The sequence below is a fragment of the Fluviirhizobium alvei genome (assembly GCF_030551875.1).
GTDB lineage: Bacteria > Pseudomonadota > Alphaproteobacteria > Rhizobiales > Rhizobiaceae > Rhizobium_E > Rhizobium_E alvei.
The window spans coordinates 230,687-287,340 of sequence record NZ_JAUOZU010000001.1 but is presented as its reverse complement, the minus strand read 5'-3'; the positions used below and the strand labels follow the sequence as shown (position 1 = coordinate 287,340).

Genomic DNA, 56,654 nt, shown 5'->3' with positions numbered 1-56,654 from the left:
CGGCCGAAGCGATACCGAGCCCGTTGACGTCATAACCGCCATCTCGCAGTAGGGTCGGGTCGCCGCCGAGCGATTTGATGAGGTTCGGATTGACCATAATCTCAGCCGAGAGGCCCTTCACGAGGGTCCCCGTCGCGGGCAATGTATCACCGGCCGCATAGCTCTGATAGGAAAACAGGCCCGGAATGTCGTCGAGCAGACCAGCCTGATCCTGCTGCGCGAACATTTCGACAAGTCCGCGTGCAGTCTCGTCCAATTGGGATTGATAGGTGGGAATGACGCTGTCACGAACCTGCAGGAGCGCCTGCAAGCTGCCCTTGGCCGTCGTGTTGCCGTTCTCCCCGATCGACATGGCCTGACCATCAATGATCAGCGGATTGCCGTTTACGCTTGCATCGTAGGAAGCATTGGGAACGAACATGATATCGCGCGGCCCGCTGTCGAACAGCATGGTGCCATCGCTGGTGTAGAGAACCATGTCGTTGTCAGCGCGGGTGAAGGAACGAACGCCGACGATTTCGGAAATCTTCTTCAGAAGCCCTTCGCGCACATCCATTTCATTGTTCACGTCCTTGCCAAGCGCCGTGCCGGCCTTGATCGCGCTGTTGGCATCGCCGAACTGCTTCAGGAGGCCTTCGAGTTCCGTGACTGCATGATCGATCTCCTGATCGATTTCGGCACGCATCGTCTGAATAGACGACGAAATCTGGTTCAGCGAATTGGCAACGTCAATAGCACTCGACACCACAGTCGATGCCAGCGTCGATTCATTCGGCTTGGTTGCATAGGCCTGAAGGTTGTCGCGGAGCGTCGCGATATAGGTCGAAGGCGATGTCGCAAAGCTGTTGCCGCCCAAAAGCGACTGGATGTTTTGCAGCTTGTCCTGGAGAGTGGACTGCGCTTCGGCATCCGCTGTCGAATACATGGTCTGCTTGACCAGACCGTTGTCGTAACTCCGCTCGATGGTCAGTTTCTGACCACCGGCGGAATCGATCGAAAGGGTTCCAACACGGCGCGAATAGTCCGGATTGGAGGCATTGGCGATGTTTTGCGCCAGCGCCGACGATTGAAGTCCGGTATTGGAAAAGATCGTCTGGGCCGTGTTGATAGCCGATGCCAAAGACATGTATGAAACCCCTTACCGCAATTATCTCTTGAGGTTGACCAGAATTTCCATCAGGTCCGAACCTGTCTGGAAAACCTTGGAGTTGGCGGTGTAGGTGCGCTGGGATTCGATCATCGTCGTCAGCTCTTCAGCAAGATCGACGGTTGAGCTTTCAAGAGCACCGGAAATAATGGATCCGAATCCGCCGCTCTGGGCGAAGCCGAGAATGACAACGCCGGAATCGACGCTCTGCGAATAGATATTTCCAGACATGACGTTAAGGTTGTCCGGGCTCTCGACGGTTGCCATCGCCAGACGGTAGATCGGCAACAGATCACCGTTCTGATACTGCGCGTAGACAATCCCGTCATTGGAGATCTGGATCTGTTCAACTTCGCTTGGGGCATTACCGTCAACCGAAGCACTCTGGACCGAGAAGTCGTAGGCGAGCTGAGTCATGGACGAGAAATCGAAGGTGAACTCTTCCATGTTGGTCGGCGTGCCAGCCGGCAGCACAAGGCTTGCCGCCGTCGGATCCGTCAGGGAGCCGGTGGTCGGATCGAACTCCAAGGTCATGCTGTTGAGGAGACCATCACCACCATACGGGAAACCGCCGGAGGAAGCGTCACGGTCTGCCGCGTTGTAGACCGAAACCTCCCACTCGTTGTCCGCCGTCTTGGTGAAATAGATGTCGTAGAGAACCTCGTTGCCCAGCGTGTCATAGGCCTTGAGCGAGCTCTTGTGGGTAAATTCAGAGGTGTTGCTGTTCGCAGAAGCCAGGTCGCCCGTTACGATATCCTCGCCGGAATCGAGGTTGGCGACGAATGTGCCAAGAGTCGATGCATTCGCAACGAGGGAATCCGTGCCAACCGTCACAGGCTCCAGACCTGCAAAGCCGTTCACGACCGGTGTCGGCACTTCTTCGGTATAGGGATAGCCCAGCAGCTTGTAGCCAGCCGAGTTGACGAGTTCGCCAACCTCGTTCGGAACGAAAGATCCAGCGCGCGTCATATAGGGCGTGCCGGTTGTGTCTTCGACCACGAAAAAGCCATTGCCGTTGATGGCCAGATCAGTCGTAGAGGAGGTGTAGGTCAATGCGCCCTGCTCGGAAATTCCGTGCCGGATATCAGTCTGGACAGCGCCCGAATTGTAGTTGCCGGAAAAGCTCGGCAACAGCAGCGAAGAGAACTCCGCCGATGCAGCCTTATATCCGGTGGTGCTGGTGTTGGCGATGTTGTCCGCCACTGTGCTCAATCGGCTGGCCTGGGCATTCATGCCCGACGAGCCGGTTCTCATCATTCCGTAAAGGCTCATTTCGGATCCTCGTTTCCGTAGTCATCACAGAATAGGAAGCGGGCCTTGCCTGAAACTGTTTGTGGCTGGAAAATTAACAAGTTCCAGCCACTCCGGCTTCACGCCGGCTCGCATCCGCCCATCACTGCCAGTTGATGCAGTAACCAAGGAAGCGCTTGGAATCGATCGGGTCGAAACCGAGGCGCTTGCGCAGCTTTTTGCGAAGCTTGCTGATGTGGCTTTCCACCACATTCTCCTCGACGTCTTCGTCGAAGATGCCATAGATGGCATTGAAGATCTGGGTCTTGGATACGCGGCGACCGCGATTGGCCACCAAATATTCCAGGATCCGACGCTCGCGACGCGGAAGAGGGAATACCTCTCCGCTGATCTCCGGATCACGACCGTCCGAGAACACCCGCACCGCACCAATGTCGGTGTAATTGGTCGTTGCACGATGCCGCCGCCGGATCGCCGCAGCCCTTGCGAGGATCTCGCGCGGGTGCACCGGCTTGCGAACGACATCGTCCACACCACAATCAAAAAATGCAAGTGTCATTTCGAGGGAAGGCGAATCAGAGACCGCGATAACCGGGGCCTGACTTCTGTCACGAATCGCTTTTGGCAGATCCAGGGACAGTTCTGATTGACCTATGAGAAAGGCTTCGACAGCATCAATATCAGTGTCTGCAGCCGTGTTGACCCACTCGCCGAATTCACTTGGATCGAACCCCGTAGAGGGTACGCCTTCGCGAAAGAAAAGTGAGGTATATCCATCCTTTACGAGCGCTCGCTCGTCTACCACTACGATCATCGTCCGCCTCCGAATCAGTGTAGTGTTTCCAACGCTCTATGAGTACGAATCGGATGAATCGGTCACAACTAGGCGAATTGACGTACTATAATTAACAGTTGATTAACTTTTTGGTGGCGATTTGCACAATATATTGTGGCATGCGTCAAAATGGGACACAATTTTTTTCGATCAAACGTTAAGATATGGTTAACCGCGGCTTTACCCCCTCTTGACTCGCTGCGACCTTCACAGATTGGCCACAATGAATCCAAGGCGAGCAACAACCTTAGGTTAATATACCATTAGTTGCGGCAGAAATCGGAAGCCGCGGGCGTCCATTGCCCGTATCCCGTCGCCACGAGGTTCGCAATAACGCGGCAGACATAGCGCTTCTGCGCTGGATCGTTGTTCGGACCGGCATGATAACGAGCCACAGCCATGGTCCAGGTCACATGTTTGGCATGCAATTGCGCTAGAAATTTCGCGGCATATTCGACATTTCTGCGTGGCTCGAGCATCTCTTCGACCGACCGGAAATTCTCTCCGTGAAAGTGGTGATTGATCTGCATGCAGCCGAGATCGATGAGTTTGGCACCCCGCAATCTTGCCTGTTCGAATTCGCTCACAGCTTCGGTCGCAGACCCGGTGAAGAGCGCCTTGCCCTCGACATTGAGAGCCCAGGGCTGCAACGATCCCTTGCGTCCGGTTTCGGTCAGACCGACCGAATAGAGGATGCCTTCCGGGATCCGGTACTTGATTGCAGCTGCTGAAATTTCACGCTCGCAGATGCCCGTCGAGGCTTTAGCCTCAGAGGTAAATGTCGCTGCTATCGACGCGGCCAGACCGATCAGAGCCAACAGGGCTGGACGGTGTGTTGCGGGTCGCTTCATCATCCTGGCTCGTCGATTGGCGGGCATAGCTTGCATCTCGTTCACGCGATTGTTCACCCTGGCCCTGACGATCCTGGCCCAACTGGCTACGGCCATCCTGGCTCTGATCGGCATCGTTCTGCGCCGATTGCGACAGTTGAACCGTCACGCTGTCGATTGAGAAACCCTGGTCCTTCAGCGCCTGCAGAATACTGTCCTTGTCGCCGCTCAATTGTCGATAGGCCTCGACGGTCTCGACCTGAACCTGCACCGTCAGTTCGTCGCCCTTCAGGCTCAACGAGGCGACCATGTTACCGAGATCTCCAGGGTTCATCTGCAATTTCAGGGTATTGACTTCCTGAACGGTCTGGCGATCGAACGGATTGTCGCTCGTAAGAGCGCTGAGTGCCTGGTTCCAGCTGACATCGGATTTGGCCGCCTGGGCAAGCGCATTGGCGTTCACATCCGTAGTGAAGCCGAGATAGCGTCGTGCCTCGAGCACCGCAATCGAATCCGACGTGTTGGCGTTGCCTTCCGTCTTGACCAGCGTCAGGCGCTGATCGGCGTCAGCCGTCTCGATACGGCTGTTTGCGGGAAGATCGCCATTAAAGGCGAGATCAACCGGGTCCTTGGCATCCGTCTTGTCGCTCGGCATGGCGACCGCCGTATCGTCGACCGCGGTTTTGGCTGCAACAGCGCTGACGCCTGCCTTGGAGGACTTGTCAGCTTTGCCGTCGGACGCATCCGCAGTTCCGGCTTCCGCCTTCTTTTCATTCATTCCGAGAGCGGATGCGAGTTCGCTCATGACGGCTTCATTGGTGCCCTGCCCCTTGACGGCAGCCTCAACAGGCTCACCATCCGACTTGGTCACATCAACGGTCTTGGTCTTTTCAGTCGATTGTTCACCAACCGTCTTGTCATCCTTGTCGCCGGCGAGTAACCGCTTCAGCAGATCTGCCGGACTTTCACCGGAGATAGCCGCGTCCTTTGCAGACTTGCTTTCGCCATCCGCCTTGGTGTGCTTGGCGCCGGTCTTCGTCGTTGCATCCTTGGAACCGATCTTGCCGTCCGCGACCGGATTGCCAGCCGCCTCGCCCGCATTTCGCAGAACCTGACCGCTGGTCTGCAACGCCGCGAGAATGGCAATACGATTGCTGATGCGGGATTTCGGCTGCGCATTGGCCTCGACTTGGGTCTCACCGACGCTTGCGCCGTCAGAGGCCGCATCGACTTCCTTCGAACTGGCCGCATCCGCGTGGCGATCGCCATGGGGTTCGGAACCTGTCGCCTTGTTCACAAGGTTTTCGAAACTGTCCTGCTCGTCTGCCGCGGCATCGTCGCGTGACTTCTTCGATCCCTGATCCTTGTTCTGCAACGGCGCGGACCTGGCCGGCACTGCAGTCGTGATGGCATTCTGCTCTATCATTTTCCGCCGCCCTCATCCGACAGCAGCGCATCGATTTCCTTCAACTTGGAGCGCCCTGCGCTCACAAAACCTTCCGCTGCCTGCAAGCGCTGATCCAGAGCCTCACGGTTCGGTTCAGGCTTCTCTTCGGCCAGTGCGCCGGGGTCGGCGCCTTTTGGGGGAGTGTTTGGAGAAATCGATGCCGTTTTGCCGGCATCAATGATCTTCTGAGACATCATGTCCCGATATTCTTTGTCGACCATAGTGCGTCTGACTTGCGTCAGGCTGGCTTGGTCAGGCGGCTGGAGCACCTCGTCTGCAACCACTTTCGCCGCCTCACGCAAGAAGCGATCCTTGGCCGACAGATCGGCATCCGGGATCTTCGACAGTCGATCCAGCACATTGTTGATGTTGCCGCCAGACAGGTTCACAAGCCCGGAATAGAGTTCGGCCAGCGCGAGCTGTTCCTTGTCTTCCGGCAACGATAAGCCACGCGCCTCTTCGGCTGCAAAATCGGCCAGAGGCTTGTTGCCATCGATCGCCGAACGTCGCGCAAGCCTTAAATAGATCTCGCGCTGTCGCCGACGCTCGATCATCGACAGAATGGCCCGGATATCATCGTGGGTGAGCTTGCTCTTGGAATCGGTGGCAATCGAAACGAAGATGTCGGCAAACTGCGATGCGTAGGGCGACGTCATGAAACGTCGGGCATAGCGCGTCGCATAATCGAGCGATTTCTTGATCTCACCCTTCTTGGCGGTAATCGCCAGGGACCGCCTGAGCGCCGCCTCCTCGACGATCGTGCCGGGTGCCGCCACACGCGCCCAGTCGAAATATTTGAGTGCGACGTCGGTTTCCTTCTCCATCAGGGCGTTGGCGCCGATAAGGGCGATATAGGGCCCGATCGCCTCGTTGCGATATTCGGGCACCACTTCCTTCAACTGCTTTGCCGCTGTCGCACCTTTGCCCGCGAGATACCGCCGCAGAACCGCCGTGACACGATTGTCGAAATTGCCCTGGATATCCTTGTTGGCCAGCACATCCAGAACATCCGGATTACCGCCGCTCATGGCGTAGATCAGCGCGGCATCGACATTGCGCGTATCTTCGAACACGCTCATGTCGACTTCCCGCAACCGGCGATCGATTTCGGCCAGCAGAAAGCGCTGCATATCCAGCGCCTTCAGATCACCGGCAATCACCTGATCCTGAATATTCTGCAGCGAACGCACCATCTTGTAGGGCGGGTTGTCGCCCAGGCTTCCGTCTGCCCGGGCTTCCAGCGATGGCATCACTGCAAGGCATAGCGCGCCGACGCTGAGAGCCCGGCGCACCAGTCGGATCGCCATCTCAGCCTCCCTGACCCTGGATCAGAATTTCGATGCGGCGATTGCCTTCATCGAAAGGCTTGTCCGGGAACTTCAGGCGATGATCGGCAAAACCGGAAACCTGGGAAATGCGCTTTTCATCGAGACCGCCGCTGAGCAGCATGAAGTAGGCACTCTGTGCGCGATCGGTCGAAAGGCGCCAGTTGTCATAAGTCTTGTTCTTGAAGGGCCTCGCATCGGTGTGACCGCGAATGGCGATCTGTCCAGATTTCTCCTTGAGCGTCTTGGCGATCTGCTGGACGGCATAGACCGTTTCCTTGGTCGGAACCGAAGAACCGACATTGAACATCGGTGTCTTGATCTGATCCGAGATGCTGATGAGATAGCCCCCTTCGGCAGGGGTGACGATCAGACCTTCGGCGAGATATCCGGCCTTGCCGGCAATGGCCTTGCGCAGTTCGCGCTGCATTTCGCCGGCCTTTTCTTCTGCCGTCATCGGCTTCTTTTCGGCGACATCCTTGCCATCCTTGGCCTGATCGGATGTGCCGTTCTCTGCCTTGTCCGTCTTGCCGGATTTGTCCTTGTCTGTGTGTCCGGCCTTGTCCTTGTCTGTCTTGCCGAGCTTTTCCTCGTCGGTCTTGCCGTCCTTGGAAGCGACCGCATCCTTGATTGTCTGGCCTTCGCCAGGCATCTTGTCGCCGCTCTCCTGCTCGCCGGAATATTTGTCACCCGAGGGCTTGTCGCCGGTGAAGGGAGAATCGGTGTTTTCACCGCCTTCGATCGCACCATCACCCGGAAGACCGCTGATTTCGGCCTGCGTGTCACCCTGATTGGCGGGCGCCGTGCGCGAAACCTCAACCTGCTGGGTCCAGAAATCCGGATCGAAGGGATCGCGATAGGCTTCGCCACCTTCCGCACCTGTCCCCGGACCTGCATCCTGCGCGCCGCCATCGCCCTTGATCGAGACGTTGGCCTGATCCTGGGTTTCCTGGGCAATTTCTGCAATCACGGCATAGGGGTTCTCGAAGTAATCGGCATCGGAGAACTTCGCCTCCTGGCCGACATTTTCGCCGAGATCACCACTTTTCTGCTCGGAGGCTTCCGTCGCCGTATCCTCAGCCTTCGACTCCGCCTTCGTCTCTTCCTTCTTCGGCTTGCTGTCCTTCTTCGGATCCTGAATGCCTTCGGAAGGCGGACTCGTGTCCGTCAGCTTGATCGGATTGAAATAGCTGGCAACGGCGGCCTTCGTCTTCTCATTGGCGGCATTGACCAGCCACATGATGAGGAAGAAGGCCATCATGGCGGTCATGAAGTCGGCGTAGGCAATCTTCCAGGCACCACCATGGGCGCCGTCATGACCACCGCCATGACGCTTGATGATGATGATCTCGTGTTTGCCATGATGATGGCTTTCGCCTTCGCTCATTCCATCACCTCAGATAGGGATCTCGACCAGCTCGAAAGCCGCGTCATGAGGATCGTATCGTTGATTTCCACCGTGAGATCGATGGTTTCGGCCGGGACATGGCGGACTTCGGCGCCTTCCTGGCCCAACAGATCCTTGAGTTTGAGATAAAGCGATTCCGGGCCCTTCACGACTGCAGTCGTCGCCTTTGTGTCGCTCAAAGTTTTACGCACCAGTTCGGCGAGATCCTTCACCGCCTTGTCTGCGAAACGACGCTCGATCAGCGGCAGGATGACTCTCAAAACCTGCTCCGACACATTCTGGCTGATTGCTTCTGCCATCTCGCGGAAGCGCTGGTGGATAACCGCAACGGTTTCATTTTCATGGCGCGCGTGCAGTTCTTCGAGATCGGCCTCGTTCTGGCGCTGGATGCGATCGAGGATCTCGCTCTGCTCGGCCTGGAATTCCTGCCGGGCCTTCTGATAGCCTTCGTCGCGCGCGAGTTCGCGTTCGGCGTCGAGGTCGATCGTAGGTGTATCGGGCAGGCTGAAATCGAGTTCAGGGAAAGCATTGCCGGAAAGGCTCGGCAGAATCTCTCTCTCGACCGGTACGATCGGCTCCGGAGAACTGAAATCTTTCAAATATTTAGCCAACATGGCATTCATAAGTTTCGCCCCGGCTTCGTTTGTCAGGCAAAGATAGATCTAAGCCTATTTTCATGCAGGAAAGGCTAACGGCCTAATCTTGCGCGAAAATGAATGCGTTGGGCCGCATCAGGGCAATAACACGGCCCAACCTTGCCCAACCGCGCCGATGACCGGCAGCACGGGGGAAACAACAATAGATGTTGGGAGGCCGATTCATTTCGGCAGAGGCGGTGTGATACCAGCCTTGCGAGCACGAGCGGCGGCCCCTTTTCGGGTAGTCATGGTCCGCCGCCCGGCGATTCAGCCAGCGCTTACTTGAAGAGCTGGAGGATGTTTTCTGCGTTGGAATTCGCGATCGACAGCGACTGGATGCCCAGCTGCTGCTGGGTCTGCAGGGCCTTGAGACGCGTGGATTCCTCGTTCATGTCAGCATCGACCAGGCGGCCGATACCCTTGTCGATCACGTCCATCAACGTGGCGACGAAGTCGTCCTGCATATCGATGCGCATGTTGATCGAACCGAGCGTTGCCGCTGAATCGGTCAGAGTGCCGAGCATTGCATCCACAGCGGAAATCATACCGTCGATCTTGTCATCGCTCGTCGAAACCGAGAGCACGATTTCCGAACCGGTTGCCGCGGTCGCCGAACCGGCATCCAGGAGGAAGTAGGAAGCGGTTGTCGTGGTGGTACCGTTCGGCTGGGTGACAGTCACATCAGCGGTCAGAATGCCGAGCTGTGCATCGTCTGCATCAATAAGGGTCGACGTCGACGTGTCGAATTCGAGGGTTTCAACCGCAACCGTGCCATCAGAAGCGCGGTTGAAGGAACCGACCATTTCGACTGTGGTGGGCGGGACGCCAGTGTCGTTGTAGAGCCAGTTCTCGCCGGAGAAGGATGCCGATTCAGCGATCGACTGCAGCTGGTTCTTGAGCTCGCGCAGTTCTTCGTTGATCTTCACCTTGTCGACACCCGGTTCGCGGGCAGCGACCAGTTTGGCCTTGATTTCGGTGACAACATCGATTGCGGATTCAAGACCGGTGTAAGCGGTGTCCGTCTTTGCAGCGCCGAGGCCGAGTGCGTCCTGCACGGTCGACAGAGCCTTGTTGTCCGAACGCATGGTCGTTGCGATGGACCAGTAAGCAGCGTTGTCGGATGCGGTTTCGACCCGGTAGCCCGAGGAAATCCGCTGCTGCGTCGTATCCATCTTGTTGTTGATGTCGCGAAGGGTCTGCAGGGCCGCCATTGCGGCTGCATTGGTCATGATACTGGTCATCAGAATAGGCTCCGATAGGAGTGCAAAATACATTCCGGAGTCTGAACCGGCGACGGCAGAACCGCATCATGCGCTCAGTCACCTGTTTGCCCTGGGTGACATGTCTGCCTTCCTTTAATGTATGTAAACTCTTATGGTTAATCAACGGTTAATTGGGAAAAACAAAATTAATTCAACATTAAAGAAACAGATGTCGCTACATAAGCGATTAATTTTTCCGGCATTTTTTTCAATGCGATAGATTCGGGATCCAGGCGATTCCGCAAATTCGCCGAAAAACCGATAGAAAAAAAGAAAACCGCCGGCTGCATGGAGCAGCCGGCGGCTTGGATTTACGGTCCGGTGATTCGCTCTTAACGGAAGAGCGAGAGGACGTTTTCGGAGTTCGAGTTCGCGATCGAGAGCGACTGGATACCGAGCTGCTGCTGGGTCTGGAGAGCCTTCAGCTTGGTCGATTCTTCGTTCATGTCGGCATCGACGAGGCGGCCAACGCCCTTGTCGATCACGTCCATGAGGTCAGCAACGAAGCTGTCCTGCAGCTCGATGCGCATGTTGGTCGAGCCGATGGTTGCAGCGGCGTCGGTCATGCTCGAGAGCATCGATTCAACGGCGGAGATCATGCCGTCGATGGTTTCCGAAGTCGTCGAGGTCGACAGTTCGATCGCGGTACCGGTAGCGGCAGTTGTCGAGGTGACGTCGAGCAGGTAATAGGAAGCGGTCGTCGTGGTGGTACCGTTCGGCTGAGTGACGGTCACATCGGCAGTCAGCGTGCCGAGGCTTGCATCGTTGGTGTCGATCAGGGTCGAAGAGGCCGTATCGAACTGGAGGATACCGACGGACACGGTGTTGTCGGCAGCACGGTTGAAGGAGCCGACCATTTCAACGGTGCCGTTTGCGGTGGCGCTGTCGTTGTAGAGCCAGTTTTCGCCCGAGAAGGAAGCGGATTCGGAGATGGAAACCAGCTGGTTCTTCAGCTCGGTCAGTTCCGAATTGATCTTTTCCTTGTCAACACCCGGTTCGCGGGCAGCGACCAGCTTGGCCTTGATTTCGGACACAACGTCGATCGCCGAATTCAGACCCGTGTAAGCGGTGTCCGTCTTGGCAGCGCCGAGGCCGAGAGCGTCCTGAACAGCCGAAAGGGCCTTGTTGTCCGAACGCATGGTCGTGGCAATCGACCAGTAGGCGGCATTGTCAGAAGCGCTTTCGACACGGTAGCCCGACGAAACGTGGTTCTGGGTCTTTTCCATCGACTGGTTGATGCTGCGCAGGGTATCGAGTGCGCCCATTGCAGCGGTATTCGTCATAATGCTCGTCATGGTGGTCCTGCCCCTCTTGCACGGGATTACTATTAAGGGACATTCCGGGATGCAGTTACCGGCAACGGCGGATGGCCATCATGCCAGCTGACGTTTTTTCCAGTCAGCCCGTCCGTTTCTATGACGCCAACTAAACACCCCCATGGTTAAAGAAGCTTGAAGAGGTTCGAAAAAATAATCAGTTTTTTTATCCATAGTTCTTAACCATTGAAAACAAACAAAAAAACCGCCCGGTCAAACCGGGCGGCCTCATGTTCGTCAGGATTGACCCTGTGCTTAGCGGAAGAGCGCCAGCACGTTGTCGGAGTTCGAGTTGGCGATCGAAAGCGCCTGGATACCGAGCTGCTGCTGGGTTTGGAGAGCCTTCAGCTTGGTCGATTCTTCGTTCATGTCGGCGTCGACCAGGCGGCCAACGCCCTTGTCGATCACGTCCATGAGGTCGGCCACAAAGCTGTCCTGCAGCTCGATGCGCATGTTGGTCGAGCCGATGGTTGCGGCGGCGTCAGTCATGTCCGAAAGCATCGAGTCAACGGCGGAGATCATGCCGTCGATCGTGTCATCGGTCGTGGAGGTGGTCAGTTCGATCGCATCCCCGGTCGCTGCAGTGGTCGAGCTTGCATCGATCAGGTAGTAGGACGCGGTCGTCGTGGTCGTGCCATCCGGCTGGGTAACCGACACGTCCTTGGTCAGCAGGCCGAGGCCAGCATCGTTGGTGTCGATCAGGGTCGAGTCAGCGGTGTTGAAGCTCAGCACGCCAACCGAAACAGTGTTGTCGGCAGCACGGTTGAACGAGCCGACCATTTCAACGGTGGTGTTCGCCGTCGTACTGTCGTTATAGAGCCAGTTTTCGCCCGAGAAGGAAGCGGATTCGGAGATCGACTGCAGCTGGTTCTTCAGCTCGGTCAGTTCCGAATTGATCTTTTCCTTGTCAACGCCCGGTTCGCGGGCAGCGACCAGCTTGGCCTTGATTTCGGTCACGACGTCGATCGCCGAATTCAGACCCGTGTAAGCGGTGTCCGTCTTTGCAGCGCCGAGGCCGAGAGCATCCTGAACGGTCGAAAGAGCCTTGTTGTCCGAACGCATGGTCGTGGCAATCGACCAATAGGCAGCGTTGTCGGAAGCGGTTTCGACGCGATAGCCACTGGAAATGCGGTTCTGCGTCTTTTCCATCGACTGGTTGATCGAACGCAGGGTGTCAAGTGCGGCAATAGCCGAAGTGTTGGTGTTGATGCTCGTCATTGGGGTTGTCCCTTAAATACGCGTTACAGAGAGGGACATGCCGGACTGTTCTACCGGCGATGACGTTTCGGCTTCATGCCAGAAGGCCCCCGTTCCCCGGCAGGCCTTCACGTCTCTCGTGGGGGGAGTATTGGTCCCCATTCATTGCCGATATCTTAATTCTGGCCGGGGCGCACGGATGCTGCAATTTTATAAAAAACAAAAAATGAATCGCCCGTCCCAATATGGAACGGGCGTTAAGTATAGTTCTTTTCAGCTCGTTAGTGTTAACCGAACACCGCAGATCGGTTGCTTGCCATTTGCAGCGTCAACTGAAGGATCTGACGAGACTGCTGACCAGAAGATTCCATCCGTCGATGAGAACGAAGAACAAGATCTTGAACGGCAGCGAAATCGATGTCGGCGGCAGCATCATCATGCCCATCGCCATTGTGATGGTTGCGACGATAAGGTCGATGACCAGAAACGGCAGCACGATGAGGAAGCCGATTTCAAAACCGCGGCGGATTTCCGAGATCATGAAGGCGGGAACCAGAACACGCAGATCCACCTTGCCATCGGAAACGGCAGGCTGGCCGCGTTCAGCAGCAATATCGGCAAAGAGCTTCAGATCCTTGTCGCGGGTGTTCGCCACCATGAACTCGCGGAACGGCTCGGCAATGCGCTGTACCGCCTCGGCTTCGGTAATCCGCTCTTCCAGCAGCGGCTGGGCCCCGTCGTTCCAAGCCTTCTCCAGAGTCGGTGACATGACGAAAAAGGTCATGAACAGGGCAAGGCTGGTCAGGATCATGTTCGATGGCGTCGTCGCCAGGCCCATGCCCGATCGCAGGATCGAGAATGCGATGATGAAGCGCGGGAAACTCGTCACCATCACCAGAATGCCTGGCGCGACCGACAGAACGGTGAGAAGACCGAAGGTGCGGATGATCCAGGATGCGACTGAGCCGCTGACCGGCGTATTGAGCACATCGGCCGTCGTCTGCTGCGCGAAGGCATCTGCCGACAGGCCGAGAAGGGCTGTGGTCATGACAAGGGCCAGCAGGCCTATTTGGGTAAACCTGGTCATTGGATCACAAACGCCCTGATAAGGACATTGCTCACCTTGCCTTCGGTCAGGATGTCGGCTCTCTCTTGCAGATCCGATTTCAGGAACTGAAAGCCGCGAGGTCCTTCGATCTGTTGCAGGGTCACGGTCCTCAGATACATCAAGATATCCTGATGGACGGCTTCGGCGATTTTCTCGTCCGGTTTTTCACGGAACATCAACGCCACTTCAAGACGGACCCAACGATCGGCCGGGAAGGCAAGATTGGAGGTAATCGGCTCAAGCTGGACAACACCGTTTTCCTCCGTGGCGAGGTGTGGCAGCCCCTCTTCCTTCTTCTCGCCGCCTTCGCCCTCTGCAGCAGGCGCCGGTTCCGGCTTCTTTTCCACGGCCGGGGCCGGTGTAACCTGCTGGGCCAGCATGCCACCGAGGAACCAGCCGCCGCCGCCCGCAATGGCGGTGAGTACCGCAACGATCGCGATCGTCGGAACGAGGGTCGATTTCTTTTTCGGTTGCGGCTCTTCGGTTTCGAGCAGGTCCGTCATGTTTTCACCTGCCGGCCTGGCCGGCTCTCATGTCTCAGAAAGGACTGTAGATATCGACGAGTTGCTGACCCACCGGCGGGTTCTGCACTTCTGTCAGACGACCGCGGCCACCGTAGGAGATGCGGGCTTCGGCGATCTTTTCATAGGAAATCTTGTTGTCGGCATCGACATCCTGCGGCCGGGCAATACCGGCGAGATTGAGGACGCGCAGTTCCTGGTTGACGCGCACTTCCTGCGAGCCGGAAATCAGCAGATTGCCATTGTCCAGGACACCGGTGACGACGACCGCAAGCTGAAGGCTCAGTTTTTCAGAGCGGTCGATCGAACCATCACCCTTGGTGTTGGTGGAACTGCTGAGCGAGTTATCCGAGTTGATGGGCAGGCCGAGAACCGAAAGGTCGGTCTTCTGCGAATATTCATTCGTCCGGCTGCGGTCCGTCGTATTGGCGAAGCTCGCCTCGTCATCGATCGAAATATTGACGGTCAGAATGTCGCCGATCTTGAGGGCGCGTGCATCTTTGAAGAGCGCTGCCTTCTGGTCACTCCACAGCGAATAGCCGGTCGCCATGTTCTGTGGCTGTTTCGGATAAAGCGCGAGCTCGGACTTCTGAGTAAAGTTCAAGCCGGCGCCGATCGGACTCATGGCCGGGGCGCGGTTGACTTCCTTGATCGTCTGACCGGAACAACCAGCCAGCAAAGCCGACGCTGCAAGTGCGGCAAATTTCATTTTCATGTAGGATTCCTTGCACTTGCAGCCGAAATGATGGCGGTGACCGTTGCTGCGGTCTTCGGTTCCATTTCCGACAGGATCAGCCCGGACTGGCGAGCCGACAGCTTCATGATAATGGCCGATGCCAGGCCGGGATCAACCATGGCCAGGCGAGCGGCAGCCGCATCGGGCGCCATGGTCTTGTAGATATCGACAAGACCGGCTTCGGCCATCTTGAGGAAATCATTGCGCTGCTTCAGCCAGGTTTCGTACTCGGTCTTGCGCTTTTCGAGAACGGCGATGCGTTCGTCGACCTGGGACTGCAATTTGTCGAGTTCGCTTTTCTGCAACAGATAGCGCTCGTCTCGGGCGGCATCGGCAATGTTGGCGCAGAAGGCCTTGATTTCTTCACGGGCCGTTTTCGGCGGCGCCTTCGGCTGATCTTCCGCAAGCGCGCCCGAAATCGACCCGGTGAGCAGAAGGAGGATCGGCAGCGCCGTGTTGCGGATGATGCGTACCATGCGCGTTTGATGATGGATCATTGCAGGACCAGCTCCGCGTTAAGGGCACCCGCCGACTTGATCCCTTGCAGGATGGCGATGATGCCGTCCGGCTTGACGCCGATGGAATTGAGACCGGAAACAAGCGTCTTCAAGTTGGGACCGGAAAGGATCGCCACCTTGCTGTTTGCCTGTTGAGCGATGATATCGGTCGAGGGCTGCACGGCCGTCTCGCCGTTCGAGAAGGGCAAGGGCTGCACCACTGTCGGGTTTTCCGACACCTGCACCGTCAGGGTTCCGTAGCTGACCGCAACCTCGGAGATGCGGACATCGGCGCCGATCACGATCGTTCCCGTGCGCTCGTTGACGACGACCTTGGCTGGCGTATCGGTTTCGACGGTCAGGTTTTCGATTTCGGCCATCAGTCGGGCGAGATCGGCCTGGCGCGGCTTTTCGACCACCACTTCCTGGGAATCGTTGAGCGAAGCGATTGCGCCGCCATAGGCTGTCGCCGAATACTGGTTGATCGCGTCCGTCATCCGGACGGCGGTCGAGAAATCCGGGTTGCGCAACTGCAGCACCAGGTTAACCGAATCCTTGAAGCGCGACGGCAGCGGCTTTTCGATGATGGCACCGTTCGGCACGCGGCCAGCCGTTGCAACGCCCTGCGTCAGCTGCGCTGCATCACCGCTGGCCGAAAAGCCCGAGACGATGATCGGCCCCTGCGCGACGGCATAGATCTGGCCATCGGCACCTGTGAGCGAGGTCATGACCAGCGTGCCGCCGCGAAGCGAGGTGGCATCACCGAGCGAGCTCACGGACACATCCATGCGGCTGCCGGGGCTGGCAAAGGGCGGCAGATTGGCCGTGACCATGACCGCCGCTATGTTCTTCGACCGGTTTTCGCCGCCCTGCGTGGAAATGCCGAGATTCTGCAGCATGGCGCGCAGCGACTGTTCAGTGAAGGGCGAAGAGCGCAGACCATCGCCCGTGCCCTGCAGGCCGACAACGAGACCATAGCCGATCAGCTGGTTGTCGCGACCAGATTGCAGCGAGGCAATGTCCTTGATGCGGGCGACAGACCCTGCCTGTGCGCCCGAAAGCGGCGCCAGAACCAGCAGGATCGACAGGAAAAGAGAAAATGCAGATTTCATTTCTGCTCCACCAGAACCGTTCCGTCCTGCATGACCGTGCCCGAGATGATGACGCCGGTATCGGTATTGCGAACCTTGATGAACTCGCCGGTAATCGCATCTGCTAGCGGCGTGCCGGCAGCCGTGATGCGCAGGCCGCCCTGGTCGTAGACGAGGACGATCTTGTCACCGCGCTTGAGCGTGTAGGGTTGGCGAAGGGAGGAAACCATGATCGTACGGCCCGGCAGCAATGTGCGCGTCGTCACCATGCCGCGAACCTCGTCCATTGCCTTGGCATAACCACCCATGAGCTTGGGATTGGTCACCGGCACCGACTGGATCTTCGAGGCATCGATTTCTTCGCCCGGATAGATGATCTGGGTCGGCACGATGGCGAAGCCGAGATCGCCGGCCCAGGCCGGAACGGCGAAGGCCAGCCCGGCCATAACGGCCAGAGCTGACTTGATCGACTGCATTTTTGATCTGCTGGCGGTGGCAAACGTCATGTTTGGCCCTCCCCTTCCCTTACCGCATGTTCTTGGAAACCGTGGCTGCCATTTCGTCTGCGGTGGTGATAACCTTGGAGTTCATCTCATAGGCGCGCTGGGCGGTAATGAGCTGGGTGATTTCCTTGACCGGATCGACGTTCGAGCCTTCCAGATAACCCTGCTGGATATAACCGTAGGACGGATCATCCGGCACGCCGACGACCGGAGCGCCCGAGGCAGAGGTTTCCTGGAACAGGTTGCCGCCGAGTTCCTTGAGGCCCGCTTCGTTGACGAAGTTGGCGATCTGCAACTGACCGAGCGAGGTCGTGGTCGAAGAATTGCCGATCGTGGCAATAACTTCGCCGGAACGGTTGATCGTCACCTGCGTGGCATCGACCGGAACAGTGATGTTCGGAATGACCTTGTAGCCGTCAGCCGTCACCAGATCGCCGTCTTCGTTCTTGTTGAAGGCGCCGTCACGCGTATAGAGCGTCGTTCCATCCGGCGCTTCGACCTGGAAGAACCCGCGCCCCGAAATGGCGAGGTCGTAGCTGTTTCCGGTTTCAGTAAAATCGCCCTGGGTGTGCAGGCTGCGCACGGCCACCGTGCGCACGCCGAGACCGATATTGATACCTTCCGGGATCATGGCCTGGTTGCCGCTGTTCGGCGTTCCCTGGGCCCGTTCGCTTTGATAGAGCAGATCGGAAAACTCGGCACGGGCGCGCTTGTAGCCCGTCGTGTTCATGTTGGCGATATTGTTGGATATCACCTCAAGATTGGTCTGCTGGGCATCCATACCCGTGGCAGCGATGGCAAGAGCTCTCATCTTATTATCCTTCAGATCTGCATCTTGACGATATCGAGGTATGCCGCGACGACCTTGTCCCGGAATGCCATTGCTGTTTGCAGCGTCTGGTCCGCTGCCATGACCGATTCAACCACTTCGCGAACGCTGGCCTTGCCGAGCATTCCGTCGATCGATTTCGTTTCCGCCTGCTTGATATTGTCCACGAACTTCGACGACAGATCTCCGATGTAGCTGGCGAAGCTGGCGCCGGCCATGTCAGCCTGGGCGGCCGGATCGAGCCTGTTGGTTTCGGAGGCATTTTCCGCCGACTTGAGGGCGGAAGCGATGGATGTACCGTTGAGTGCCTGGATTGAATCGATCATGACGGGTTCTTCAGAAGGTCGATGGTGGAGCTGATGAGATCATGTGTCTGCCGGATCGACTGCAGGTTCGCCTCGTAGGAACGATTGGCTTCGCGCATGTCGGCCATTTCGACCAGGATGTTCACATTCGGATATTTGACGACGCCCTTGGCATCTGCCGCCGGATTGCCCGGATCGAACTCGGTGGTAAAGGCCGTGCGATCGAGGCCGATCTTCTTGATTTCAACCGTCTCGATGCCGGAGGAACGATCGAGAATTTCGCCGAAGGTCACGGTCTTGCGCTGATAGGGGTCTGCACCCGGTGTGGTTCCGGTGGACCGTGCGTTGGCGAGGTTTTCCGAAACGACCCGGAGGCGCACCGATTGCGCTTCGAGGCCGGACGAGGAGACAGCGAGGGATGCGTTCAACGGATCCATGGTCAGCCCTTCCGAACGGTAAGAAGAATCATTTTATTGAAAGCTTTGACGACACCCGTGTTGAGGTCGTAATCGCGCTTGATCATGCCCTCCTTGAAAAGCTCGTCCGACAGATCGACCGAGTTTCCGGAAAGCTGGGCCGCGGCACCCTTGTTGTCCTTGGCTTCAACGACGAAGCTGTCGGAGGCGGAATCCGTGAAATGCATCGGATTGGTCGCCGCCATCGGGACATTGGTATTGTTGAGAATGTAGTCGAAGGGAGAGACATCCTTGGCCCGAAAGCCAGGCGTGTTGGCGTTGGCAATGTTGCCCGACACCACGCTTTGCCTGACCGTCAACCACTCTGCCTGCCGTGATGCGAGATCGAATAACTTCGTCGGCTGGATTGGGTCCATGGTCACATCTCTCCGTCTTCATGACTTCACCTGAAACCTAGAGAGATAATCTTGCGCGGGACTTGCCCAGTTTCACTGTTCCTTGCCGTTGGAACCGTAGATTTCGCCGCGATCGGTAATGATCACCCAGCGGCCGCTGCGCTCCTCGACACTCGCCACTTTCGACAGGTCCGGCAGGCTCGATCCGACCTCGACGACATAGATTCCCGTCTTGTCCTCGATCATGGCACGGCCGTTGGCGACATGAAGCAGATGAAAGTCCACGGGCGACGCCGGGAAAGGCTGCGCGTCGGCGGAAGCCGGATCCTCTTCCGGATCCTGCTTGGCGTTCGGAACCGTTGCGGTCTTGATATCGTCAGGCACGTCCGGCTTGGCGGAATCCTCGGCCTTGCCGCTGCTGGCCGTTTCCGGCGGCGTTTCCAGCGGACGACCCGTCCAGCTCGCGATCCCCTGACCGGACACGAGCGCCCTGAGATTTGCGGTAAACTGGTCCTCGTTGAAGAAGACATACCAGGGAAAGAATGCAGCAGAGGCCGCCAGCACGCCGCCGGCGATGCCGAGCATACGGTCGCTGATGACCGGCTTGCTCTTCCTGGCTTTTACAGGGCGGATCGGATCTTCTTGCTCTAGGTCGGTCATTGTCTCTGGCGCCCCGTCATAGGCTGACCCTGCTGGTTCTGCTGGGCTGCCGATCGCAATGCGGTCGCAAGATCGGCAAAGGCATCCCTGGCGGGCTTTTCGGAAGGTGTCTGTTTCAGGGTTTCATAAATCACCGGCACCTGCTTGATCGCCATGTCGAGATCGGGATCCGAACCGGCGCGGTAGCCGCCGATCAGGCGCAGGTCGCGGGTTTCTTCGTATCGGTGAATGAGCGACTTCAGGCGCGAGACCAGTTTCTCCTCGTCCTGCGTCCAGGCCTTGCGGGCGAGACGAGAAATCGAGGCCAGAGGATTGATCGGCGGATAACGCCCTTCTTCGGCGAGCGACCGGTCCATCACGATATGGCCATCGAGAATGCCGCGGGTGGAATCGGCGATCGGGTCGTTGTGATTGTCACCATCCACCAGGATCGAGATGATCGCGGTGATCGTTCCGGTGCCTTCCGGACCCGGTCCGGCACGCTCGAGCAATCGCGGAAGTTCGGTAAACACGGAAGCCGGATAGCCACGCGCAATCGGCGGCTCGCCGGCGGCGGTCGCAACTTCGCGGATGGCATGGGCAAAGCGGGTTACGCTGTCGACGATGAGGAGCACATTGTCGCCCTGATCGCGGAAATGTTCGGCGATCGTCATCGCCGAGAGCGGTGCCATCTTGCGCAACATCGGGCTTTCGTCCGAGGTTGCGACGACGGCAATCGATTTCTTCATGTTTTCGCCGAGCGTATCCTCGATGAATTCGCGCACTTCGCGGCCACGCTCGCCAACAAGGGCGATCACGACCTTGTCAAAGGCTTCCGCCCGCGCCAGCATCGACAGAAGCGTCGATTTACCGACGCCAGACCCGGCGAAGATACCGAGGCGCTGGCCGAGGCAGAGCGGCGAAAAGATATCGATCGCCTTCACACCGGTCCGAAAACCTGTCTGAACGCGCTGGCGGCTCATGGAGGGCGGAGCGATATTGCTGATCGGCCTGCGATCATCGCCGCGATCGAGCGAGCCCAGGCCGTCGATCGGATCGCCGAGAGAATTGATCGTACGGCCGAGCCAGGCATCGGTCGGCGCCAGACGGAATGCACCGCGGCGAATGATCATATCGCCGATCCCAATAGGCTCGCCCGGCTCGATCGGGCAGACGAAGGCAATATCGGGCTCCACGCGCACGACTTCGCCGAGATGGATTCCCGAAGGGCTCTGATGGGCGACGAAATCGCCGAGCCGCACATGGTGCGACAGACCCGAGACGGTATAGTGACCGGCAGCGATGGTCTTGACCCGGCCTGCCGGCGCCACGAGTGCTCCGGGCTCGGAGTAACGAGCGATCAGGCGCGAAACTTCGGCCAGCCGGGGATAGGATTCCAGCGGCTGTTCCAGGACCTGTTCATCCTCAATAACGTCCATCGGCTGACATTCCCTGCGAGCGTACGATCTGGATTGAAAACCTGAAAACCGGCGCATCGCGCAGCGCCGGCAGGTCAGCCATCATCAACGGGCACCGCCCAGCGCCTTTACCGCGTCCGAAATGCTGGTTTCGCTGTCGCGCATAAGCTGCGTGACATATTCGAAATTGCGCGACACGGTGATCATCTGGGTCATCTGCTGGATCGGATTGACATTGGCCTGTTCGAGATAGCCCTGCGCGACGCCGATATCAGCCCGGTCGACAACCGGCTGCGGCTGCTCGTTGGGGATGATCGCCGAATTGCCGACGCGGGTGAAATTGGCGCCGATATTGGCCTCAAACAGACCCAGCGTGGCGACCGGCTGGTTGTTCTGGTAAAGAACGCCATCGGCAGAGACTGTCGGAGCACCGGCATTGCCGTTGATCTGGATCGGCGCGCCACCGGCGTCGAGCACGGGGTAGCCCTGGAGGGTCACCAACTGACCGGTCTCGAGAACGGAGAAGCGACCATCCTTGGTGAGAGCCGGACCCTGCGGCGTATCGATCGAGAACCAGGCATCGCCGCGCACGGCAAAATCGAGCGGGTTTTCGGTCTGGACGAGGGCACCGTTGGCGGTCGAAAGATATTCCTCGCCGGTGGAGACATAGTCGACCTTGGTGCCCTCGGCACGGGTCATGACATCGTCGAACTTCATTTGTGTCGCGCGAAAACCCACCGTATTCATGTTGGCGAGATTATCGGCGATCGTGTTCATCCGACGCTCGAGAGAAATCTGCGATGACAGTGCGACGTAAATTCCTGACTGCATTCCGGTTTCGTCCCTGATCCCGCCCGTTCATGTGCGGTCTGTTGCCGATGTTGCCGTGGCCGGCACGCCTGGGAACATAATGGTACCGCAGGCTATTGAGGCGGAATGTCGTCGCATTCGCTTGTGCGAAACTGTCGGGAATTTACGGTTTTTTAACCCGATGTTAACCAGCCTCACGCAAGCCTATAACCGTATTCCGTTTTCATCAGACAGTATGTCCCGGGCTGTGCCAAATGAACATTATCATTGGATTGGTTATCGTATTCGGTTGCATCATTGGCAGCTTCATGGCCAGTGGTGGTCATATCGACGTTCTCTGGCAGCCCTATGAATTTATCGTCATCGGCGGCGCCGGTCTCGGCGCCTTCATTGCCGGAACGCCGATCAAGGTGATCAAGGATTCGGGCAAGGCCATCGGCGAAGCCTTCAAGAATGCCGTTCCCAAGGAACGTCACTATCTCGATACGCTCGGCGTTCTCTATTCGCTGATGCGCGATCTGCGCACCAAGTCGCGCAACGAAATCGAAGCCCATATCGACAATCCCGATGAAAGCCCGATCTTCCAGACGGCTCCTTCGGTTCTGAAGAACAAGGAACTGACGGCCTTCATCTGCGACTATGTGCGCCTGATCATCATCGGTAACGCCCGCAGCCATGAAATCGAAGCGCTGATGGACGAGGAAATCCAGACCATCGAGCATGACAAGCTGAAGTCTTATCATGCGGTCCAGAACATGGGTGACTCCTTCCCCGCGATCGGTATCGTGGCCGCCGTTCTCGGCGTTATTCACGCCATGGGTGCCATCACCGAACCGCCGGAAGTTCTCGGTCACCTGATCGGTGCGGCTCTCGTTGGTACCTTCACCGGTATTCTTCTGTCCTACTGCGTGGTCAACCCGCTGATCTACATGATGAAGGCGGTCCGTACCAAGCAGAACCGGCTCTATGTCATCGTCAAGCAGACCCTGATTGCCTACATGAACGGCTCGGTTCCGCAGGTGGCGCTCGAATATGGCCGCAAGACAATCTCCTCCTATGAGCGCCCGTCGATCGACGCGGTTGAACAAGAAATGATGAACCCAGGTGGTGGCGGCGAAAAAGCCGCCTGACAAGTGACGGGATAGCAATGACTGCTGCAAACTCGATGATGGAATCGAAACTTCTTTCACTTCTGACTGGCGAACTTGGCAGCCAGCATAAAGTTGCCAAGATCAGCGCCGATATCGGCCATGTGCTTTCGACCTTCCTGAGCGACCTGATTGAGCTGGAAACGAAGCTCAATTTCAAGTTCGCCTATGACGGCTGCGTGACCGGGCTGAAAAGCGAACTGATCCACGATCTCGACGAATTCCAAATCCTCGTCGATGGCGAGCTCAAGAACTGGAGCAACGACTTCACGATCGCCTGCAACACCCAGGTGACGACCGCCATGGTCGAATGCATGCTGGGTGGCGACCCGGAATCGATCGTGGAACCGGAGAGCCGGCCCGCATCCGCGATCGAGCTCGAAATGGCGCCGATGTTCATCAACAAGATCGCTCAGGTGCTGAAGTCGGCCGTCAATGCCCCCGGCAATTACGAACCGATCCTGACCAAGCCCTACAACGCTGAAAACCGCCCGAAGCCGGATGATGGCTATGTCGACATGTATGCGACCACGATTCGCATGAAGGTCGAATTCGGCAACATGGTCAGTGAATTCTCCATCATCGTTCCGCAGAAGGCGCTTCTCAAGACGGACGTCAAGGTTCCGATGCCTGCGATGTCCGCCAACCGGACGCCGGAAGGCTGGGCGGAAAAGATCCAGGAAAAGGTACGCAAGTCCGACGTTCGCGTCGAAGCCCGCATCAACCTGACGCCTCTCAAGCTCGGAACGATTTCACGCCTGCAACCCGGCGATGTCATTCCCTTTCTCGACAGCGGCGATGTCAGCGTCGAAGTCTCGGCCAATGGTCGCGAACTCTATCGTTGCGAGTTCGGCCGGGCTGGCGAGCAATATACCGTGCGCGTTCGTGACACAGCGACCACGGAAAAATCATTAATACAGCAACTCATTGGCTGAGCGCATGGCGGTAAAAGCCCTGCGCAAGTTTCAACTGGGATAAGTTCGTCATGGCAAAGAAAGCAACCTCAGCAGCACCCAGCCTCGAAGCTGACGACAAGGCCGGAGAACTCGATCAGGCGATCGACGATCTTCGGGGCGTCCTCAAGGCTGACAAGGAAGGCGACAACGCACTCGGCGGCGATTTTGCCGCTGATTTCGGCGCAACCGATGATGCCGGCGGCTTCGGCGGCGATTTTGGCGGCGAGATTGGCGAAATCGGTGGTGATTTCGGCGGCAGCACGGATTTCGGCAACACGGATTTCGGCGGCTCCGACCTCGGCGGCGGCATGGATTTCGGCGCAAGCAGCGATTTCGGATCGTCGAGCATGCCGGCGAGCGAACCTGGTAGTGCGCTTCACGCCAATCTCGACATGATCATGAATATCCCGATTGATGTTCAGATCATCCTCGGCGAAAGCCGGATGCAAGTTTCGACCCTTATGGGTCTTACGGAAGGGTCGATTATCTCGCTCGATCGCAAGATCGGTGAACCGGTCGATCTAATCGTCAACGGACGTCTGATCGGACGTGGAGAGATCACTGTACTGGAAAACGACGATACACGTTTCGGCATCAAGCTGCTTGAGGTCAGCCCAGCCGGGAAAAAATGAATTTAGCCGCTAACAACCGGAATGAATCCGGGGAGGTGTCGAGATGTTTGACTTCGACAATTTTGGAGAGAGTGCTTCCAGCAACCTGAAGGCCCCGGAAAAAGCCGCGGCCGTTCTGCTGGCGATGGGCCGTGGCGTTGCCGGTCGGCTCCTCAAATATTTTACCCAGGCCGAACTGCAAACCATTATTCAATCCGCACAGCATCTTCGTTCCATTCCTCCGCATGAGCTGATTGAACTCGTCAACGAGTTCGAGGATCTGTTCTCCGAAGGCACCGGCCTCATGGATAATGCCAAGGCCATTGAGGGCATCCTCGAAGAAGGCCTGACGCCGGACGAGGTGGATGGCCTGCTCGGCCGCCGCACTGCATTCCAGGCACTGGAAACCTCGATCTGGGATCAGCTCGAAAATGCCGATCCGCAGTTTGTCGCCCGTTATCTTCTCAAGGAACATCCGCAGACGATCGCCTATATCCTGTCGATGGTTCCTTCTTCGGCCGGGGCACGCGTTCTCATGGAAATGCCCGAAAGCCGGCGCGCCGATATTCTCAACCGTACCGTCAAACTCAAGGATGTCAGCCCCAAGGCTGCCGGCATTATTGAAAACCGCGTCATCGAGATCCTTCGCGAATATGATGCCGAGCGCAACTCGACCGGCACCGTCAAGGTCGCGGAACTGATGAACGAGCTCGAAAAGAACCAGGTCGAGAACCTGCTCGATTCGCTGGAAGCGCTCAGCCAGGAAGCCGCACAGAAGGTTCGTCCGAAGATCTTCCTGTTCGAAGATCTGCTGGCCATGCCGCAGCGCAGCCGCGTCGCGCTCTTCAACGATATTTCCGGCGATGTTATCACCACAGCGCTGCGCGATTCGCCGGTCGATATCCGCGAAGCCGTCCTCTCCTCCATCGGCGCACGTCAGCGCCGCATGATCGAGTCCGATCTTTCGGCTCCCGCTTCCGGCATCACCGCGCGCCAGATCGCGATTGCCCGCCGCTCGATTGCCCAGGAAGCCATCCGACTGGCAACGAACGGCCAGATCGTGCTCAAGGATCCGAGCCAGTCCGAAGCTGCCTGATAGGCTGATGCTGGTGGAATCACCCGTTCGGGGATAGTGTGGACCTTTCAATGTCCATCTATCCCCGTTCTGCGTTCTACCGGGGCTGATCGAAATCCCTGAAAGGGGCCGCAGTGTCTGATTCTGCAGACAAGGAAAGCAAAACAGAAGCGCCAACACAGAAGCGCTATACCGATGCGGCCGAGAAGGGTAACGTCCCCTTCTCGCGCGAAGTCACGGTCTTTGCCTCGACCCTCGGCATCTACATCTATCTTCTGTTCTATCTGCCGAGCGGCGTGGCCTCGCTGTGGGAATCTCTGCGCGATCTGTTCGAGAAGCCGGACCAGTGGCGGTTTGAATCCGGCCCCGACATCGTTGCTCTCTTCATGCGGCTTGCGGGCGAAGCTGCGGTCATGGTCGTTCCCGCTTTCGTGCTGATGGCTATGTTCGGGGTCGGCTCGTCGGTCCTGCAGAATCTGCCGAGCCCGGTGCTCGATCGTATCGCGCCGAAATTCTCGCGCCTCAATCCGGTCGCCGGTTTCCAGCGCATCTTCGGCCTTCCGGGTCTGGTCGAATTCGGCAAGTCGCTGTTCAAGGTGCTGGTGGTCGGTATCATCATCGTCATTTCCCTACGTGGCGAATTCCTGACATCGCTCGACGCCATGTATGCCGATCCGCAGTTCCTGTTGAGCCGGCTGACCTCGGATGTGAAGGTCGTTCTCATCATCATTCTGATCGCGTCCGCAGCGATCGGTATCGCCGACTATTTCTGGACCCATCACCAGTGGTTCACCGAACTCAAGATGACCAAGGAGGAAGTGAAGGAAGAGCGCAAGCAGCAGGATGGCGATCCGCTCATGAAACAGAAGCGGCGCTCCTTTGCGCGTGATCTGGCGCGCCGCCGCATGATTGCCGCTGTGCCCCGCGCCACGCTCGTGATCGCAAACCCGACCCACTATGCCGTAGCCCTTCGCTATGTGCGGGAAGAAGACCCCGCTCCCGTGGTCATCGCGAAGGGCGCCGATCTCATCGCGCTCAAAATCCGTTCCGTTGCCGAGGAAAACGGCATCCCCGTCTTTGAAGATCCCCCCCTGGCGCGCTCCATGTTTGCGCAAGTCTCGGTGGATAGTGTGATTCCACCAGTTTTCTACAAGGCAGTCGCTGAGCTCATCCAGCGTATTTACGCATCCAAGACCAGGCCAAGACGGACTCATTGAGATCAATGAAAAAAAGCACCCACTCTCTTGAACGCGAGCGGATCGTCGCCGAAGCGATGCGTCCAGTGGCAACCGAACTTAGAATGATCGATGCAGCGGATCTGGTGTCACTCTTGCGGTTCGAACGCTGGGGCAGCCTCACCGATCTCGTCAGTTCCGCGGCGGAGCTCTATTTCCTGCCGGGAACGGTGCGCTTTGCCACCAGTGGCGAATTCCGGCTGGATTGGGATACGAAACCGGAAATCCTGCTTGATCTCGAGATCAAGCCGGATGGCGTTACGATCTATGCGCAACTGTCGCTCACCGACGATCAGGCCGGCATCGATATCAACCATATTGCCTTTCATGAACCGACCTCGGATCCGGACGAGGAAACCCGCTTTCTCGAAGATACGCTTTCAAAGGCACGCTTCGTGGTAACGCCGCGCAAGCCGCAAGCGATCCAGAGCGATAATCAGGCGATGTAGCCTTGCCGGATCGCCTTCGCGATCGCCTGGATCCGGTTTACCGAATCCAGCTTCACGGTTGCTGATGCGAGATAGGCGTTGACCGTGTGAACGGAAAGGCCAAGTTTCGCGGCAATTTCTTCGCTGACCAGCCCGTCACCCGCCAGCTGAAGACAGCCGATTTCACGGTTGCTCAGCACCTCATCGGGCGCCGAGCGCCTTTCATCGAGAACAAGCAGATCCATCATCAGCTGATTGCTGCGCAGATGCAGGTCAAGGATGACTTCGCTGGTCAGATCGAGATAATTGCCGACAAAAACCGTATAGCCATTGCCCATCGAGCCAAGCCTGACGGGGAGCGCCACACCGCAGACCGGCAGAACGCGCTGTTTGATGCGGGTCACGAAACCGGCAAAATCCGGCGTCTCGGCCGTCTGGCTGTCCTCGCGTCCATTCCACATCAGTGGCGTTGACGAAAGCTCCAGATGATCGAGCAGGGCCTGGCCGTAATGGTCGAGAATGGCCGTTGCACTGACTTCACTGTCGCTGGCGAAATTATCGAGAATGCAGGAAAGCTTGCGGCGACTCGCCAGGCCGGAATTGTTCGTCTTCAGGACCGCGAAGTAGCGCGCATGCGCAAACCGCTGCATGGCCACGAGGCGCGGAAAGAAATCGGAACGACTGACGGGGCGGGACTGTTTGCGGCTTTGCTCGACTTGCACTTTCATGACGACCGATCCCTAAACCAGATTGTTGCGAACCGCATAGGCAATCGCTTCGGACCGCGTTCGGGTGGCAGTCTTGCGCATCACGCTGGTGATGTAGTTATTGATCGTGTTCTTCGAGATGCCGATGATGGTGGCAATTTCATCCGATGTCTTGCCTTCGGCGATCCAGTAGAGACATTCGAGTTCGCGTTCGGTCAATTCCAGTTCGCGTGTGCTGCGGACGCTGTCATTGAAGAGAAGGCTCGCGAAATAGCTCGTCAACAGCGCCGTCTCGCGAAGACGCTGCTGCGACAGGATCATGTCGGCTGGGCAGAGCAGCATCAGGCAATAACGGCTGCGGCCGGCGGAAAAGATCACCGAGCAAAACTGGCGGCTGGCGCCATAGGGCAGAATGGTTTCGTCGGGCAGCATCGAAAAGGTAGGCGTGAGAACCGAGAGGCACTTGTCCAACTCAGTCGAGCGCGACATCGCGGAGATAATATCGACGCCGCTCTTGCGGACCATGTCGAAGGGCCAGTTGGAGGAGACAATATTGTCGAGGACATTCTCGTTGCTGAGTTCGTGACGCGCCAAAAGAAAGCCGACCGCACCGACATATTCCGCCAGAAGTCCCAGCCCGCCGGTTATATCCTGGCAGTCGGCCTTCTGGGCCAATCTGGTGATGATCTGTTCTGTCGTTATCAGCCTATGCGATACGCCTTTTGGCACATCGCCAGAGCTCTCCACATTCTCACGTTTCGCACTGGTCGCCATACTGTCCCACTTCACATCGCCAAGGAGTCAAGATTCTACCCAGTTACGTCAGTTGCCCCTTTGTTCAGATACAAAGACAACATGCACCGATGTGATCATTAAGAATTGTGCTGATTCGACGTTGAATTCAAATCTATTTTTTAAAATAGTGAACTATTTCGAATATTTAGCATATGCAAACAAAACAAGGCACACCTGCTCCACTTGTAAGAGCAGGTCGGACAACGCTTAATGCGCCATCTCTTTATCTTTTTGCGCCAAAGTTGGCGCTCGATGTGAAGTCTGCCGGATAGACTTTCATCTCTGATAAATCACACCATATCAGAAGCAGAACACATTTTAACCGCAAGCGAACCGATTTGCAAACCGGCGGATCCTGTCCTTCTGACACGCCTGTACGAAGACAAGTCGCAGCCGATGCCACAACGGCTCCGCATCTCACGGGAGAGATTGGCAAGCGTTATCCCCGTTCCTGAGGCAAACGAAAACGCCGGCTCTTGAGGGAGCCGGCGGTTCATTCGGTATGCTGCGGTCGAGCCGATCAGGCTGCTTCTTCGCCTGCCGCCCATTTGCGCAGGATCTTGGCGGCGCGCTCTTCGCTTATATCGACCATGCGCTGCAGTCTCCGCTCCGGGCCCTCCTTGACCTTCTTGGCCATGGAGCCATCGTCGTTCATCGTCAGGAGGTCGTCGGCGGAATCGAAGCCGAAGTCGGAGCCGAAGCCTTCCATCAGCGCACCGCCACCGCCTTCGCCCATGGCGGGCGGCGAGAAGTCGGGCAGTTCCAGGCCAGCGGTCTCGCCGAGCGGAAGTGCACCGGGAGCCCCCATGCCTGCAGCCGCCATTTCGGGACCACCGATGGCCTTGATTAGCGGACGGAAGCCCATCCAGACGATCAGGAAGGCGACGACGACGAAAGCGAGCGCATTGATCATGGAGCCCATGTTGCGCATGAAGATGTCGATGAAGCTATCGCCGGCTACGCTGTCCTGCAGAAGCTGGTTTTCCATGAAGGCAACTGAGCTGACATTGACGACGTCGCCGCGGGTCGAATCCAGTCCGGCAGCTGTGGTCACAATCTTCTGCATTTCAGCGATGATCGCATCATACTTCGCCTGATCGAAGGGTTCGCCGACCAGCTTGCGGACGCGATCTTCGTTAACAACCACGGCAACCGACAGCTTTTCGACCGTATAGCCGTTGCGCACGGTGGCGACGGTCTTGCTGTTGATTTCGTAGTTGGTCTGCTCTTCCTTCTTGTCGTTCTGATCGGTCGACTTCGGACCAGCACCGCCTTCAGGCGTTCCTTGCGGGACGTTCTGTTCGACCGTTGCTGCCTGATCGGCGCTCACCTGTTCGGACTTCTGGTTTTCCTTCGTCACGCGAACCGAACGCTCGACCTTGGATTCGGGATCGTAGATGGTTTCCTGAACCTGCTGCGCGTCGGTGTTGAGCTTGGCCGTGACGGAGGCACGGAAATTGTCCATGCCGAGGAAAGGCGCCAAAGCCTTGTCGATGTTGTTTTCAAGCTCGAGCTGAACATTCTGGGCAATGTTGAGCGAGCGGTTGAGATTGGAATTGGTCGGATCATCGCCCGAGGCCAGCAACTGGCCGGCGGAATCCAGGATCGTGACGTCATCGATCGCAAGGCCAGGAACGGCGGCAGCGACCAGATGACGGATCGAAGAAGCGGCCTGACGACCCGTCGTCTGCGATGCCCGGATCATGACCGATGCCGAAGGCTTCTGCTCAGCCTGACGGAACGAACCGCGATCGGCCATCACGATATGAACGCGGGCGGCATTGATACCGTCGATCGTCTGGATGGTGCGGGCGATTTCCCCTTCAAGGGCGCGAACCCGGGTGACTTCCTGCATGAAGGAGGTCAGGCCGAGCGAGCCGACATTATCGAAGAGTTCGTAGCCGGCATTGGTGGAGCTCGGAAGGCCGCGCTCGGCAAGAAACAAGCGTGTCTTGCCAGTCTGTCCCACCGGAACCTGGATGGACTTGCCATCAGCGCCGACTTCAAAGTCGATGCCGCCTGACGACAGGGCCATACTGATCTGATTGAGATCGGACGTTTCGAGCCCGACATAGAGCGTTTCGAAGGAGGGCCGGTTTACATAATAGGCCCCACCGAGAACAAGGCCGACGATGAGCAGGCCGATTGCTCCAAGAGCGGTCAATCGCGCCATGCCCAGATTGGACAGGTTTTTCAGGATTGCCGTAAGCTGATTCAACAGATTCATTCTGTTCCCGCGCGTTGCTGTGCCGAGCATTGGTCAGGTATCATTACCCGCTGGCGACACTATTCCCTGAAACTTGCGCGAAGGTTTTCAGGGAACGCAGGAACAGACAAAGAAATCGTCGATCAGACGACCTCAGAAGAGGTCGAAATCACCGGCCGCACGGCTGAGCGGCTGGGAATGGCCGTGGCGCTGGTTACCGCCAAGCGCCTTCTGCATGTCGGCAAGCTTCACAAGGTTCAGTGCCGTCGTGACATCGACCAGCATTGCGGACGGGATTTCCGACGTGATCGTATCGATGAATTCGGCAAGGCCGCGCGTCTTCTGAACTGCAAGATCGATGCCCTGCAGAACCATCAGCCGGTCGGCGGCAGGCAGTCCTTCGGCACCATGCGCATTCGCCAGGAACGGTTCGATCCGCTCGATCAGATAGGCAACATCGTGCAGTTCAGACACGACACGCATGAGAACGTCCGGAAGAGCTTCCTCGAAAGCGTCGTTGCTGTGATGAATGCTAGGCGGCATTAGGAACGATCCACTTCTCAGAAGAATTCGATTGAGCTTTCGGCCGGCTTCGGCGGAGCAACCGGACGGATTTCCTGCTGTACGGTGCGCTGCGTTTCGGCACCGGTCAGCGCGTATTGGCGGGCGCGGCCAGAGACAGGCCAGAATTCGAGTTTGCGTCCGGCATCGCCGCCAGTGGACGACCCCAGGACGTTAATCCCTTCGTCGCGGAGGAAACGCATCGCGAATTCGGCGTTTTGCTGGCCGACATTTGAGAAGGACGCGATCGTTTTCGCTCCACCGAACACCTTGGCTTCGAGCCGGTCTCTGCGGGCGCCCTGCTTGAGCAGGCCGTTGATCAACAGTTCCATGAGATGCACCCCATAGCGCGAGGCATCGCCACCCTGCGCCAGCGTCTCGGCGGACCCTGGAAGCAGAAAGTGGTTCATGCCGCCGATGCCGGCCACGGGATCCCGCAGGCAGGCAGCGACACAGGAGCCAAGAACGGTCGACAACACGACGTTGGGATCGTTCGAGACTTTCCACTCGCCCTGGATGACATGCACTCTCTTGAAACCGTCAACCAATGTCATTTGAGCGATCCAAAAACAGCCTCGATAGCAGCCTTCATCTTTTCAATGGTGAACGGCTTGGCCAAGACGTTGTTTGCACCCATCTGGGCCGCCTTCTGCACCAGCGCGCGATCGCCCTGGGCCGTCAGGATGATGAAGGCCGCCTTCTTGGTCGCCGGGTTGGACCGCACGGCCTGAAGCAGGCCGAGACCATCCATCTTCGGCATGTTGAAGTCGGAGATCACCAGGTGATGCGGCTGCTGCGCCATGATCTGCGCACCCTGCATCCCGTCACCGGCTGCCGTAATCTGTTTGAAGCCGAGTTGCGTCAGCGCATCGCTCAACAGAAGGCGGCTCGTGACCTGGTCGTCCACGATGAGCACTTTGATTTTTTCCGCTATTGACATTTTAGTCGCTCCCTTCTCTGCGGGCGGCTGTAAGTTTCAGCACTTCTTCTCCGATCGCGTTCAACGGCAACTGTTGTTCGACAGCACCGAGTTCGAACGCGACCCGAGGCATTCCATAAACTACGCAGGTCTTTTCATTTTGACCGACGGTACGAGCGCCTGCATGGCGCATCTTCAACAAACCGGCAGCGCCGTCGCGCCCCATGCCGGTCAGGATGACACCGACCGCATTGCGACCGGCGATTTCGGCGACCGAATCAAACAGTACATCCACCGACGGTCTATGACCATTTACCGGTGGTTTGTCGATAAGACGACAGACCGGCGCATGCGGGTTGGCCACGATCATATGCCGGTCCCCGCCGGGTGCGAGGTAGATCCGGCCGATCTCGAGGCGCGCATTGTCGGTCGCTTCCTGCACCTGCGGCGCACAGAGGCGGTTCAGCCGCTCGGCGAAACTCTTGGTGAAGGTCGCCGGCATATGCTGGGTAATCACTGTCGGCGGGCAGTTGGGCGGAAAGCCCTTCAACACTTCGATCAGCGCTTCGACGCCGCCGGTCGACGAGCCGATTGCTACGACCTTGCGGCCGACGCGGTAATCCGTCGAGACGTTGACATTGGCCGCGGGAGCTGCCCGCAGCGGCGCCTGACGTCCTGCCTGGAACCGCGTGCCCGACTTTGCGGCAGCCTTGACCTTGTCGATCAGTTCATGGAAGGGACGCGTATCGCCCGGTGCCGGTTTGCTGATGCAATCGAACGCACCGATTTCAAGCGCCGTGATCGTCGCTTCGGCTCCACGGTGGGTCAACGACGATACCATGATGACCGGCATGGGTCTGAGCGTCATGATCTTCTCGAGAAACTCGAGACCGTTCATGTTCGGCATCTCGATATCGAGCGTCACCACATCGGGATTGAGTTCCTTGATGGCGGCGCGCGCTTGCATGGCATCGCCGGCCTGGCCTACGACATCGACATCGGGATCGGAATTGAGCACAGCCGAGATCAGGCCCCGCATGGTGGGCGAGTCATCGACGACGAGAACGCGAGCTGGCGCCATCAACCTTTCCTTCCACCTGATTTGCCGATGTATTTGTAGGTCGTGATGCCGGTGTTATCGAAATGGGCCTTCGCCTCGCCGCTCACACGCTCGGAATGACCGATATAGAGATAGCCTCCCTCCGGCAGCAGTTCCGAAAAGCGCGACCAGATGCGCATCTGCGTCGGCTCATCGAAATAGATGACGACGTTACGGCAGAAAATGACATCGAACTTACCCTTGAAAGGCCAGGCGGCCATGAGGTTGAGTTCGTTGAAGGTAATTAGACGCTTCAGTGCATCGACCACCTGCCATTTCGGCTTGCCGTCGACGGTCACTTCACGGAACCATTGCTTGCGCATCTGCGGACTGACGGTCTCAAGAGATGAAACGTCATAGGCGCCGAGACGTGCGGCAGCTAGGATCTTGGGATCGATATCGGTCGCCAGGATCTTGAAATCGTAATCTGCGATGTTCGGCAGCGCGGTGATCGCAGTCAATGCGATCGAATAGGGCTCCTGGCCATCGGATGAGGCCGCAGACCAGAACCGCACGCGACCGCCAGCCTTCAAGCGGCTGATGACGCCGGGCATCACTTCGTCACGCAGATGTTCGAAATGGTGGTTCTCGCGGAAGAAGCGGGTGAAGTTGGTGGTGAGGAACGACAGCATCTCGCGACGTTCGGCGGCACCGGCAGGAGATGCAACCAGATCGCAATATTCACGGAAGTTCCTGAGGCCTAGCTGCCGAATATGCTTCGACAGACGCGAATAGACCAACGAGGCCTTCGTCTCGTTGAGAAAAATCCCGGCATCCGAATAGATCATCTGCGCAATTTCGGCGAGATCCCGCCGCGTCAGCGGAAATTCTCCGCCGGCGAGGATTTCGTCCTGATTGCGTCTTTGATCAATGGCAGGGTTCATGTTCACGCGGCTTCGCTTTCAATATCGGGGAAGATGGCTTCCAGTTCGACCAGGCAGATCATGCGGTTCTCGATTGCAATGATGCCACGGGCAAAAGAGCGCTCGAGATCCGACGCCACTTCGGGCGTCGGCTGAATGTTATCGTCGGTAATCGTCAATATATCGGAAACTGCATCAACCAGCAGACCGACAATCTTGTCATGCACCTGCGCGACGATGATGACGTGGCGCGCCGTCGGCTGGGCCGGTTTCATGCCGAGCCGAGCGGAAAGATCGATGATCGGAAGCACAGCGCCGCGGAGGTTTATCACGCCCATCATGTAGGCGGGCGTGTGCGGCATTGGCGTCGCAGGCGTCCAGCCGCGGATTTCACGGACAGCCATAATGTTCACGGTAAATTCCTGATCGCCGATGCGGAACGCGATCAGTTCGCGTCCCCCTTGCGATATGGCTTTTGCAGTGTACGTCATGAGTGTTCTTCCTGCTTCTCACCTATCTGTCAGCCTGTAGCGGCCAACGCATTGTCCATCTTCAGCGATTGACCGCGCGAGGCGGCAACCACGGCATCGACATCGAGGATCAGCGCCACGCGGCCATCGCCGAGGATGGTTGCCGCAGCGATGCCCGGAACGTGGGTGTAGTTCGCTTCAAGGCTCTTGATGACGACCTGGCGCTGGCCCTGGATCGCATCGACCATAAGCGCGCGCTGGCCGCCACCTTCCGATTCCACGAGCAGGGCAACACCGTCGACCGGGTTGGCCGGCTGGCCGCGGAAGTTGAGGATGCGACCGACATCGACGAGCGGGCAGAATGAATTGCGGATGGCAATCAGCTTCTGCGACGCGCCGAAGGAGTGGATCGAGGAGGCTTCCGGCTGCAGCGTTTCGACGATGGCCGTGAGCGGAACCACGAGCGTCTGGTTTGCAACCGTCACCACCATGCCATCGAGGACGGCGAGCGTCAGCGGCAAGCTCATGGTGAAGGTCGAGCCGTGACCCGGGCGCGAATGGATCGAGATACGACCGCCGAGTGCCTGGATCGAGCGCTTGACGACGTCCATGCCGACGCCGCGTCCGGATACGTCAGTGATCTTGTCGGCCGTAGAGAAGCCCGGCATGAAGATCAGGTTGTCGATTTCTTCATCCGACAGATTGGCATCGGCCGGGATGAGATCGTTGTCGATCGCCTTCTGCTTGACCTTTTCGCGGTTGATACCGGCACCGTCGTCCGAGAGTTCGATGACGATACGGCCGGAACGATGTTTCGCGGTCAGTCGAACGGTACCATCCGCCGGCTTGCCGACAGCGGCACGCTTTTCCGGCGATTCAATGCCGTGGTCGACCGAGTTGCGGATCATGTGCGTCAGCGGCTCGGCGAGCTTGTCGATGACCGTCTTGTCGACTTCGGTGTTTTCGCCTTCGGTGATCAGTCGGACAGACTTGCCCACCATGTCGGCGACTTCGCGAACGATACGCGACATGCGCTGGAACACCGGCTTGACCGGCTGAGCGCGGATGGCCATCACCGAATCCTGGATCTCGCGGGTGAGCTGTTGCAGCTCCTCGAGACCCATATTGATGCCTTGGGTGCCGGAATTGTCGTTCTCGATCACGCTCTGGGCCAGCATGGCCTGGTTGATGACAAGCTCGCCCACCAGGTTGATCAGGCGATCGACGCGATCGAGGTCGACGCGGATGGTCGGTGTTGCACCGGCCGAGGCATCGGTCTTGGCGGCGGCAGCCGGAGCTTCCTTCTTCTCGACCGGAGCGCGCGCCGAGCTCGAAGCCTGGCTGACGACAGAGCTAGCAGTGGCGGCGGCTTCCTGAGCAGCCTGTGCGGCCTGTTCGAGGCCGTGGTCGCCGGAATGGTCGTCATCCGATTCCATCGACATGACCGGCTCTTCGTCCAGCATGCTGAGATCGAAGGGAACCGGCTGCATTGGCAGTTCTTCGCCCGCAGCGGCGGTTTCTTCGGCTTCGCCTTCGTTCAGCGCCCGAACATCAAGCTCGCAATCCCATTCGGCGAATTCGAAAACCTGACGGATCCCTTCCTCGCCCTTGTCGGTCTTGATCCAGACCTTCCAATGGAAGTAAGCAGCTTCCGGATCCAGCTGATCGAGCGTCGGCAGGCTCGACATGTCGCAATGGATGCTCATGTCACCAAGGCGATGAAGGTCGCGTAGCAGCAGCGCCGCATCATTGCCCTTGGAATAAAGATCCGATCTCGGCTTGAAAATGACTTCGTAGGTCGGAAGCACCTTCTCCTCTTCGGCATCGCCGAAATCATCGAAGGAGAACGGGATCGGCTGGAACCCGCTGTCATCGGTCGGGGCCGGAGCCGCCTTTTCGACCACCGGTTCGGGCGCCTTGGCTGCTGCTGGCTTGGCAGCCTTGGGAGCCTCGGGAACCGGATGACCGCCCGACGAGACGGGCTCTCCGTTCGCCAGCGCCTCGAGGTCCTTGACCAGACCGACGGTGCGGCTCGGATCGACCGAACCGCCTTCGCGTGCGGCAACGGTCAGGTCGGCGAGCACGTCCGCCGACTTGAGCATGACCTTCATGACGTCTGGGCCAGGATCCAGCTTGTTGGAACGAACGCAATCCAGAGTGGTCTCGAACACATGTGCGAATGCGACGAGGTCATCGAGGCCGAAGGCCCCGGCGCCCCCCTTGATAGAGTGAACGGCACGGAACACGGCGTTGACCGTTTCAGAGTCCGTTTCCCCATCATTCATCTTGAGGAGACCGGATTCCAGTTCAGCGAGCTGCTCTTCGCATTCCTGGAAAAAGATCTCTTTGATTTCGTTCATATCCATAGGAATAGTTCCCGGTTCAGGCGGTTACACGCTCGATCGCATCAATGAGCTTTGTCGGATCGAATGGCTTGACGATCCAGCCGGTCGCGCCAGCCTGGCGAGCACGGTTCTTCTTTTCGGCATCGCTTTCCGTCGTCAGGACGAGGATCGGGATCGCCCGGTACTTGTCGTTGCGGCGAACGCCTTCAATGAAGCCGAAGCCATCAAGACGCGGCATGTTGATGTCGGTTACGATGACGTCCGGATTGCATTCTTCCAGAACTTCGAGGCCTTCGATCCCGTCTTCGGCCTGAATGGTCTCGAAACCCGCATTGTTGAGGGTGACGAGAAGCATGTTCCGGATCGTACGGGAGTCATCTACCGTAAGTACCTTTTTCTTCATTTCCTGCTCTCCTTTGCCAGCAGATGATCGTAGTTGACGCCGATGAGCTGCATCGTCTTGCTCATGGCGTCGGAAACATTCTCGATTGTGAAGTTTTTCTTTTCTTCTTCCCAAGTCTTTGCCGCAGACATCAGCACCTGCACGCAGAGTGCGCCGACACGCTCGACCGCCGAGGCATCGATCGTGACATCGCTGCCTTTGAGAGCCATCAACTTGGTTTGCAGTGCAGTGGCCTCATTGAGATCCAGCACCTTTTCAAGGCTCAGTTTCTTGGCTGCACCTGTCTTTGCGCTCATGAATTCAATCCTTTGTTTGCCGGAACGGATCTGGCTTGAGGTCTGGTTCTGGTTCCCGAAAGCGTTTCCTGGAAGCAGCATTCGGTCATTCCCTGCCAGCGGCGGAAACGGCTGTCGTTCCAGGCATCCTCGTGTTTCATCGACTTCATCCGAACGCCCTCCCCTCATTGTGCTGGAAGGGATCTGAACCGATCAGGCGATTGTCACGGTTTTCAACCGCACGCGCGCTGTGGGCCTGTTCGCTCGCCGGTGCCATCGCCCGCACTGCCTGCGGGATGACTTGCACCCGCGACCGTGGTGCTTCAACCGGGCGCTCGATCCGGAACGAGCGGATCTTGTCGCCAAGTTCGAGGATGACGGTGGCGAGATCGTCGGCATCCGCCTTGGCATTGCCTGCCAACTGGCTTGAGGCGTCGAGATCGATCGCAGCGGTCGCAGTACGGCGCGAAAGCTCGGCCACACCTTCTGCGGCTTCGCTTGTCTTGTCGGTGAGCCCGATGACCGCATCATTGATGGCACTGACCTGGGCGACGATGTCGCCGATCGCATTCTGGGTCCGACCGACGGTATCCACACCGGCCTCAACCTGAACCTTCGTCTCGCTGACGAGGCCCTTGATCTCGCGTGCGGCTTCCGCCGATCTCTGAGCCAGTGCGCGAACTTCCTGGGCGACGACCGCAAACCCCTTGCCCGCATCGCCAGCGCGTGCGGCCTCGATACCGGCATTGAGTGCCAAGAGGTTGGTCTGGAAGGCAATCTCGTCGATGGTCCCGATGATCTGGCCGATCTTCTCGGCCGACTGTTCGATACCCGACATCGCGCTGATGGCTTCGCTGGCGACCTGGCCGGATGCTTCGGCAGCCTGACGGGCCCTGCGAGTATCGGCGGCTACGGCCGAGGCGCGGCCGGCTGTCTCGCGGACATGATCGGCAAAATCGGACAGTTCGGACGCAGCCTGCGAGACGGCACGTGCGCCCAGGCGCGACCGGTCCGCCAGAGAGGCGGCGCCAAGCGCAATGCGGCTCGTTGTCGTTGCCGCGGCTTCGCTTCCCGTCCTGGCATCGGCCAGCGACAGCCGGATTTCGGAGAGCGCTTCATTCAGGCTCTCGACGAGATCGGCATAGGCTTCCGGCGCCTCGATCGGCTGCGAACCGGTGAAATCTTTCTGGCTGAGATGTCCGACGGCCTGGCTCAGTACCGCGCGCGCCTCGTCCCGCAAGGCATCGCGTGTCTCGACCAGCGTCTGCTGATGGGCGAGCCGGCTTTCGTTGAAACGGAGCGAGACGGCGATCTCGAGATCCACCATCACCGCACGCACCACGGAACGGGCAAGCTCGACCGCCTTGGCGGCACCCTTGCCGCCCGAACGGAACCAGCCCTTCGGCCAATGATCCTCGATGATGCCGGCGATGATCTGTTCGAGAACGACGGCGTGTCCGGCGATGTGCCAGCGCGGATCGAGCCCGATGCGGCTTTCGCTATCGGACAGGACCTTGACGCGCTCTGCATAGAGCGTGTCGAAACGCGCATCCGTCAACACATCCCAGTGCGATTGCTGGAGATCGTGCAGACGCTCGATCTGGGCTTCGCTGACAAAGTTGCGCGACGCCTCTGGATAGGTCTGAAGACGATGAAAAAGGTCTCTGAGGGCGAGTTTGATATGGGGAAGAAGCTGGTTGCGACTGGCTCTCACAAGATCCGTCGAAGCCTGGTCCAGACCGGCAAAGCGAAGGCGACCGGAGAGGCTACCGCCCTCTCGCCTTTCTCTTTCTGCCGATGTGTTCGCCTCAACCAATTGCGGTCCCCGTCCAAACGCAAGACGCCAGTCGACGGACTGACATGTCCCCTGATAATCCCCGGTCCGGAACGGTTCATTCTGCTTTCGCAAGGCCGTCCCAAGCCACCTGCTGCATGAAGAAATCCGGACTTTGACCGGTACGGCGAAGCGGCTTCATGCCTATGGATTCACGGAAAACCCCATTTCGACGTGACCTAAATTCTTATGGTTAATTCCTTGCTCGAAGGTTAACGTTCGGTAGAAACACGCGGTTTTCAAAAAATAAACGGGCTTACACAGATTGGACCGGTCGTCGCCAAAAAGTTGAAAATGCCGGCTCGCGCAAGCCAGACACAAGACTGTCATGCGACATTTGACGGGCAGAGATGACGATGTTGTCAATCGGGGTGAGAGCAATGATTGTTCTTGGAATGAGCGCAATGCTGATCGCATCAGTAACACTGACCGCTGTTTCACTACTCGTGAGCATTGATTTCGGACGGAAATCGGCGCCGAGCGCAGTGTTCTGATGTAAACCAGGCCGACTGCCGGCTTGCGGGAAAGGCAAGAGGCGCGTGGCATCTGGCGATGCCGGATAAACGCTGCCCTTGACTTCGGCACTGGACAGCATCGACCGGAATCGTCCATTCAAGTGACTTGGGTCGGCTGCTGGCCGGCCCATTCATGCATTCAATCCCTTTCACGCCCCTTCGAAGTCAGTCGAACCTCATGTCTTTACAGTCCGTCCGGGCCTTTTTCGCCCAGAATGCACCCGATATTTCCGTCATAGAACTCGATGTCAGTACCGCAACCGTGGACATGGCGGCCGCCGGCCATGGTGTCGAACCGGGACAGATCGCCAAGACGCTCGCAATCCGCATTGGGAATGAAACCGTGCTTATCGTCGCCGGAGGGAGGGCACGGCTCGACAACAAGAAATTCAAGGCGATCTTTTCAACCAAGCCCCGAATGCTGCCGCTCGACGAGGTCGAGGCTGAGACCGGCCATCCGGTCGGCGGTGTCTGCCCGTTCGGACTTGCCAGACCATTGCGGGTCTTCTGCGATCTGTCGCTGCGTGCCTATGACGAGGTCGTTCCTGCCGCCGGCGCCATCCATGCCGCCGTCCGCATCGCACCGGATCGTATGGCTGCCTTGACCAACGCCGAATGGCTCGATGTCTGCGAATAGGAGTTGGCGATGAAAACCGAAATCAACCCTTCATCTGTCCGCAAGCCGTTCGGCCAGTATAATCACGGCCTAGCCGTTCCAGCCGGTGCGCGGCTTCTCGTCACCTCCGGCCAGCTTGGCATCCGGACGGACGACACGATCCCGGAGGATGTCGAATCCCAGGCCGTGCTCTGTTTCGAAGCGATCAAGGCCATCCTCACTGAGGCGGGGATGGGATTCGAAGATGTGATCCGGATTTCGGCCTTCGTGACGAAGCGGGAAGATTTCCCGATCTACATGGCGGTGCGTGATCGTTATACAAACTCGCCACTGCCGGTTTCGACGCTGATCATCGTCTCGGGCTTCACGCGTCCGGAATTTCTGGTCGAAGTCGAAGTCACCGCCGCCAAAGTGGATTGAAAGGCGCGGCTTGATGCGCGCCTCCCTCAAGCCTTTTCAGAACCGTTCCATGCTCGATTTGACCTTCGCAAGGAAGGCCGCGCGCGTTTCCGGCGTGCAGTTGTTCATGTCGTAATGGGCGAGGAAGGTGACCGGCGATATCGGATTGATCTGGGCGCGTAGAACACGCTTGACGATCTTTTTCGGCGGATTGCCTGCCACCCAGGCCCGGAACGGTGTGGCGCCATAGGTGAGGACCGCGCCCAGCTTGCGGATATGGCGAAGTTTCGACTGCACCTTGCCATTGACGAGCTCGAACGAAATACCGGGAACCCAGACCCGGTCGAAATAGCCCTTGAGCATGGCGGGCCAACCGAAGTTCCACACCGGCGTGACGATGACCAGGCCTTCGGCCGCCTTCAGGCGATCGCAATAGGAACCGATCAGCTTCGTGTTTTCCGGATAGTCGTGATAGACGAGCCTGTCATGACGCGACATGACCGGATCGAAACCCTCCGCATAGAGGTTGCAATCGTCGACTTCATGGCCGGCGGTCTTGAGCGCTTCGATCGTCTGCTTGTGCAGAGCGGCACCGAAACTCGATTCCACCGGATGGGAATGCAGAACCAGAACGCGCATCAGGCCACTCCCAGCGCTTCGAGACCCGGGAACAGATAGTTCTGGCCCGACTTGAAATCGAAATCCGGGTTTTCCCAGGCGATCATCTTGCCGGGATTGAGCAGGCCCATCGGATCGGTTTCCTTCTTGAAGGCCAGTTGCACCTGGTCGGTCTGCTTCATGCCGCCTTCTTCGAGCGTGTAACGGTGCGGATTGAAGATCGGGCAACCGTTCTCTTCATGCAGCCGCATAATCTCTTCCAGCCGCTCCTTGGTGGTGAAACGCACAAGCGGCAGGCCTGCGCACTGGATTTCTCCGTTGAAGCGGATGAATTCGAGGTGACCCAGCACTTCGTCGCCGAACATTTCGACCATCTTGCCGACCTTCTCGACATGGTTCGGGCTGGCATACTGGACCTGCAGATAGGTGAAGTTCGGATCGACCTTGAGCGCACGCAGGGTCGTATGGTTCCAGGCCAGTTCGTAAGCATGGGGAATACCCTTCATGCTCTCGACCTTGTCGGAGCGGAAGACGATCTCGGCCTTGGCGGTGCGGCAGAAAGCTTCGAAGGCATCCATGGCAAAGGGTGCGACAACCACGACGGTGACCGACTGGCCCTCGCGGATCCAGGGCTTGTGGCGGGTGAAGTAGAGATGCGGCACCGGTGCCGAGATCGGAGCGAGTTCCTTGATGAGGATGCCGTTCTCATGCGCAAGCGCATCGGCAAACCGGACCGAATCCATGAAATCGTCATGACCGACCAGCACATCCACCCAGTCATAAGCCGGGGCGAGCGGCATCTCGACTTCGGTGATGATGCCGTTGGTGCCATAGGCATGGCTGACCTTCTGAAGATCGCGGCCGGTGAGTTCCAGCACGCGGGGCTCGGCTTCCATCGTCACGACCCTGAGGCGGATGATGTTGCCGAGATCGCGCAGACCGCCCCAGTGGATGGAACCGACGCCACCCGACCCCCCGGCAACGAAGCCGCCGATCGTGGCGGTCTGGTTGGTCGAAGGATGGAAGCGCAGTTCCTGGCCGGAATGGGCGCGCGTCTGCTTGTCGAGGTCGGAGCAGATGACGCCCGGTTCGGTGATCACCCGACCGGGATGGATTTCCTTGACCTTGTTCATGCCGGCCAACGACAGGACGATACCGCCGGAGAGCGGCATAGCCTGGCCGTAATTGCCGGTGCCGGTGCCGCGGGCGGTAACGGGCACGCCATGGCTGAAGGCCACCTTGAGGGTGCGGATGACCTCTTCCTCGCTGGTCGGCGAGACGATGAGATCGCCGGTCACATTCTCGAGTTCACCCTTGAGGATCGGCGAATACCAATAGAAATCGCGGCTCTTCTGCTTCACCAGAGCCGGATTGTCTTCGATGGCAATGCCTTCAAGTTCCTTCTTGATCGCCTCATAATCGGCCATGGTCATGCTCCAATGATTGTATCGAGTTCACGATAGTCCGGCAGTTGGCGCTCGAGGGCGGCGCCTGAACGCAGGACGATGCGGTCCATTTGCGGACGGGATAGAAATTCGCTCCAGCGGCGAGCGCTGAAGAGCACGAGATCGGCGGGCTGGCCGGTCGCAATCATGCCGACATCCGGGCGCCCGAGGATCGCAGCCGGGGATTTGGTGATCACGCGAGCCGCCTCATCGAGCGGATGGTCGAGATGCAGGATGCGAACAGCCTCGCGGAACACCTCGACCGGATCGAGATCGCCGTAGGCATAGAAGGGATCGCGGGTATTGTCGGAGGAAACGGCTGTGGCGACACCGGCGGCCGTCAGTTCCTTGAACAGGGTCACGCCACGCCAGCGCGGCGTGCGCCCCGCATAACGATCCTGCAGATACATGTTGCACATCGGCAGCGAGACGACCGAGAGGCCGGCGCGCGCCACCACATCGATGGTCGCCTTGGCGACATCCTCATCCTGACGCGCAAGCGAGCAGCAGTGACCGACGGTCACGGCGCCCTCAAAGCCCAGCCGTAGCTTGGCTTCGGCAATCGCCTTCAGGGTAAGGACTTCCTTGTCATCGGTTTCATCGACATGCAGGTCGATATCGAGTCCTTCATCCGCAGCCGTCCGGAACAGTTGTTCGAGCTGAGCTTCGAGATCCGGTCCCATGCGGGTGACGCCGCCCAGCAGACCGCCATGGGTTTTCACGGTCGAAACGAGGTCGGCATAGAAGGCCTGATCCACCATCATGTCGAGCGGGAAGAGCGCCACCGCCTGCAGATCGACGCGGCCCTTCCATTCCTCGCGGAGCGCCGAAAAGACCTCGAAGGAGATCCGGTGTTGCGGGGCGATCGAATCGAGATGGGTGCGGATGAGGCGCGTGCCATGGTTATAGGCGGTGGTGATCGAAAAGCCCATGCGGGCGGCGACGTCCGCGGCTGACCAGTTCGCCATCCGATCCGCCATCACCGCATCGAGCGCGCCCATGAAGGTCCCGTCGGGGTTGGGCTTGCGATCCCAGATATGGCCCTTGTCGAGATGGGTATGCATATCGGCGAAGCAGGGCCAGACCATGCCCTGTCGGAGATCCGTCACCGGAAGGTCCGGGTCCACGGTCGAGCCGGCCGGCAGGAGTTCTGCGATCTGTCCGTCGCGGACCAGAATATCGCAAGCGACCAGTCCTTCCTTCGTTGGAAGGGAAGCGAGCTCGGGCGCCAGGGTTACGGGGACGGTGGCATTTGCCAGCTTGTAGCTGGTCGATGCGGGCGGCGTCATGAAGGAAGGCAGCATCAGTTTTCCCTTTTCACGCTGCTCTCGTGCCAGCGGTGCAGGACCAGCCAGGACAGGTACGAGGTGACAGCGAAGATGATGACGCCGAGCGCCGACAGCATGATGAGCGCGGCAAACAGGCGTGGAATGTTGAGGCGGAACTGCGCCTCGAGCAGCCGGAAGGCGAGACCCGAACCGGCGCCTGCCGAACCGGCGGCAAATTCGGCAACAACGGCGGCAATCAGGGCAAGACCGCCACCGATCCTGAGGCCCGTCATGAAATAGGGCTGCGCTGCCGGGATCTTGAGATACCAGAGCGTCTGCAGTGGCGTGGCGCCATAGAGTTCAAAGAGATTGAGCAGATTGTGGTCGACGCTCTTCAGGCCCTGCACCATGTTGGACAGGATCGGGAAGAAGGCGACGAGAAAGGCGCAGATCAGGAGAGCCACCTGCGTCGTCGGCGCATAGATGAGGATCAGCGGTGCGATCGCGACAACCGGAGTGACCTGCAGGACGACGAGGAACGGATAAAAGGCAATCTCCGTCCAGCGCGACTGCACCAGAAAGATGGCAAACCCCACACCGCCGAGAAGCGCCAGGAAGAGTGCGATGAGCGTGATCCTCGCCGTCACCAGCAGGGCGGGAAACAGGGTTCCCCAATCCTTGACCAGTGCCACCGCAACGGCCGAAGGGCTTGGGAGAATGTAGGTGGGCGTATTGGCGGCCCAGACATAGAGCGCCCAGATACAGATGATGATCGCGAGCACGCAAAGCGGCACCAGGATGCGCAGCACGAGATCCCGCGAGACTATGGCGGATTGGTTTGGCTGACCACTCATCAATGTTCCTCCCCGTCCATGGCTTCGTGCAGCGACCGGGAAACGATCTCGCAGGCCTGCCGATAATCCTCCGACGTGCGATATTCTGCCGTCCGGGCAATCTCTGTATGCAGGGGAAAATCGGCATGGACCCGCCCCGGCCGCGCCTTCATCACCACGATGCGGCTTGAGAGATAGGCACTTTCGAACACGGAATGGGTGACGAAGATGACCGCGATGCCTCGTTCTTTCCAGAGCGCCAGAACGTCGTCGTTCAGTTTCTGGCGGGTAATCTCGTCGAGCGCGGCGAAGGGCTCGTCCATCAACAGGAGCTTCGGCTTGGTGACGAGCGCACGCGCAATGGAAACGCGCATCTTCATGCCGCCGGACAGTTCGCGCGGATAGGCCTTCTCGAAATCGGCAAGACCGACGGTGGCAAGCGCCTCGCGGATCTGCGGCGCGGCGGCCTTTTCCGGCACGCCCCTGAGGCGCAGCGGCAGATAGACATTGCCGAAAACGGTCTGCCAGGGCATGAGCGTCGGCTCCTGGAAGACGAAGGAAATATCGCCCTCCGGCAGGCCCCTGGAATTGATCTTGGAGGATGGCCAGTCGATTTCGCCCGATGTGACGCCGCCAAGACCGGCGATGATCCGCAATGCCGTCGACTTGCCGCAACCGGAGGGTCCAAGCAGGCTTACGAACTCGCCGGGTTCGACCGAGAGGTTCATTCCGGTCAGGGCAACCGTGCCGCTGGAGAAGGTCTTCGTCACATTCTTCATCGTGACGAGCGGCCGCTTGCGCGCTGTGGCCGGTGCGGACTGTTCCGATACGCTCATGAAATGGCTACCTGAAAATGGAGAAGTGCCCCGCCGGTTGGCGAGGCACGAAGGCAGGTTACTTCTTGAGATTGAGGCCGACGCCCTTGCAGACGAACTGGGTGGTGAAGGCCTTCTTGTAGTCGGTCTCGGCCTTCATGACCTTGATCTTGACCAGCGTATCGAAGAAGGCCTTGTACTTCGCATCGGTCATGCAGCCGATGCCCTTGTCGAGCGCCTCGCCCGATTCCAGGATGCCATATTCCTTCATCTTTTCGATGGAATAGGCGATCTGACCATCCGTCATTTCCGGATTGTCCTTCTTGATCAGATCGTTGGCAGCCTTGTTGTCGCCGTAGAGATAGTTGTACCAGCCTTCGATGGTGGCATCGACGAAGCGCTGCACCAGTTCCGGCTTGGTTTCGACCAGTTCGGTGCGGGCCGCAATGGTCGTCGAATAGGGCGAGAAGCCGGCATCGGCGAGCAGGAACACCTTCGGCTTCCAGCCGGCTTGCTTTTCCACTTCATAGGGCTCGGAGGTCAGGTAACCCTGCTGGGCGGACTTGACGTCGGCAATGAACGGCGCCGGGTTGAAATTGTAGGGCTTGTACTGCTCGTCCTTGAAGCCGGGGAAGCTCGCCTTCATCCATTCGAAATAGGTGAGGTATCCGTCCTTGCCCATGAGGATCGTGTCGAGCTTGGCGAGATCCTCGAACTTTTCGATGCCCTGATCCGGATGCGCCATCAGGATCTGCGGATCCTTCTGGAAGATCGCGGCAACATCCATGATCGGGATGCCCTGCTCGACGGCCGAGAGTTCACCCATGCCGCCACCCATGTAGAAATCGATCTTGCCGGCGATCAGCAGAGCGCTGTTGGCGGCATTCGGCCCACCCTGGACGATCGTGACATCGAGACCATACTTCTTGTAGGTGCCATCGGCCACGGCCTGGTAGAAGCCGCCATGTTCGGCCTGGGCGAGCCAGTTCGTGCCGTAGGTGACCTTGTCTTCGGCGCGTGCAGCCTGAGCGAAGGCAATTCCAAGGCCGAGTGCGGCCATCATCGCTGTCGATTTCAACAGATTGCGCATCTTGCGTCGTTCCCCTTGATCTTTATGGCGCGCCGGCATTGACGCCCACTCAGGCCAATTGAGCGCTTGAAATGCGCTTTGAAAAGCATCAAATTTCGTGCGCAACGCTGCCTTTTTTGCACCGCGATGCGTTCGCACAAAAGAAAGGCAGCATATTTATGCATCACGCACATTTTTTAGGCTCGAACACGCCATGCTGCACTCACGAAAGCTTCTTTACATCAACGAAATCGCCCGCAGCGGCTCGATCCGCAAAGCGGCCGCACGACTGAATGTCGCCTCTTCGGCGGTCAACCGCCAGATTCTGGCACTGGAAGAAGAGATCGGCGCGCCGATCTTCGAACGCTTGCCGCGCGGCCTGCGCCTGACGGCGGCGGGCGAACTCTGCATCGAACATATTCGCGAGGTTCTGAAAAACTACGAGCGGCTGGAAGCGCGCATTCGCGGCCTGAAAATGCCGCAGGCCGGCAAGGTTTCGATGGTGGCAACCGTTGGCCTGGCCGCCGGCCCGCTGCCCGAGATCATGGCGCGCTTCATCGAGGCCAATCCGCGCGTCCGCATCCGGATCCGCAACGATGGCGGATCGACGACCGTCACGCCGGTGATTTCGGGCGAAGTCGATATCGGCCTCGGCTTCAACATTCCGGCAACACCCGGCATCCGCACGCTCGCCAATTTCGACATTCCGATCGGCGTCGTTCTGCCCCCGGGCCACAGGCTGGCCGAGGAGGAGCGGATCAACCTCGCCGATGTGGTGCAGGAGCCGCTGGTGCTCGCGCAACCCGGCACCAGTCTGCGCGAGGCGATCAACCTCACGCTCGCGCCTTTGCCGATCCCGGTCGAACCGCTGCTCGAAACCAACTCGACCGAAATGCTCAAGCATCTCGTCATGCATGGAACGGCGCTCACGCTTCTCAACCCGCTCGATGTGCTGCCGGAATGCCGGCGCGGGGCCCTCATCTACCGACCGCTTTCCGACCCTTACGTCCGGCACCAGCCGATGAAGCTCTTCACCCGCGCACGGGCGCCGCTCGATGCCGCAACCAGCCTGTTCGTCGAATTCCTGCTGTCAGAACTCGCCGAGATGGTGCGGGAAGTTCAGGGGCGAACCCCGTCGGCAACAATTACCGATCAGGACACAGCGGGAGGCGAATAGAGATTGGCGAGCGGATAGTTCGTGATGTCTTCCAGCAGCTGGACGAAACCGCGCGCCGTATGTTCTGCAATCAGGCGCCCCTTCTCGACCGTTGCCTTTGAGGCATCGCCGACAACGCCGTGCGGGTTGAGATCATGGGCGATCCAGGCCAGCGAGTGCGGCGGCAGCGGCTGCAGGTAACGAGTGTTGGCCTTCATCCACTCCGCTTTCGAGACGAAGTTTTCAGCCTTGTCCATCTTCACGAGATCCGGACGGAAATAGAGCATGATCGAGGTTTCCACCTCGCCGCCATGAATGCCGAACGAATGTTCGTGTGCGCTGATCAGCCCCTCGGGCGAACCGAAACGGCCCCATTGGGTGGCAACCACCGCCATCTGGAAGCGAACGCGGCATTCGCGCGATACGATCGACATGATGTCGAGATTGCCGCCATGAGAGTTGACGATGACCATCTTGCGGACGCCCGCTTCCGAAACCTTCTGGCCAATGGCCGTCCACATCGGGATCAGCAGTTCGGCGCCAAAGGAAAGCGTACCGGGACCATGGATATGTTCGTTGGCCTTGCCGATTTCCTGCGTCGGCAGCACCAGTACATCCAGATGCTCGGGCAGAATTTTCCGCACCTCCGCGATCATGCCGTTAGCGATCGTCACATCGGTGGAAATCGGCAGATGCGGACCGTGCTGCTCGGTCGAGGCAATCGGCAGGATCGCGATCGTCCGGTCTGGATCGAGATTGGCGAAATCCGGGCTCGTCAGTTCGTTCCAATAGAATGGCTTGCCCATGCCCGATCCCTCTGCAATTGATGACAGGCTTGTGATAGGGCAAGAAAAGCGTACCGGAAAAGCATCAATTTCCGCCCGCACCGATGCCTTTTTTCGATCAGCTCGCCAAGGCATGACGCGTCGCGGGTGCTACAGAACTTTACAATCGCGCAAAATCCTCGAAACAAGCTTTTGATACACATCAAGGTAGCGGCAGTCGTGATCGAAGACATTCCTGAGACTTGATGGCGCCAATCTGCAGAACGGCCGCCAAAGATGACGATTGCTCAAACGGTTTTTCAAGACGCGACACTTGCGAGACCGGACCAGACTGTCGCGAGGATCCTTTGATGAAAAAGCCTTTTCGTTTCATCCTGTTGCTGGTCATTCTGGCGGCTTTCGCCGGCGGCGGCTTTTGGTGGTACAGGCTGAATGCCGAAACCGATCCGCTTGCCGGGATCATTTCGGCCACAGCGACCAAGAGCGATATCGAAGTGGCTGTCCTTGCCAGCGGTTCGCTGAGGCCCGTCAAGCTGGTAGCGGTTGGCGCGCAGGTTTCCGGGCGCGTCACCTCGCTCAAGGTCAAGGTGGGCCAGACAGTCAAATCCGGCGATCTCATCGCGGAAATCGACAACCTTACCCAGACCAACGCGCTGAAGACCGCCGAAGCCTCGCTTGCTGCCAGCGAAGCGCAACTGGATGAGAAGCAAGCCTCGCTCGTCTATGCCGAGGCAGCCTTGCAGCGCGCAGGCTTCACGCTCGCCCGCAATGCCACCTCGCGTGACGCCTATGAGTCGGCCGAAGCGACCGTGAAGAGCACCAAGGCACAGATTGCGGCCATCGACGCCCAGATCGTCGAAGCGCGCGTCGCCGTCGATTCCGCCAAGGTCGATCTGGGCTACACGCGCGTCACCGCTCCCATCGACGGAACGGTGCTTTTGGTGGTCACCCAGGAGGGCCAGACCGTCAATGCGAGCCAATCGGCCCCGACGATCGTCGTGCTCGGACAGATCGACCGGATGACGGTGCGGGCCGAAATCTCGGAAGCAGATGCGACACGGGTCAAGCCGGGCCAGGATGTCTATTTCACCATTCTGGGCGACCTGACCAAACGCTGGGATGCGAAACTGGCCTCGATCGACCCGGCGCCGGATTCGCTGCGATCGGATTCGGAAATCACGACATCGACGAGCACGAGTTCATCCAGCAGTTCGTCCAGTTCGACCTCGAACGCAATCTACTATTATGGCCGTTTCGATGTGCCGAACCCTGACGGCCTGCTGAAGACCTACATGACCGCACAGGTTCATATCGTGCTCGGATCGGCAAAGAATGTAGTGACGGTTCCGGCGTCTGCGCTGCGCGCGCTCGATGCCGAAGGCCATGCCAAGGTGGAGGTGATCGCGGCGGACAAAACGATCACCACACGCGATGTCGAAATCGGCCTCAACGACAAGACAAAGGTCGAGATCCGGTCTGGCCTGAAGGAAGGTGAACTCGTCGTCTCCAGCCGGGCATCCGGCACTTTCGAGAGCGAACGGCCGCGCGGCCCGATGGGAATGTGACCATGACCCAACCCTTGATTTCCCTGCGCGGGGTGGGGCGGGAGTTTCCCGCCGGCGAAGGCACGATTGCGGTGCTTCAGAATGTCGATCTCGATATTGCTGCCGGCGAAATGGTGGCGATCATCGGCCCTTCCGGTTCCGGCAAATCGACACTCATGAACATCCTCGGGTGCCTCGACCGTCCGAGTTCCGGCGAATATCGGGTCAGCGATCGCCTGACCTCGACGCTCGATCCTGACGAACTGGCGGAACTGCGCCGCGAGCATTTCGGCTTCATTTTCCAGCGCTATCACCTGCTGAGCGAACTGTCGGCACTCGGCAATACCGAAATTCCGGCGATCTATTCGGGCCTGTCGTCTGCCACACGGCGCAAGCGCGCCACCGACATGCTGGTTCGTCTGGGCATGGGCGAAAGGTTGCAGCACAGGCCGGGCCAGCTTTCGGGCGGCCAGCAGCAGCGCGTCTCGATTGCCCGTGCGTTGATGAACGGGGCCGAGATCATTCTCGCCGACGAGCCGACCGGAGCGCTCGATCAGAAAACCGGCGAGGAAATGCTCAAGATCCTCGAAGAACTGAATGCGGAAGGGCATACCGTCATCATCGTCACGCATGATCTGTCGATTGCCAAACGCGCCCGGCGGATCATCGAGATTTCCGATGGCAAGATCGTTGCCGACCGGCCCAATATCCCCACCGTTTCCAGCGCGCCGCCGCAGACCTCCGCCCAGGACGAGCCGCTTGCCGGTCGCAAGGGCAACATGTTCCGCATTGCCTTCGACCGGTTCGGCGAAGCGTTCAAGATGGCGCTGCTGTCGATGAATGCGCACCGCCTGCGTACCTTTCTGACGATGCTTGGCATCATCATCGGCATTGCCTCGGTGGTGGCGGTGGTGGCGCTCGGCGCCGGCTCGCAACAGATGATCCTCGCCAACATTTCCCAGCTCGGCACCAACACGCTGGAAATCTTTCCCGGCAAGGATTTCGGCGATGTCCGCTCCGGCAAGGTGCAGACACTGGTGCTTTCCGATGCGGAAGCGCTGGCGCGCCAGCCCTTTTCCGCCGGCGTAACGCCAACGGTTTCCACCTCGCGCACGCTCAGGATCGGTTCCATCGAAGCCACGGCTCTCGTCAATGGCGTCGGGGTCGATTTCTTCGCCGTGCGCAATGTTGTGCTGGATCGCGGGCGCTTCTTTGACGCCGACAGTGTCAGCAACATGGCGCAGGAGGTCGTGATCGATGATACGACCCGCAAGACGCTGTTTCCCAATGCGGAAGACGACCCGCTTGGACAGATCATTCTGATCGGCAAGGTTCCGAGCATCATCGTCGGCGTCTCCAAGCCGCAGACATCGGGTTTCGGCGGCAGCGGCAACCTCAATGTCTATCTGCCCTATACGACCGTGCAGACACGCTTTACCGGCGACCAGACGCTGAGGTCCATCCTGCTGCGCGTCAATGACAATACCGACACCAAACTTGCCGAGGAAGCAGCAACCAATTTCCTGCTCGAACGCCACGGCACCAAGGACTTCTTCACCTTCAATACCGACGATATCCGCAAGACGATCACCGCAACGACCGAAACCATGACGCTCTTGGTCGCCGCCATCGCCGTCATATCGCTGGTGGTGGGCGGGATCGGCGTCATGAACATCATGCTCGTCTCGGTTTCCGAGCGGGTACAGGAAATCGGGGTCCGGATGGCCGTCGGCGCGCGGCGCTCCGACATCCTGCAACAGTTCCTCACGGAAGCCGTGCTCGTCTGCATCGTCGGAGGCATTCTGGGGGTCGCGACAGCCTTGAGCATCGGCGCTGCCTTCTCCTTCTTCACCTCGTCGGTCAGCTTCATCTATTCGATACCCTCGATCGTCTGGGCCTTCGTCATCTCGACCATGATCGGCATCATTTTCGGCTTCCTTCCGGCCCGCAGTGCCTCGATGCTGGATCCGGTCGTGGCGCTGACCCGTGGATAAGCGTGGCAAACAGTTGCCGAAAAGATCGGTTCGGCGCAGTCTGTCCTTCTTGGGAGGACAGGATGGTTGACGATCGGGCTTTACCCTGGGAATTCAGACCCGAGCGGGCGGCGCTTATCGTGGTCGACATGCAACGCGATTTCGTCGATGCGGGGGCGATCATGGAAGTGCCGATGGCGCGTGCGATGGTGCCCACCATGGCGCGGCTGATCACCGCCTGTCGTGCTGCATCCGTGCCCGTCCTCTATACGCGTCATATCCTCAGCGATGATTTCGACATTTCGCCGCTGGAAGTGGCCTATCAGCCACATCTCAAATCGTCCGGCATGCGGGAAGGAAGCCGGGGCATCGAGATCGTCGATGAACTGAAGCCGCAACCCGGCGACATCATCATCGACAAGCATCGCTATGATGCATTCTACAACACCCGGCTTGAAACCGTCCTGCGCACTATTCGCGGTCCGGGGATTGTCGATACCGTCATCATCATCGGGACAGTCACCAACATCTGCTGCGAATCCACCGCTCGCAGCGCATTCATGCGCGATTTCAAGGTCGTCTTCGTCAGTGATGCCAATGGCGGGCTCGATGAGGCCAGCCAGATGGCGACCCTTTCCATCATCGGAAAAGTCTTTGGCCGGGTTCTCGACACGGATGCGGTGATTGCCAGTCTCGCGGCAGAACCGACCGCCTGACCATCGCGCCTGCACACAAAAGTAACCTTCTTTTTCAAGGGTGCTTTCGCGCCAATCGCGGTTAAGCGGTCGTTAAGCCCGATCGGGCATCGTGCGGCAAGAAACGTCCAGGTGTGCCAATTTGAAATCGCAGGGTAGACAGCGCCAATCTTCCATCCAGTCGGAGTTTCCGGGCGGAATGATTGACGATGCCCCGTTTGACGTTGCGATCCTGCAGCCGGATGGCAGCTTCAGCTATTGCAACAGGCACCTCGCAGCGCGCGCGCTGTCGATTGGACGCGCCAACCCGACCGGCATCTTTGCGCTCCTGCATATCGAGGACCAGACAGCTTTCTCGCTTGCCATGACGCAGTTGCGACTGTCCCGGAAACCGCAGGTCGCCGAAATCCGTTTGCCGAATGAAACGGGAAGCTGGGTCTGGATGGCGGCGAACCTTTCCATTCGCGCCGAGAAGGGTGCCGAATCCATCCTTCTCCAGTTAAACGATATCGACAGTCGGAAACGGGCAGAGGAAGAGCGTAAAAGTTGGGAGGAACGCTGGAACAGCGCCCTTGTCAGTTCGCAGCTCGGTGTCTGGGACCATGATTTCAAGACGGGCGTCTTCTACTATTCCGACACCTGGAAAACGATGCGTGGATATCACGTCGAAGAAGTGATTGACGCCTCCTTTTCGAAATGGCTCGAGACCGTCCATCCCGGCGACCGCGACTTTGTGATGGAGCAGGTGGAACGCCAGAATTCCGGCGAAGATCGCGTATCGATCTTCCAGTATCGCGAACGCCACCGGGCTGGCCACTATATCTGGATCGAATGCCGCGGCGCTGCAATCGAATGGGACGAAAACGGTAGGCCAACCCGTATCGTCGGCACCGATGCCGATGTGACAGCCTATAAGGAAACCGAGGACCGGCTCTCACAGACATCGCGCCGGCTCGAACTTGCGATCGACGTTTCCAATATCGGCGTTTTCGAAACCGACATCGAAAGCGGATCGACCTTCTGGGATGATCGCCTGCTGGAGATCTATGGCAAGACCGGTCAGCCGAACCTGCAGCCGATCGCAACCTGGTTTGAACAGATCCACCCTGATGATCTTCCGAAGGTCAATGAGGCGATCGCCGAACGCGATCCGAGCAATCCGATCTTTTCGCATGAATACCGGATCGTGATGCCGGACGGTTCGATCCGTTTCATCCGGGCCCGCGTGCGCCCCTTCATCGATGGATTCGGACGCCGCAAGAGCATCGGTGCCAATTGGGATGTGACCGAAGACCAGATGATCCGCCAGGAACTGGAGAAGGCGAACCGGCTGGCCGAAGCGCGCAATCGTGAACTGGAAGCCGCCAAGGCCCGCATCGAGCATGATGCGCTGCACGACTTCCTGACCGGATTGCCCAACCGCCGCTATCTCGACGAAGTGATCAGCAAGCGCACGATCATGAATGTCGCCCGCGAGGGGCTGGCGATCCTGCATGTTGATCTCGATCGCTTCAAGCAGATCAATGATACGCTCGGCCATCGGGCAGGCGATGCGATGCTGCAACATGCGGCACGCGTTCTGCGCGACTGCACCGGCCCGCAAGATGTTGTGGCCCGCATTGGCGGTGACGAATTCGTCGTCGTTACCCCCTTTACGGGTTCCTCGTTCAAACTGTCGCGCCTGTCGGACACGATCATCCAGAAGATCCGCGAACCGGTCAATTTCGAGGGACATATCTGCCGCATCGGCGCTTCGATCGGCATCTGCCAGGACGAGGACCCGGCAGCCGATCCGCGGCAGATGCTGCTCAATGCAGACATCGCGCTCTACCGGGCCAAGCGGTTGGGTCGTAACCGGTTTGATTTCTTCACGTCCGACATCCAGGCGGAAGTCATCAACACCAAGAAAATGTCGGACGAGGTTCTCGAAGGGCTGGAAAAACGCGAGTTCATCCCCTTCTACCAATTGCAGTTCTGCGCCCGATCACTGAACGTTGCCGGCGTGGAGACCTTGGCGCGCTGGCGCCATCCGGTACGGGGCCTTCTGGCACCCGCCTCTTTCCTGAGTATCGCCGAGGATCTCGAAGCAGTTGCCGCAATCGACAGTTCCCTGATGGAACAAGCGCTTTCGGATTTCCAGCGCTGGCGCCTCGACGGCGTGCCTGTGCCGAGGCTTTCGGTGAATGTTTCCGCCAAGCGGCTGAGCGACCCCAATCTCGCCCAGGAACTCGAACGGTTCGCGATCGAGCCGGGCACATTTTCCTTCGAGCTGCTCGAGACCATCTTTCTCGATGATTGCGACCCTGTCGCCATCCGCAATCTCGAAATGCTCCGCGCCGCCGGGATCGATATCGAAATCGACGATTTCGGCACCGGGCATGCTTCGATCGTCAGTCTTCTGACCGTGAACCCACAGACGCTGAAGATCGACCGCGAACTGGTTCGCAGCATCGGCGAGTCCGACAAGCAGCGCAAACTCGTCGGCTCGATCATCGATATCGGACGCTCGCTCAACATTCGCGTGCTTGCCGAAGGGGTCGAGACGCAGGATCACGTTCGCATCCTGCGCGATCTCGGATGCGATTTGCTTCAGGGCTATGCGCTTGCCCGGCCGATGCCTTTCGAGGACATCAAGAGCTACATCGCAAAGAACGGGTGGCGTTGAGGTCTAAGCGGATCAATCCTGCATGAAGCCAAGCAGGCGGGCCGCATTGTCCTTGAGGATCAGCGGACGCACCTCATCACGAATGTCGATCTTTTCGAAATCCGACAGCCAGCGTTCCGGCGTGATCATCGGCCAGTCGGAGCCGAACAGCATCTTCTTTTTCAGGATCGTGTTGGCATAGCGCACGAGGATCGGCGGGAAATATTTCGGAGACCAGCCGGACATGTCGATATAGACATTCGGCTTGTGGGTCGCGATCGCCAGCGCCTCTTCCTGCCAGGGGAAGGACGGATGGGCGAGGATAATCGGCATGTCCGGGAAATCCACCGCGACATCGTCGATATACATCGGGTTGGAATATTTGAGCCGCATGCCGTTGCCGCCGCGCATGCCGGCACCCACAC

Annotated in this window: 59 protein-coding genes (2 of these 59 running past the window's edge); 13 read left to right on the top strand and 46 right to left on the bottom strand. The window is 58.5% G+C overall.

The annotated features are described in order from the left end of the window. From flgK to flgF, 24 genes are all read right to left on the bottom strand, one after another. On the bottom strand, positions 1–1,126 hold the 5' portion of the coding sequence (gene flgK, locus Q4481_RS01340) for a flagellar hook-associated protein FlgK (RefSeq protein ID WP_304374462.1). 365 nt of this gene lie to the left of the window's left edge; 1,126 of the gene's 1,491 nt are visible here — the first part of the coding sequence; the start codon lies at positions 1,124–1,126; the stop codon falls past the left edge of the window. 21 nt (positions 1,127–1,147) lie between these two features. Further along, a complete protein-coding gene (locus Q4481_RS01335) occupies positions 1,148–2,419 on the bottom strand; it encodes a flagellar hook protein FlgE (RefSeq protein WP_304374460.1) in 1,272 nt (423 codons plus the stop codon). A gap of 121 nt (positions 2,420–2,540) precedes the next feature. Next, positions 2,541–3,212, bottom strand: a complete 672-nt coding sequence (rem, locus tag Q4481_RS01330; RefSeq protein ID WP_304374458.1) for a transcriptional activator Rem — start codon at positions 3,210–3,212, stop codon at positions 2,541–2,543. A 284-nt stretch (positions 3,213–3,496) separates the two neighbouring features. Beyond that, complete coding sequence (locus Q4481_RS01325) at positions 3,497–4,084, bottom strand: transglycosylase SLT domain-containing protein (RefSeq protein WP_377352458.1); 588 nt, start codon at positions 4,082–4,084, stop codon at positions 3,497–3,499. Further along, positions 4,002–5,489 carry a flagellar hook-length control protein FliK gene (locus tag Q4481_RS01320; RefSeq protein ID WP_304374456.1) on the bottom strand — a complete coding sequence of 496 codons (1,488 nt, stop codon included), beginning with the start codon at positions 5,487–5,489 and terminating at the stop codon, positions 4,002–4,004. Before Q4481_RS01320 ends, Q4481_RS01325 begins: the two co-directional genes overlap by 83 nt. Further along, positions 5,486–6,817: a chemotaxis protein MotC gene (gene motC / locus Q4481_RS01315; RefSeq protein ID WP_304374454.1), complete on the bottom strand. Its 1,332-nt coding sequence runs from the start codon at positions 6,815–6,817 to the stop codon at positions 5,486–5,488. The genes Q4481_RS01320 and motC overlap by 4 nt, the downstream gene beginning before the upstream one ends. A gap of 1 nt (position 6,818) precedes the next feature. After that, entirely contained in the window at positions 6,819–8,222 is a 1,404-nt protein-coding gene (locus Q4481_RS01310; RefSeq protein ID WP_304374453.1) for a MotB family protein, read from the bottom strand. Continuing rightward, positions 8,219–8,842, bottom strand: coding sequence for a hypothetical protein (locus Q4481_RS01305; RefSeq protein ID WP_304374452.1), 624 nt, complete (start codon positions 8,840–8,842; stop codon positions 8,219–8,221). Before Q4481_RS01305 ends, Q4481_RS01310 begins: the two co-directional genes overlap by 4 nt. Before the next feature lie 317 nt (positions 8,843–9,159). Further along, complete coding sequence (locus tag Q4481_RS01300; protein WP_304374451.1) at positions 9,160–10,122, bottom strand: flagellin N-terminal helical domain-containing protein; 963 nt, start codon at positions 10,120–10,122, stop codon at positions 9,160–9,162. Between the two features lie 353 nt (positions 10,123–10,475). Beyond that, positions 10,476–11,438 (bottom strand): flagellin N-terminal helical domain-containing protein, encoded by a 963-nt coding sequence (locus Q4481_RS01295; protein WP_304374449.1) that lies wholly within the window; start codon positions 11,436–11,438, stop codon positions 10,476–10,478. Positions 11,439–11,714: 276 nt separating this feature from the next. Next, entirely contained in the window at positions 11,715–12,677 is a 963-nt protein-coding gene (locus Q4481_RS01290; RefSeq protein ID WP_304374447.1) for a flagellin N-terminal helical domain-containing protein, read from the bottom strand. Positions 12,678–12,984: 307 nt separating this feature from the next. Further along, positions 12,985–13,704: a flagellar type III secretion system pore protein FliP gene (gene fliP, locus Q4481_RS01285; protein ID WP_304374446.1), complete on the bottom strand. Its 720-nt coding sequence runs from the start codon at positions 13,702–13,704 to the stop codon at positions 12,985–12,987. 35 nt (positions 13,705–13,739) lie between these two features. Next, on the bottom strand, positions 13,740–14,267 hold the full coding sequence (locus Q4481_RS01280) for a flagellar basal body-associated FliL family protein (RefSeq protein ID WP_304374445.1): 528 nt from the start codon (positions 14,265–14,267) through the stop codon (positions 13,740–13,742). 34 nt (positions 14,268–14,301) lie between these two features. Continuing rightward, the gene (gene flgH / locus Q4481_RS01275; protein ID WP_304374443.1) at positions 14,302–15,000 is read right to left on the bottom strand and encodes a flagellar basal body L-ring protein FlgH; all 699 of its coding nucleotides are present in this window, start codon (positions 14,998–15,000) and stop codon (positions 14,302–14,304) included. Then, the gene (locus tag Q4481_RS01270) at positions 14,997–15,518 is read right to left on the bottom strand and encodes a MotE family protein (protein ID WP_304374441.1); all 522 of its coding nucleotides are present in this window, start codon (positions 15,516–15,518) and stop codon (positions 14,997–14,999) included. The genes flgH and Q4481_RS01270 overlap by 4 nt, the downstream gene beginning before the upstream one ends. Then, on the bottom strand, positions 15,515–16,630 hold the full coding sequence (locus tag Q4481_RS01265) for a flagellar basal body P-ring protein FlgI (RefSeq protein WP_304374438.1): 1,116 nt from the start codon (positions 16,628–16,630) through the stop codon (positions 15,515–15,517). Before Q4481_RS01265 ends, Q4481_RS01270 begins: the two co-directional genes overlap by 4 nt. After that, positions 16,627–17,115: a flagellar basal body P-ring formation chaperone FlgA gene (gene flgA / locus Q4481_RS01260; protein ID WP_304374437.1), complete on the bottom strand. Its 489-nt coding sequence runs from the start codon at positions 17,113–17,115 to the stop codon at positions 16,627–16,629. The genes Q4481_RS01265 and flgA overlap by 4 nt, the downstream gene beginning before the upstream one ends. 19 nt (positions 17,116–17,134) lie before the next feature. Further along, the gene (gene flgG, locus Q4481_RS01255; RefSeq protein ID WP_304374436.1) at positions 17,135–17,923 is read right to left on the bottom strand and encodes a flagellar basal-body rod protein FlgG; all 789 of its coding nucleotides are present in this window, start codon (positions 17,921–17,923) and stop codon (positions 17,135–17,137) included. A gap of 11 nt (positions 17,924–17,934) precedes the next feature. Beyond that, the gene (gene fliE / locus Q4481_RS01250) at positions 17,935–18,267 is read right to left on the bottom strand and encodes a flagellar hook-basal body complex protein FliE (protein WP_304374435.1); all 333 of its coding nucleotides are present in this window, start codon (positions 18,265–18,267) and stop codon (positions 17,935–17,937) included. After that, positions 18,264–18,683, bottom strand: coding sequence for a flagellar basal body rod protein FlgC (gene flgC / locus Q4481_RS01245; protein WP_304374433.1), 420 nt, complete (start codon positions 18,681–18,683; stop codon positions 18,264–18,266). The genes fliE and flgC overlap by 4 nt, the downstream gene beginning before the upstream one ends. 2 nt (positions 18,684–18,685) lie before the next feature. Next, positions 18,686–19,069, bottom strand: coding sequence for a flagellar basal body rod protein FlgB (flgB, locus tag Q4481_RS01240; RefSeq protein WP_304374752.1), 384 nt, complete (start codon positions 19,067–19,069; stop codon positions 18,686–18,688). An 81-nt stretch (positions 19,070–19,150) separates the two neighbouring features. Further along, positions 19,151–19,717 (bottom strand): flagellar protein, encoded by a 567-nt coding sequence (locus tag Q4481_RS01235; protein WP_304374432.1) that lies wholly within the window; start codon positions 19,715–19,717, stop codon positions 19,151–19,153. After that, positions 19,714–21,135 (bottom strand): flagellar protein export ATPase FliI, encoded by a 1,422-nt coding sequence (fliI, locus tag Q4481_RS01230; protein ID WP_304374430.1) that lies wholly within the window; start codon positions 21,133–21,135, stop codon positions 19,714–19,716. Before fliI ends, Q4481_RS01235 begins: the two co-directional genes overlap by 4 nt. Positions 21,136–21,219: 84 nt before the next feature. Further along, the gene (gene flgF / locus Q4481_RS01225) at positions 21,220–21,945 is read right to left on the bottom strand and encodes a flagellar basal-body rod protein FlgF (protein ID WP_304374428.1); all 726 of its coding nucleotides are present in this window, start codon (positions 21,943–21,945) and stop codon (positions 21,220–21,222) included. Between the two features lie 233 nt (positions 21,946–22,178). Between flgF and motA the strand changes: the two genes are divergently transcribed. The 6 genes from motA to Q4481_RS01195 all read left to right on the top strand — a co-directional run bounded on the left by motA (position 22,179) and on the right by Q4481_RS01195 (position 27,398). Continuing rightward, positions 22,179–23,054 carry a flagellar motor stator protein MotA gene (gene motA / locus Q4481_RS01220; RefSeq protein WP_304374426.1) on the top strand — a complete coding sequence of 292 codons (876 nt, stop codon included), beginning with the start codon at positions 22,179–22,181 and terminating at the stop codon, positions 23,052–23,054. Between the two features lie 17 nt (positions 23,055–23,071). After that, complete coding sequence (locus Q4481_RS01215; protein WP_304374425.1) at positions 23,072–24,007, top strand: FliM/FliN family flagellar motor switch protein; 936 nt, start codon at positions 23,072–23,074, stop codon at positions 24,005–24,007. A gap of 50 nt (positions 24,008–24,057) precedes the next feature. Next, positions 24,058–24,660: a flagellar motor switch protein FliN gene (fliN, locus tag Q4481_RS01210; RefSeq protein ID WP_304374424.1), complete on the top strand. Its 603-nt coding sequence runs from the start codon at positions 24,058–24,060 to the stop codon at positions 24,658–24,660. 43 nt (positions 24,661–24,703) lie between these two features. Then, entirely contained in the window at positions 24,704–25,735 is a 1,032-nt protein-coding gene (locus tag Q4481_RS01205; protein WP_304374422.1) for a flagellar motor switch protein FliG, read from the top strand. Positions 25,736–25,848: 113 nt separating this feature from the next. Then, positions 25,849–26,931 carry a flagellar biosynthesis protein FlhB gene (gene flhB, locus Q4481_RS01200; protein WP_304374421.1) on the top strand — a complete coding sequence of 361 codons (1,083 nt, stop codon included), beginning with the start codon at positions 25,849–25,851 and terminating at the stop codon, positions 26,929–26,931. Positions 26,932–26,936: 5 nt separating this feature from the next. Beyond that, entirely contained in the window at positions 26,937–27,398 is a 462-nt protein-coding gene (locus tag Q4481_RS01195) for a BspJ family T4SS effector nucleomodulin (RefSeq protein WP_304374419.1), read from the top strand. Here Q4481_RS01195 and visR read toward each other — a convergent pair. The 14 genes from visR to Q4481_RS01125 form a co-directional block, all read right to left on the bottom strand. Then, positions 27,386–28,105 (bottom strand): transcriptional regulator VisR, encoded by a 720-nt coding sequence (gene visR / locus Q4481_RS01190; protein WP_304374417.1) that lies wholly within the window; start codon positions 28,103–28,105, stop codon positions 27,386–27,388. The genes Q4481_RS01195 and visR overlap by 13 nt on opposite strands. Positions 28,106–28,117: 12 nt before the next feature. Continuing rightward, positions 28,118–28,858, bottom strand: a complete 741-nt coding sequence (gene visN / locus Q4481_RS01185; protein ID WP_304374415.1) for a transcriptional regulator VisN — start codon at positions 28,856–28,858, stop codon at positions 28,118–28,120. A gap of 541 nt (positions 28,859–29,399) precedes the next feature. After that, entirely contained in the window at positions 29,400–31,106 is a 1,707-nt protein-coding gene (fliF, locus tag Q4481_RS01180) for a flagellar basal-body MS-ring/collar protein FliF (protein WP_304374413.1), read from the bottom strand. 132 nt (positions 31,107–31,238) lie between these two features. Beyond that, complete coding sequence (gene cheT, locus Q4481_RS01175) at positions 31,239–31,628, bottom strand: chemotaxis protein CheT (protein WP_304374410.1); 390 nt, start codon at positions 31,626–31,628, stop codon at positions 31,239–31,241. Positions 31,629–31,645: 17 nt separating this feature from the next. Continuing rightward, positions 31,646–32,200, bottom strand: coding sequence for a chemoreceptor glutamine deamidase CheD (gene cheD / locus Q4481_RS01170; RefSeq protein ID WP_304374409.1), 555 nt, complete (start codon positions 32,198–32,200; stop codon positions 31,646–31,648). Beyond that, entirely contained in the window at positions 32,197–32,586 is a 390-nt protein-coding gene (locus Q4481_RS01165; protein ID WP_304374407.1) for a response regulator, read from the bottom strand. Before Q4481_RS01165 ends, cheD begins: the two co-directional genes overlap by 4 nt. Position 32,587: 1 nt before the next feature. Further along, positions 32,588–33,649, bottom strand: coding sequence for a protein-glutamate methylesterase/protein-glutamine glutaminase (locus Q4481_RS01160; protein ID WP_304374405.1), 1,062 nt, complete (start codon positions 33,647–33,649; stop codon positions 32,588–32,590). After that, positions 33,646–34,548, bottom strand: a complete 903-nt coding sequence (locus tag Q4481_RS01155; protein ID WP_304374403.1) for a protein-glutamate O-methyltransferase — start codon at positions 34,546–34,548, stop codon at positions 33,646–33,648. Before Q4481_RS01155 ends, Q4481_RS01160 begins: the two co-directional genes overlap by 4 nt. Before the next feature lie 2 nt (positions 34,549–34,550). Beyond that, on the bottom strand, positions 34,551–35,018 hold the full coding sequence (locus tag Q4481_RS01150; protein WP_304374402.1) for a chemotaxis protein CheW: 468 nt from the start codon (positions 35,016–35,018) through the stop codon (positions 34,551–34,553). Positions 35,019–35,047: 29 nt separating this feature from the next. Beyond that, positions 35,048–37,363 carry a chemotaxis protein CheA gene (locus tag Q4481_RS01145; RefSeq protein ID WP_304374401.1) on the bottom strand — a complete coding sequence of 772 codons (2,316 nt, stop codon included), beginning with the start codon at positions 37,361–37,363 and terminating at the stop codon, positions 35,048–35,050. Between the two features lie 16 nt (positions 37,364–37,379). Beyond that, the gene (cheY1, locus tag Q4481_RS01140; protein ID WP_304374400.1) at positions 37,380–37,745 is read right to left on the bottom strand and encodes a chemotaxis response regulator CheY1; all 366 of its coding nucleotides are present in this window, start codon (positions 37,743–37,745) and stop codon (positions 37,380–37,382) included. Next, the gene (locus tag Q4481_RS01135; RefSeq protein WP_304374398.1) at positions 37,742–38,041 is read right to left on the bottom strand and encodes an STAS domain-containing protein; all 300 of its coding nucleotides are present in this window, start codon (positions 38,039–38,041) and stop codon (positions 37,742–37,744) included. The genes cheY1 and Q4481_RS01135 overlap by 4 nt, the downstream gene beginning before the upstream one ends. 145 nt (positions 38,042–38,186) lie before the next feature. Next, a complete protein-coding gene (locus Q4481_RS01130) occupies positions 38,187–39,836 on the bottom strand; it encodes a globin-coupled sensor protein (RefSeq protein ID WP_304374396.1) in 1,650 nt (549 codons plus the stop codon). Between the two features lie 274 nt (positions 39,837–40,110). Continuing rightward, on the bottom strand, positions 40,111–40,449 hold the full coding sequence (locus Q4481_RS01125; protein WP_304374395.1) for a hypothetical protein: 339 nt from the start codon (positions 40,447–40,449) through the stop codon (positions 40,111–40,113). 98 nt (positions 40,450–40,547) lie between these two features. On the opposite strand from Q4481_RS01125, the gene Q4481_RS01120 reads away from it, so the two are divergent. Further along, positions 40,548–41,006, top strand: a complete 459-nt coding sequence (locus tag Q4481_RS01120; RefSeq protein ID WP_304374393.1) for a YbaK/EbsC family protein — start codon at positions 40,548–40,550, stop codon at positions 41,004–41,006. Between the two features lie 9 nt (positions 41,007–41,015). Beyond that, the gene (locus Q4481_RS01115; RefSeq protein ID WP_304374392.1) at positions 41,016–41,405 is read left to right on the top strand and encodes a RidA family protein; all 390 of its coding nucleotides are present in this window, start codon (positions 41,016–41,018) and stop codon (positions 41,403–41,405) included. Between the two features lie 36 nt (positions 41,406–41,441). On the opposite strand, the gene Q4481_RS01110 is transcribed toward Q4481_RS01115, so the two are convergent. The 6 genes from Q4481_RS01110 to Q4481_RS01085 are packed head-to-tail and all read right to left on the bottom strand — an operon-like array spanning position 41,442 to position 47,453. After that, on the bottom strand, positions 41,442–42,023 hold the full coding sequence (locus Q4481_RS01110; protein ID WP_304374390.1) for an NAD(P)H-dependent oxidoreductase: 582 nt from the start codon (positions 42,021–42,023) through the stop codon (positions 41,442–41,444). Continuing rightward, the gene (locus tag Q4481_RS01105) at positions 42,023–43,429 is read right to left on the bottom strand and encodes an FAD-binding oxidoreductase (RefSeq protein WP_304374389.1); all 1,407 of its coding nucleotides are present in this window, start codon (positions 43,427–43,429) and stop codon (positions 42,023–42,025) included. Before Q4481_RS01105 ends, Q4481_RS01110 begins: the two co-directional genes overlap by 1 nt. Positions 43,430–43,431: 2 nt before the next feature. After that, entirely contained in the window at positions 43,432–44,751 is a 1,320-nt protein-coding gene (locus Q4481_RS01100) for a cytosine deaminase (protein ID WP_304374388.1), read from the bottom strand. Then, positions 44,751–45,569 (bottom strand): ABC transporter permease, encoded by an 819-nt coding sequence (locus Q4481_RS01095; RefSeq protein ID WP_304374386.1) that lies wholly within the window; start codon positions 45,567–45,569, stop codon positions 44,751–44,753. Before Q4481_RS01095 ends, Q4481_RS01100 begins: the two co-directional genes overlap by 1 nt. Then, positions 45,569–46,384 (bottom strand): ABC transporter ATP-binding protein, encoded by an 816-nt coding sequence (locus Q4481_RS01090; protein ID WP_304374385.1) that lies wholly within the window; start codon positions 46,382–46,384, stop codon positions 45,569–45,571. Before Q4481_RS01090 ends, Q4481_RS01095 begins: the two co-directional genes overlap by 1 nt. A gap of 58 nt (positions 46,385–46,442) precedes the next feature. Next, the gene (locus Q4481_RS01085) at positions 46,443–47,453 is read right to left on the bottom strand and encodes an ABC transporter substrate-binding protein (protein ID WP_304374383.1); all 1,011 of its coding nucleotides are present in this window, start codon (positions 47,451–47,453) and stop codon (positions 46,443–46,445) included. Between the two features lie 193 nt (positions 47,454–47,646). On the opposite strand from Q4481_RS01085, the gene Q4481_RS01080 reads away from it, so the two are divergent. Then, positions 47,647–48,609, top strand: a complete 963-nt coding sequence (locus Q4481_RS01080) for a LysR family transcriptional regulator (protein WP_304374381.1) — start codon at positions 47,647–47,649, stop codon at positions 48,607–48,609. Here the strand turns inward: Q4481_RS01080 and Q4481_RS01075 are convergent. Beyond that, positions 48,585–49,394: a creatininase family protein gene (locus tag Q4481_RS01075; protein ID WP_304374380.1), complete on the bottom strand. Its 810-nt coding sequence runs from the start codon at positions 49,392–49,394 to the stop codon at positions 48,585–48,587. The genes Q4481_RS01080 and Q4481_RS01075 overlap by 25 nt on opposite strands. A gap of 329 nt (positions 49,395–49,723) precedes the next feature. On the opposite strand from Q4481_RS01075, the gene Q4481_RS01070 reads away from it, so the two are divergent. From Q4481_RS01070 to Q4481_RS01055, 4 genes are all read left to right on the top strand, one after another. After that, on the top strand, positions 49,724–50,938 hold the full coding sequence (locus tag Q4481_RS01070) for an efflux RND transporter periplasmic adaptor subunit (protein ID WP_304374378.1): 1,215 nt from the start codon (positions 49,724–49,726) through the stop codon (positions 50,936–50,938). Positions 50,939–50,940: 2 nt separating this feature from the next. Then, positions 50,941–52,911, top strand: a complete 1,971-nt coding sequence (locus Q4481_RS01065) for a MacB family efflux pump subunit (protein ID WP_304374376.1) — start codon at positions 50,941–50,943, stop codon at positions 52,909–52,911. A 62-nt stretch (positions 52,912–52,973) separates the two neighbouring features. Next, entirely contained in the window at positions 52,974–53,606 is a 633-nt protein-coding gene (locus Q4481_RS01060; protein ID WP_304374375.1) for an isochorismatase family protein, read from the top strand. Positions 53,607–53,784: 178 nt separating this feature from the next. Further along, positions 53,785–56,250: a sensor domain-containing protein gene (locus Q4481_RS01055; RefSeq protein ID WP_304374373.1), complete on the top strand. Its 2,466-nt coding sequence runs from the start codon at positions 53,785–53,787 to the stop codon at positions 56,248–56,250. 12 nt (positions 56,251–56,262) lie between these two features. Here the strand turns inward: Q4481_RS01055 and Q4481_RS01050 are convergent, their stop codons facing one another. Beyond that, positions 56,263–56,654 carry the 3' end of an amidohydrolase family protein gene (locus Q4481_RS01050; RefSeq protein WP_304374371.1) on the bottom strand. Its footprint extends 487 nt past the window's final position, so only the last 392 of its 879 coding nucleotides appear in the window; its start codon lies off the right edge, out of view; the stop codon is at positions 56,263–56,265.

Bases quoted from the DNA above. Each gene is read 5' to 3' on its own strand.
- Q4481_RS01335 (WP_304374460.1), bottom strand. From the start codon at position 2,419: ATGAGCCTTTACGGAATGATGAGAACCGGCTCGTCGGGCATGAATGCC.
- rem (WP_304374458.1), bottom strand. From the start codon at position 3,212: ATGATCGTAGTGGTAGACGAGCGAGCGCTCGTAAAGGATGGATATACC.
- Q4481_RS01325 (WP_377352458.1), bottom strand. From the start codon at position 4,084: ATGAAGCGACCCGCAACACACCGTCCAGCCCTGTTGGCTCTGATCGGT.
- Q4481_RS01320 (WP_304374456.1), bottom strand. From the start codon at position 5,489: ATGATAGAGCAGAATGCCATCACGACTGCAGTGCCGGCCAGGTCCGCG.
- motC (WP_304374454.1), bottom strand. From the start codon at position 6,817: ATGGCGATCCGACTGGTGCGCCGGGCTCTCAGCGTCGGCGCGCTATGC.
- Q4481_RS01310 (WP_304374453.1), bottom strand. From the start codon at position 8,222: ATGAGCGAAGGCGAAAGCCATCATCATGGCAAACACGAGATCATCATC.
- Q4481_RS01300 (WP_304374451.1), bottom strand. From the start codon at position 10,122: ATGACCAGTATCATGACCAATGCAGCCGCAATGGCGGCCCTGCAGACC.
- Q4481_RS01295 (WP_304374449.1), bottom strand. From the start codon at position 11,438: ATGACGAGCATTATGACGAATACCGCTGCAATGGGCGCACTCGATACC.
- Q4481_RS01290 (WP_304374447.1), bottom strand. From the start codon at position 12,677: ATGACGAGCATCAACACCAACACTTCGGCTATTGCCGCACTTGACACC.
- fliP (WP_304374446.1), bottom strand. From the start codon at position 13,704: ATGACCACAGCCCTTCTCGGCCTGTCGGCAGATGCCTTCGCGCAGCAG.
- Q4481_RS01280 (WP_304374445.1), bottom strand. From the start codon at position 14,267: ATGACGGACCTGCTCGAAACCGAAGAGCCGCAACCGAAAAAGAAATCG.
- flgH (WP_304374443.1), bottom strand. From the start codon at position 15,000: ATGAAAATGAAATTTGCCGCACTTGCAGCGTCGGCTTTGCTGGCTGGT.
- Q4481_RS01270 (WP_304374441.1), bottom strand. From the start codon at position 15,518: ATGATCCATCATCAAACGCGCATGGTACGCATCATCCGCAACACGGCG.
- Q4481_RS01265 (WP_304374438.1), bottom strand. From the start codon at position 16,630: ATGAAATCTGCATTTTCTCTTTTCCTGTCGATCCTGCTGGTTCTGGCG.
- flgA (WP_304374437.1), bottom strand. From the start codon at position 17,115: ATGACGTTTGCCACCGCCAGCAGATCAAAAATGCAGTCGATCAAGTCA.
- flgG (WP_304374436.1), bottom strand. From the start codon at position 17,923: ATGAGAGCTCTTGCCATCGCTGCCACGGGTATGGATGCCCAGCAGACC.
- fliE (WP_304374435.1), bottom strand. From the start codon at position 18,267: ATGATCGATTCAATCCAGGCACTCAACGGTACATCCATCGCTTCCGCC.
- flgC (WP_304374433.1), bottom strand. From the start codon at position 18,683: ATGGATCCGTTGAACGCATCCCTCGCTGTCTCCTCGTCCGGCCTCGAA.
- Q4481_RS01235 (WP_304374432.1), bottom strand. From the start codon at position 19,717: ATGACCGACCTAGAGCAAGAAGATCCGATCCGCCCTGTAAAAGCCAGG.
- fliI (WP_304374430.1), bottom strand. From the start codon at position 21,135: ATGGACGTTATTGAGGATGAACAGGTCCTGGAACAGCCGCTGGAATCC.
- flgF (WP_304374428.1), bottom strand. From the start codon at position 21,945: ATGCAGTCAGGAATTTACGTCGCACTGTCATCGCAGATTTCTCTCGAG.
- motA (WP_304374426.1), top strand. From the start codon at position 22,179: ATGAACATTATCATTGGATTGGTTATCGTATTCGGTTGCATCATTGGC.
- Q4481_RS01215 (WP_304374425.1), top strand. From the start codon at position 23,072: ATGACTGCTGCAAACTCGATGATGGAATCGAAACTTCTTTCACTTCTG.
- fliN (WP_304374424.1), top strand. From the start codon at position 24,058: ATGGCAAAGAAAGCAACCTCAGCAGCACCCAGCCTCGAAGCTGACGAC.
- Q4481_RS01205 (WP_304374422.1), top strand. From the start codon at position 24,704: ATGTTTGACTTCGACAATTTTGGAGAGAGTGCTTCCAGCAACCTGAAG.
- Q4481_RS01195 (WP_304374419.1), top strand. From the start codon at position 26,937: ATGAAAAAAAGCACCCACTCTCTTGAACGCGAGCGGATCGTCGCCGAA.
- visR (WP_304374417.1), bottom strand. From the start codon at position 28,105: ATGAAAGTGCAAGTCGAGCAAAGCCGCAAACAGTCCCGCCCCGTCAGT.
- visN (WP_304374415.1), bottom strand. From the start codon at position 28,858: ATGGCGACCAGTGCGAAACGTGAGAATGTGGAGAGCTCTGGCGATGTG.
- fliF (WP_304374413.1), bottom strand. From the start codon at position 31,106: ATGAATCTGTTGAATCAGCTTACGGCAATCCTGAAAAACCTGTCCAAT.
- cheT (WP_304374410.1), bottom strand. From the start codon at position 31,628: ATGCCGCCTAGCATTCATCACAGCAACGACGCTTTCGAGGAAGCTCTT.
- cheD (WP_304374409.1), bottom strand. From the start codon at position 32,200: ATGACATTGGTTGACGGTTTCAAGAGAGTGCATGTCATCCAGGGCGAG.
- Q4481_RS01165 (WP_304374407.1), bottom strand. From the start codon at position 32,586: ATGTCAATAGCGGAAAAAATCAAAGTGCTCATCGTGGACGACCAGGTC.
- Q4481_RS01155 (WP_304374403.1), bottom strand. From the start codon at position 34,548: ATGAACCCTGCCATTGATCAAAGACGCAATCAGGACGAAATCCTCGCC.
- Q4481_RS01150 (WP_304374402.1), bottom strand. From the start codon at position 35,018: ATGACGTACACTGCAAAAGCCATATCGCAAGGGGGACGCGAACTGATC.
- Q4481_RS01145 (WP_304374401.1), bottom strand. From the start codon at position 37,363: ATGGATATGAACGAAATCAAAGAGATCTTTTTCCAGGAATGCGAAGAG.
- cheY1 (WP_304374400.1), bottom strand. From the start codon at position 37,745: ATGAAGAAAAAGGTACTTACGGTAGATGACTCCCGTACGATCCGGAAC.
- Q4481_RS01135 (WP_304374398.1), bottom strand. From the start codon at position 38,041: ATGAGCGCAAAGACAGGTGCAGCCAAGAAACTGAGCCTTGAAAAGGTG.
- Q4481_RS01125 (WP_304374395.1), bottom strand. From the start codon at position 40,449: ATGCTGTCCAGTGCCGAAGTCAAGGGCAGCGTTTATCCGGCATCGCCA.
- Q4481_RS01120 (WP_304374393.1), top strand. From the start codon at position 40,548: ATGTCTTTACAGTCCGTCCGGGCCTTTTTCGCCCAGAATGCACCCGAT.
- Q4481_RS01115 (WP_304374392.1), top strand. From the start codon at position 41,016: ATGAAAACCGAAATCAACCCTTCATCTGTCCGCAAGCCGTTCGGCCAG.
- Q4481_RS01110 (WP_304374390.1), bottom strand. From the start codon at position 42,023: ATGCGCGTTCTGGTTCTGCATTCCCATCCGGTGGAATCGAGTTTCGGT.
- Q4481_RS01105 (WP_304374389.1), bottom strand. From the start codon at position 43,429: ATGGCCGATTATGAGGCGATCAAGAAGGAACTTGAAGGCATTGCCATC.
- Q4481_RS01100 (WP_304374388.1), bottom strand. From the start codon at position 44,751: ATGCTGCCTTCCTTCATGACGCCGCCCGCATCGACCAGCTACAAGCTG.
- Q4481_RS01095 (WP_304374386.1), bottom strand. From the start codon at position 45,569: ATGAGTGGTCAGCCAAACCAATCCGCCATAGTCTCGCGGGATCTCGTG.
- Q4481_RS01090 (WP_304374385.1), bottom strand. From the start codon at position 46,384: ATGAGCGTATCGGAACAGTCCGCACCGGCCACAGCGCGCAAGCGGCCG.
- Q4481_RS01085 (WP_304374383.1), bottom strand. From the start codon at position 47,453: ATGCGCAATCTGTTGAAATCGACAGCGATGATGGCCGCACTCGGCCTT.
- Q4481_RS01080 (WP_304374381.1), top strand. From the start codon at position 47,647: ATGCTGCACTCACGAAAGCTTCTTTACATCAACGAAATCGCCCGCAGC.
- Q4481_RS01075 (WP_304374380.1), bottom strand. From the start codon at position 49,394: ATGGGCAAGCCATTCTATTGGAACGAACTGACGAGCCCGGATTTCGCC.
- Q4481_RS01070 (WP_304374378.1), top strand. From the start codon at position 49,724: ATGAAAAAGCCTTTTCGTTTCATCCTGTTGCTGGTCATTCTGGCGGCT.
- Q4481_RS01065 (WP_304374376.1), top strand. From the start codon at position 50,941: ATGACCCAACCCTTGATTTCCCTGCGCGGGGTGGGGCGGGAGTTTCCC.
- Q4481_RS01060 (WP_304374375.1), top strand. From the start codon at position 52,974: ATGGTTGACGATCGGGCTTTACCCTGGGAATTCAGACCCGAGCGGGCG.
- Q4481_RS01055 (WP_304374373.1), top strand. From the start codon at position 53,785: ATGATTGACGATGCCCCGTTTGACGTTGCGATCCTGCAGCCGGATGGC.